Raw genomic sequence first — 57,671 nt, 5'->3', positions numbered from 1 at the left:
TGATCGATGCCTTTGACCGGTCCGACGCTCACGCCGCCGGGCCGCAGAACGAACACGCGCAGCGGCCAGGCCGAAACGCGAGCGGTCAAAGGTGAAGCGGTGGTCCCCGCAAGGGCGGCCGAAGATAGGCGGGCCCCGCCGGCATGGGCAGCAACACCCCCGCCAACCCGATCGCCATGACGAAGGCGATAAGCGCGGCGAGTTGCACGGGATCGACCGCGCCCAGGCTGGCGGTCGACAGGCCGGAAAAGGCGCATGGCATCTCCGCCCTGCCATGATCGCCCGCCTTTCCGTGTTTTTCCGGCGCGCGGTGATCGGCCATCTCGCCGTGCATGGCCGGCATCGGCATGGCGGCGACCGCCTCCCCTGCCGGCGCAGCGATACCGGAACACAGGATGATGGACAGGCGGCCGTGATCGCTGCCGATCATATATCCGGCCGGGATCAGCAGCTTCATCAGCAACGCCGCCGCGCAGATCAGCACGGCCAGACGGCGTTGCGCCAGAAGATGCCGGACGACCTGCACATGCGCCGCCTACCGGTATCAACCCCCTGTGTCACCCGGACAATTTGCCCCTTTGGTGCGGTTCAGGCGAATTCCCGCGCAGTGCATCGCCGATCTATCCTCAGGCGGCAGCATCACGCTGCGCTTCCAGAGGAAAACCCATGACCATCCACGATCCCTCCGTCGCGGCCGGCCTGCACACCCGCCCCGCGGCCGACCCCGCGCCGCTGTTCCGCCTCGCGCAACTGGACGTCAGCCATGATCCCGATCTGGACACGCTGTGGACCTATATGCGCCCGCGCACCCGGCCCAGCTTCAATCCCGACCTGCTCGGTGAATTCGCCCGCTGGCAGGACGACATCGTCCGCGCCAGCGTCACCGGGGCGATGCGGATCCGCTATCTGGTGCTCGGCTCCAGCTTTCCCGGCATATTCTCGCTGGGCGGCGATCTCCATCTGTTTTCTCAGCATATCCGGGCGGGCGACCGGGCGGCACTGGTCCGCTATGGCCGGGCCTGCGTCGCGATCCTCCACCGCAACATGCTGGGGCTGGAACGCCCCATCGTCACCATCGGGCTGGTCCAGGGCGATGCGCTGGGCGGCGGGTTCGAGGCGCTGTTGTCGTTCAACGTCGTCATCGCCGAACGGGGCGCCAGTTTCGGCCTGCCCGAAACGCTGTTCGGGCTGTTCCCCGGCATGGGGGCGCACTGCTTCTTGTCGCGCCGGCTGGGCGCGGCGCGCGCCGAACAGATGATCCTCAGCGGTCGCACCTACAGCGCGGAGGAGCTGTACGACATGGGCCTCGTCCACGGCCTTGCGGAGCCCGGCGAGGGACGGCGCGTCGTGGAGGACTATATCCGCCACAATCGCCGGCGCCACAGCGCGCACTGCGCGATCTATGAAGCGTCGCGCGCGGTCAATCCGCTGACCCTGGCCGAGCTTGAGGCGGTGGTCGACCTGTGGGCCGATGCCGCCCTGCGCCTGAGCGAAGGCGACCTGAAACTGATGCGCCGCCTGATCGGCGCACAGACCCGCCTGCTGGAAAAGGCCGGATGATCCGGCCGATCCACTAGCTCGACCTCCCGACTAGCTCGGGTTGTCACCGGCGAACATGGCCTCCACCATGTTCGCCGGCATCGGCTCCGCCAGCAGGAAACCCTGTACCGCGTCGCAACGCGTGCGGCGCAGCTGATCCATCTGCGCCTGCGTCTCCACCCCCTCGGCGATGGTGCGCATGCCCAGCTTGGCCGCCAGATCGACCACGGTCTGCACGATCGCGATCGACGCGGGGCTCCGCTCCAGGTCGGTGATGAACGACCGGTCGATCTTCAGCGTCTGGAACGGGAACTGGGTCAGGTAGCTGAGCGAGGAATAGCCGGTACCGAAATCGTCCAGCGTCGTGCAGACCTTGATCTGGTTCAGTGCCTCCAGCGCGGCCAGCGAGGCATCGACATCGTCGAGCAGCACGGATTCGGTCACCTCCAGCGTCAACCGCTCCGGTGGCAGGCCGGTGGCATCCAGCGCATCGGTGATGACCCGCGCCAGATTGGTGGAGCGCAACTGGATCGGCGACAGGTTGACCGCGATCGTGACCTCGTCCGGCCAGCTTTTCGCCGCGCGGCACGCCTCGTGCAACACCCAGGTGCCGATCGCCACGATCTGGCCATTGTCCTCCGCGACCGGAATGAACTCGGCCGGGGACACCGCTCCGTATCGGCGATTGGTCCAGCGCAGCAGCGTTTCGCACGAACGGACCCGTCCGCTGCCCAGATCGAAGATCGGCTGGAACATCAGGTGGAACTCGCCGCGCTCCAGCGCCCCGTGCAGCTCGGCGCCAAGCTGCCGGCGCCGCTCGATCTTCTCGTCCATGACCGGTTCGTAGAAGAACAACTGCCCCCGCCCGCCCTCCTTGGCGCGGTACAGCGCCAGGTCGGCGTTCTTCAGCAGGGTATCGGCGTCGCCGCCGTTTTCCGGAGCGATGGCGACGCCGATCGACGCGGTGGTGCGCAGCGTATGGCCGCCGTGCAGCACCGGCTGCTTCACCAGTTGCAGCATGGTCCGCCCGATCTCGGCCGCGCCTTTGCCGTTCGGGGTGGAACAGATGATCGCGAACTCGTCCCCGCCCAGGCGCGCGACGATGCCGCTGTCGCCGAACGCATCCTTCAGGCGCTTGGCCACCGCGACCAGCAGGGCATTGCCCGCCAGATGCCCGAAACTGTCGTTCACCTCCTTGAACCGGTCCAGATCCAGCCACAACAGCACCAGCTTGCCGCCCGCCACGGGCAAATGCCGCAACCGCGCCTCGAACCGTTCCCGAAAATCGGTGCGATTGGACACGCCGGTCAGGTCGTCGCGCCGCGCCAGCAGCGCATGATGCTCGGCCAGCGCCGCGTTCTCGGCCGACACCGTCGTCGCCTTCAGGATCGCACGATAGGTTTGCAGCGTGATGTCCATCATCGCCACCACGAACAGCAGGATGACGACCGCCAGAACGGCCTTGAGCGGCTGCAGCGCGATCAGCAGCCCGACCACCAGCGGCAGCGACGCACAGCACAGCTGCGCCAGCGCGATCAACGGCCGCCCGGCATTACGCCCGGCGATCCCCGCGGCATAGCCGATCGCGGTGGTCACGGAGAGCAGTTGCAGCACGCCGTGGTCGGTGCGGGTCAGGGTCAACAGCCCGAACAGCCCGAGAAGCCCCGAATAACTCAGCGCCCCCAACCGATAGCCGCGTTCCTGTCGCCGGACCGATGCCGCGCCGCGTCGTTCGTGCCGGTACAGCCGCACCGCATCGCCGATCCGCACCAGACCGACCAGACCGATCAACAGCCCGCACCAGATCAGCCAGGCATCGCCGCTATACCAGCCGACGACGGCCGCGATCGCGCTGCTGGTCAACGCGCCGATGATAAGCGATTGCGGAGAGGCGTACAGCGATTCCACGAGCACCGCACGCACCTGTGCGGTGATCCGTTCGTCGGAATGCCGAACTTGCCTCAGCCGATCGATCAAGCGCGTCATACCCATCTCCCACGCGCCAACTATCGGCTTTTACACAACAACCATAGCGCCTTGTCGCCGATCGCCGGGTTCGGGCGTTTACCGGTCATGCCTGCCAAGCTGAAGGTCTTCCGGACGCCGATCGGATTTCACGACGCCTATGTCGCCGCGCCCAGCCAGAAGGCGGCCCTGACCGCCTGGGGGGCGGACGTCAATCTGTTCGCGCGCGGCGCCGCGGAGGTGGTGACCGATCCCGCCCTGACCGCCGAACCGCTGGCCCGTCCCGGCGAGGTCGTGCGCAAGGCGCGTGGGTCGATCGCCGATCACCTTGCCGCCCTTCCCGCCTCGAAGCCCCGGCCTACACCATCTGCCACGCCGGCCCGAAAAACCCCGCCGCGCCCGTCGCGCAAATCCCTGAACGCAGCCGAGGCCGCGCTGGAGGACGCCGAACAGGCCTATGCGGCGGCGCGTGCGGCGGTGGAGGCACGCGAGGCGGCGATCCGGCGCGAGCGTCGCGAACTGGACCGCGAGCATGAGCGCACCGCCGCCCGGCTGGAAAAATCCCGCGCCCGCGCGGAGGCAGCGTATCGCGCGGCCATGGCCGCGTGGCGGGACGGCTGACGCCCTATCCGCGCGGCAGGATCACCGTGACCAGCAAGCCACCGGCGGCACCCGTGGCAAGCTCCAGGCGCCCGCCATACAGCTCGCTCAACTCGCGCACGATCGCCAGGCCGAAGCCATGCCCCTCGCCACGTTCGTCCAGCCGCACGCCGGGCGCCAGCGCGCGTTCCCGTGCGTCCGGAGCGATGCCCGGCCCGTCATCCTCCACGCAGAGGCGGACCCCGCCCGCGATCGCCTGCCCCCTCACGTCCACGCGCCCGGCCGCATGGCGCACCGCATTGTCGAGCAGGTTGCCGAGCAGCTCGTCGAAATCCCCCGGCTCGATCGCGGCGTGAAGGCCGGGTGCAATGGCGGTGTCGATGGCGACGCGCCCGCCGCTCAACTTGCGCAAGGTGGCGGCCAGCGCCCCGGCCGCCTCGGCGATGTCGGTATCGGGGCGTCGCCCCACCACCCGGTCGCGCGCGCGCGCCAGATGATGGCGCAACGTGGCATCGATCCGGTCGACCAGATGCGCGCGCGGCGGATCGTCGCGCAGCTCCAGCGCGAGTGCGGCCACCGGGGTCTTGAGCGCATGCGCCAGATTGGCCGCCGACTGCCGCGCGGCGGCCAGCGCGGCACCGTTGGCGCGGACCAGCGCATTCAATTCCTCCGCCAGGGGACGCAGTTCGGCGGGCTGATCCTCCGGCACCGCATCGGCACGCCCGTCGCGAACCGCGACGATCGCGCGCTCGATCGCGCGCAGCGGTCGCAGGCCGTAAAAGACCTGGACGACCGCGGCGACGGCGAGCAGCGCGATCAACACGGCGAGCAGCGTCAGCAGCGGCGTCACCGCATCGCGAATGGGTCGCTCGACGATCCCGCGCGGTGCCGCCGCGCTCAGCACGACGCGCCCGCCGCCGGTCGCCAGCACCACCTCGCGCGCGTGCAGCGGCGCCCCGTCCGGCCCCCGCCCGCGCCGGGTACGCGGCCGGTCGTGATGGCGCACGGGCCCTTCGTCGGGCGCCAGCAGGAAGGTGTCGCTGGCCGCTACCCCGCCCGGCCCCGCGATCCGCCAGTCCCAGCCCGGCCCCGCCTCCAGCGCCGGGCGCACCGCCGCCAGCCGCGCCGCATCGAAGCGCCCATCGGCTGTCACGCTGCTCGCCAGCAGGGCGATCTGCGCATCCAGCCGCCGGTCGATCCCGTCGGTCACCACCCGCGTCAATATGCCCGTCGTCGCCACCGCCGCCAGGACCAGCGCCACCATCCCCGCCACCACCGACAGCGCCAGCATCCGCCCCCGGATCGATCGCGGCCACGCCCTCACCGCCGCCCCTCCGCCGTCAGCCGGTACCCCCGCCCCCTCACCGTCTCGATCAGCTCTGCCCCCACCTTGCGCCGCAACCGCCCGATGATCACCTCCAGGCTGTTGGAATCGCCCTCGGCGTTCATCTCATACACCCGCTCGATCAGCGCCCCCCGCTCGATCACCGTGTCCTTCGACAACATCAGCGTCGACAACACCCGCCACTCCAGACCGGTCAGCCGAAGCGGAAAGCCGTCCCGCTCGAACCGGCCGCTCTGGCTGTCATAGCTGAGCGGCCCACAGGTGATGGTCGTCGCCGCATGCCCGGCCGCACGCCGGACGATCGCGCGCAGCCGCATCATCAGCTCCTCGATACGAAACGGCTTGGTCAGGAAATCGTCTGCGCCCGCCTTGAACCCCGCCACCTTGTCGGACCAGCCGTCACGCGCGGTCAGGATCAGGACGGGCAACCCATGGCCCGCCTCCCGCCAGGCGCGCAGCACCGATACCCCGTCGCGCCGCGGCAGCCCCAGGTCCAGCACGGCGGCGTCATAGCTCTCGGTATCGCCCAGATGCTCGGCATCGATGCCGTCGGTGACTAGGTCCACGACGCAGTTCTCCGACCGCAGCGCCTTGGCGATGGCGGGGCCCAGATCGGCGTCGTCTTCTACCAACAGGATGCGCATCGCGCGTTCGCTACCCCCTCAGGCTAAACCGAAACTGAACCGCGGGGTTCAGCGAAGCGCCCACCGCGCGGCGCTATCTGCCGGTCGACAACAAGGCAAAGGATCATGTCATGGGCAAGTTGAACGATCGGATCACGCGGATGTCGGCGGGCGGACGGGCGGTGCTGGCGGTGGCGCTGCTTGGCATCGGCGCCGCGGCGGGTGGTGCTGGCGGCGCTGCCCTGTCCCACCCGGCGATCCAGATGGCACCCACCGTCGTCACACCGATCGCCCGACTGGCGACCTCGCAGGGGATCGTGACGATCAGGGGCCGGGTGGCGGAGGTCTATGGCGACCGTTTCGTCATGGCCGACGGCAGCGGCCGGGCGATGGTCGATGCCGGCCGTCCCGATCACCCGCCCGTCGCGGGGCAGACGATCTCCGTTCAGGGGCGCTTCGACGATGGCCAGCTCCGTGCCGCCTATCTGGTGTCCGCCAATGGCACGGTGGAACAGGTGGGGCCACGCCCCGGCCATGGTCACCCGAAGGAAGGGCCCGGTCATCGCCCCGGCCCCGCTCGCGACGAGGATCGGGAGGGCGCGCCCGGCGACCGCGAAGCGCCGGTGCCGCCCCCGGCCGGCTGAGCCGCCTTACACCATCACGCTCAACAGGTCGTCGACGCTGCCCACGGCAAAGGCGCTGAATTCATCGCCAATGGCGTAGGGCAGCAGCACCCGGCGCTTATGGAGCAGCGCGCCGCAACTATAGGTGACGTTGGGAACATAGCCGCCACGCTGTTCCGCACTGGGAAACAGCAGCGGCGAGGGCGTGCGCGCCAGCACCTTGGACGGATCGTCCTTGTCCAGGAGGCAGGCGCCCACGCAATATCCGCGCACCAGCCCTACCCCGTGGGTAAACACCAGCCAGCCCTCGTCGATCTCGATGGGCGACCCGCAATTGCCCATCTGCACGAATTCCCAGGGGTATTTGGGACGCATGATGATCTCGCCGGTTTCCCAGCAATGCAGGTCGTCGGACCGGAGCAGCCAGATATTCTCATTGTCCTGCCGGCCCAGCATCACGAAACGGCCATCCACCCGGCGGGGGAACAGCGCCATGCCCTTGTACGCCGCCATCGCCCCGGCCAGCGGCCGCATCTCGTAGGTGCGCAGGTCAATGCCGCGGATCAGCTCGGCCCGCGCCTCGCGCCCGTCGAATGCGGTATAGGTGCCGATGATGCTCTGCGTGCCATCGTGATCGGTGAAATGCACCATGCGCAAATCCTCCACGCCCTGCCGCTGGCTGGGCAGGATCGGGAAGATCACCGTTTCGGATATGTCCTGGCTTTCCTCGGAACACAGCCGCACCCAGCCGTCATCGTCGCCCTTTTCCACGCGCGGGGGTACGCCCTGCGAACTCGGCGGATCGATCACCAGCCCGTTGCCCCCGTCCCAGCTACCCGACCGGAAGGTTACGGACGAGACGTGCCCCTCGCCCACCCCCCGCAACGAGAGGATGAAGGCGATATTGTCATCATCCGGGTCCTGATCGGGAACCGGCACGATCGACGGGTTGAACAGCGCGGCGCTTTCGAACGCATATTCCTGGCTGAAATAGGCGCCGATCAGCAACCGGTCGCAACTCGCCTCCACCGTCACGCCCAGTTGATCCTTCACCTCCTCGAACCGGCGCAGAAACACCTGATCGACGTTGCGATGCCGGGTGCGCATCGCATGGTGCAGCAGATCCAGGATACGCTGGCGCATCGCCGGGTCCAGCGCCATCAGCCGCGCGGCCACCGCCTCCGCCCGTGTCGGTCGCCCATTGCTGAACGCATCGGGATAGTTGAAGCTGAACGGCCGGATCACCGTGCGCGAGGGGTCGGGCTTCAGCGTAATGTCCAGCGTGTGGAAAACGTCGGCGGCTTTCATCACTCAAGATCTTTCATGGAAGTTCGCAAATATCGGGAAAGCTGTGATCCGACGGATGGTCCTCTGCCTCTCCGGTCGCGAAGATCGCGACGTCGCCCGGCATGATTTCCATCTTTGCCCAGCGATCCCAGCCAATATGGATGAAATCCGGCGGACCGAAGATGCGCACCGCGCGGGCATATTCGTCGCCAAGAAAGCCCACGAAGTGCAGCGCCCCGAATCTTGCTCTAGGCCGTTCCTTCGCGCCGGGCGCCGACGATCATGCGGCGCGCGATCTCGCGCACCTGTTCGTCATCCTTGTCCTCGCCCGCGGCCGGGTCGCCGAGATGGTCGAGGCCGTTTTCCAGAAAGTCGAGCAGCCCGGGATGCTTGTCCTCGACATATTCCATCAGCTTGAACAACAGATGTTCGGTGGCGATCTCGCGGCGGCGCACGGTGGTGGCGGTGGGGGTGGCGCTCGGGGTGGCGGTATCGGTCATCGGCCCGGTTCTCCTTTGGTCCTGCCGCGCCCCAACGCGCGAACGGCCCCGAAAGTTTTCCAAGATGCAGATGCAGGTTATGCTATCGCAGGGCCAGCCACCCGATCACCGCGAACATCGCCAGCGCACACCAGCCGCCATCGGTGCGCATGAGGTACGCGATGCCCAGCACCCCCACCCCCACCAGCACGCCCATCATCATCTGCCGGTCGGCGATGCGGCTGAGGATCATCATCGCGCCGACCAGATTGGCCGCGGCATTGGCGGCGATCCACACATAGGACAGCGCCGGGCCGATCGAGCCCCATAGCGGCAGCTTGATCGTGGCAAAGCCGCGCATCTTGCTGGGAAACAGGTCGGCGGCCAGATGCAGTCCGATGCCGAAGCCCAACCCGGCCGCGACGGGCCAGGTTCGCCTGTCCTGGAATGCGACCAGCAGCGGCAGGATGCTGTGCAGCATCGCGCTGCGATGCCGCAGCTTCAGCGGCGTATCGAGGTCGGGCAGGCTGGTACCGGCGGCGGTGGCGACCACCACCGTGCCCATCACCACCCATGGCCCTACGCCGCCCGTAAACGCCAACACCACTGCAAGAAGAAGAAACAAGGACGCAGCCACGGCGTCGCCCTAGTCGGCATGTACCCCTTTTGTCCACATGGCCGGGGTGCGAAATCGCACCCCGGCGTTGCACCGCCGTTAACCAGCGAGTCCGGCCGCTACAGCCCGCCCATCATCACATATTTCAGTTCCAGATATTCGGCGATGCCGTGGCGCGATCCCTCGCGTCCCATGCCCGATGCCTTGATGCCGCCGAACGGCGCCACCTCGGTGGAGATCGCCGCCTCGTTCAGCCCGACCATGCCATATTCCAACGCCCCCGAGACGCGCATCGCGCGGCCGATGTCGCGGGTATAGACATAGGCGGCGAGCCCGAATTCGGTATCGTTGGCCAGCCGGATCGCCTCCTCCTCGGTGTGGAAGCGGATGATGCCGGCCAGCGGCCCGAAGGTTTCGTCGCGTGCGATCTGCGCATCGGCAGGGACATCGGCAATCAGCGTCGGCTGGTAGAACAGGCCATGGTCGCGCTTGCCGCCGGCCACCAGTCGACCGCCACGGCGCACCGCATCGGCGACATGATCGTCCACCTTCACCACCGCGCGCTCGTTGATCAGCGGGCCGATGGTGACGCCGGGGTCCGTGCCGGGGCCGACGACCAGCTTGGCGATGCGCTCGCGCAGGCGATCGACGAACTGGTCGTGCACCGCGTCCTGCACCAGGAAGCGATTGACGCAGACACAGGTCTGGCCCGCGTTGCGGAACTTGCCCAGCATCGCGCCGTCCACCGCCGCATCCAGATCGGCATCGTCGAACACGATAAAGGGCGCGTTGCCACCGAGTTCGAGCGACAGCCGCTTCAGCGTCGGCGCCGCCTGCGCGTAGAGCATGCGCCCGACCGGGGTCGACCCGGTGAAGGACAGCTTGCGGACCACCGGACTGTCCATCAGCGCGCTGCCGATCGCCGCGGCATCGCCGGGCACGATGTTGAACACGCCGGCGGGCACCCCCGCCTCCTCGGCCAGTGCGCCTAGGGCGAGCGCGGTCAGCGGCGTTTCCGGCGCGGGCTTCAGGATCATCGTGCAACCCGCCGCCAGCGCCGGAGCGACCTTGCGGGTCACCATCGCGGCGGGGAAGTTCCACGGCGTGATCGCGGCGGTGACGCCCACCGGCTCCTGCCACACCAGGATGCGCTGGGTGCTGCGCGGTGCCGGGATGATCTCGCCATCGATCCGCCGCGCCTCCTCGGCGAACCAGCGGAGGAACCCCGCCGCGTACAGTATCTCGCCCCTCGCCTCGGCCAGTGGCTTGCCCTGTTCCCCAGTCAATATCCGCGCCAGCGCCTCCTGATGCTCCAGCATCAGCGCATACCACCGCATCAGAATATCCGCCCGCTCACCCGCCGGACGCGCGCGCCAGCCGCCCAGCGCGGCCTGCGCCGCGGCGATCGCGCGCTTGGTTTCCTCGGCGCCCAGCGACGGGACTTCGGCGATCTGCGCGCCATCGGCCGGATCATGGACGGGTGTCCCCTGACCGGGCGATGCCGCGATCCAAGTGCTGTCGATCAGCGCGCCCTCGCGCCAGGGATGCAGGTCTTTCAGCGTCATGCGGCCTCCGCGATCGGCGGATGATCCGCCATGGCACCTCGGTGATACAGCAGAACGGATCGATCGGCGTGATCGATCCGTTGCACCGCGCCGACGACGATCGCGTGGTCGCCGCCCTCATAGTCCCGCCACAGCGTGCATTCGATCACGCAGGCCGCACCAGGCAGAATGGGATTGCCAAGTTCGCTTTCTCGCCAGTCCAGCGCCGCGACCTTGTCCGTGCCCTTCGAGGCGAAGGCCATTGCTATCGCCTGTTGGCCGGCGGCCAGGATGTGGATCGCAAAGCGCTGGCGCCGCACCAGATGGGGATAGGTGGACGAGGTCAGCGCCGGGCACACCAGTACCAGGGGCGGATCGAGCGACAGCGAACTAAACGCGCTGGCGGTGAAGCCGACCATGCGGCCGTCGTCGCCCAGCGTGGTGACCACCGTCACCCCCGAGGGAAACCCTGCCAGCGCCTGCCGGAACAGGCCCGGATCGATGGAAGCGTCCGTCATCTTTCTCTCTCCTCAGCGCATCACGAACGGGTCCCCCATCGGTTGCTCCGACAGGTTGACCCACACGGTTTTCGGTTCGGTATAATCCAGGACGGAATGGATGCCGCCCTCGCGGCCATAGCCGCTGGCGCCATATCCGCCGATCGGGGCCATGGCGGATACCGCGCGGTAGGTGTTGACCCAGACGATGCCCGCATGGACGTCGCGCGCCATGCGATGCCCGCGGGCCAGGTCGCGCGTCCAGATGCCCGCCGCCAGCGCATATTCGGTGCCGTTCGCCAGTGCGACCGCCTCCGCCTCGTCGCGGAAGCGCAGCAGCGCGGCGACGGGGCCGAACACCTCGTTCTGCACGATGTCCAGGGTATCGCTGGCGCATTCCAGCAGCGTCGGCTCGTAGAACCAGCCTGCCCGGTCCGGCCGCTTGCCGCCGGCCAGCACCGTGACGCCCTGTTCGCGTGCGCGCGCCACCATCGTCTCGACCACGCCCAGCTGTTGCTCGGTCGCCATCGGTCCCATGTCGGACGCCGGGTCGATCGGATCGCCGATCGCAATCCGCTTCATACGCTCGGTCAGCGCGGCGACGAACCGATCATAGATCGCATCCTGCACCAGCAGGCGCGACCCCGCGACGCAACTCTGCCCCGACGCGGCATAGATCCCCGCGACCGCCCCGTTCACCGCCCCTCCCAGGTCCGCATCCCCGAACACGATGTTCGCCGATTTCCCACCCAGTTCCAGCGACAGCTTCGCGAAATTGTCCGCCGTCGCCCGCACCACGTGCCGCGCCGTCGCCGGCCCACCCGTAAACGCAACCCGCCGCACAAGCGGATGCCGCGTCAGCGCGGCACCCGCCCCGGCGCCATAGCCGGTGACGACGTTGACCACGCCTGCGGGAAAGCCCGCCTGCGCCACCAGCTCGGCCATGCGCAGGATGCTGGCAGAGGCATGTTCGGAGGGCTTGATGACCATTGTATTGCCCGCGGCGAGCGCCGGCGCCAGCTTGATCGCGGTCAGATAGAGCGGGCTGTTCCACGGCACGATCGCGGCGACCACGCCAAGTGGCTGCGGCACGGTGAAGGCGAACATGTCGGCCTTGTCGATCGGCAGCGTGCCGCCTTCCAGCTTGTCGGCCAGCCCGGCGGTATAATGGAAGAATTCAGGTAGGTAGGCCAGTTGCCCGCGGGTTTCGCGGATCAGCTTGCCATTATCGCGCGTCTCCAGTTCGGCGAGTTCGCCGGCATGCTCGGCGATCAGGTCGCCCAGTCGGCGCAGCAGCTTGCCCCGCGCGGTCGCGGTCAGCTTCGCCCAGGCGGCATCGCGAAACGCCGCATCGGCTGCCTGCACCGCGCCATCGACGTCCGCCTCATCGGCATCGGGCAGCACCGACCATGGCTCCCCGGTAGCGGGGTTCAGCGATCGATAGGTCCGGCCGGACCGGGCGCTCACCCGTTCGCCGTTCACCAGCATCAGGAATTCGGTCAACATCAGCGATCTCCGGGGACACGCCTCTGCGGCGCGACGGATTGGAGGAAGCCGCGCAGCAGCGCGTTGGTTTCGGCCGGCATCTCCACCGGCATCATGTGACGTGCGCCGGGTATGACGCGCACCGCCGCGCCCGTAATGTGCGAGGCCAGCGCCTGCGCCATCGCGGGCGTCGATCCCACGTCATGCTCGCCGGTGGCAACCAACGTGGGGGCGGCGATTTCGCCCAGCCGGTCGAGCCCATAGGCGTCCCCGGTGGCGAATAGGCGATAGCTGCGGGCATAGCCGACAGGATCGTTGGCCGCGAACCGGCCACGCAGCCGTGCGATATAGTCCGCATGGATGCGCCGGAAGTCCGGGCTGAACCATCGTTCAAGCGCGGCATCGAGATTCGCCGCCGGCCCGTGGGCCTCCACCTCCGCGACGCGCGCCACAATCGCGGCACGCACCTCGGGCGAGCGGGCGAACACCCCGTTCAACAGCACCAATGCGGCCACCCGGTCGGGCCATGCCAGCGCGAAGGCTCTGGCCACCAGCGCACCCATGGAAAATCCGATAAGCACCGCGCTCGCCACGCCCAGCGCATCCAGCACCCCACGCAGATGCTCGGCATAATCTTCCAACGTCGCGCCGGCGGGAGGCTGAGGACTGTCACCATGGCCGAGCATGTCCACCGCGATCACGCGGCGATCGGTGCGCAGCGCCTCCACCTGAGCGGCCCACATGTCCTTGTCCAGCCCGACGCCATGGATCAGCACGACCACGGGGCCATCACCGCCGGTGTCGCGATATCCCGCCGGGGGCGGCACCGGCCGCAGCGCGTGCGCCGCCCTCATCAGGCCTGCGCCTGCTTTTCTGCCGCGATCGCTTCCAGATCCAGATAGCGGTTGCCGATGCGCGGATGCACGCGCCCGGCATCCGCCGCGCCCAGTACGACCACGATTTCATCAGCCAATGGCGCGTCGCTGATCGAGAATTCGGCAGTGATGTAATGCGACCGCTGTCCTTCATCGTCCTTGTGCATCATCGGCACCTGGATGGACGTACCCAGCCCGCCACGCTTGTTGGTGAAGCTGAGATAGGATTTAGCGTTCACCGCCTCCCGATAATGATTGCCGAAGCGCAGCGTGTGGATCAGCGCAGAGGCATGTTCGATTTCGCCGTTCGCTCCCACCACCGCGGCCTTGCCGTACGCCTCGATCCGGTCGGCGCCTCCGATCGCGGCGACCAGCCGGGCAACGATCAGCGCGCCTAGATCGGACGCATTGGTCTGGATCTCCGGCTGAAGATCCTCGACGAAACCCCGTCCCGCCCATGGATTTGTAAGGACGACTGCCACCATGACGGTGGTGACGGGGCGGTCTGCCGCGCGCTCGCCCTCGATCCGGACTTCTTCGGTATAGGTCACGATCTTACGGATGTTCAAAGCCATGCCTGCTCTCCCTCGTATTCTGTCTGTTGGTATACCATGAGATTGCGTGTTGACAACAGGGATCATATGGATTGGACCAGCAAGATGGGGGAAATGGACGAATGAACGCGTTGGACAGGATCGAGACCAGGCCGCAAACACTGCGCCTCATGGCGCTGGACAGGATGCGCGACGCGATATTGGAAGGGCGGATCGCACCCGGCGAACGGCTGGTGGAGCGCACACTCACCGAGCGTCTGGGGGTCAGCCGATCCGTCATTCGGGAGGTCATCCGCAACCTGGAGTCCGAAGGCCTTGTGGAGGGCACGCCTTCAGGCCCGCGCCTTGCCAGCCTGAGCGTCGGGCAGGCCGAACAGATCTATGAAATTCGCGTCCAGCTCGAATCCTCCGCCGTCGCGGCTTGCGCGCGGGTGGCGACCGCCACGACGATCCGGGACCTTCACGCCGCGCTTCAGGACATTGCGCAGGCGCACAAGGATCGGAATCCCACCGGTGCGTTGCGGGCGACCACGCGCTTCTACGAGATCATCTTCACGACCGGCGGCCACGATATTGCGTGGGAAATCGTGCAAAGGCTGAACAGCCGGATAAGCCAGCTTCGCGCGATGACGCTATCGGTGGTCGGGCGGCAAGCCGCGGGCCTCAGCCGATTGACGCGCATCGTCTCCCTGATCGAGGCGCATGAACCGGACGCTGCAGCAGCGGCGTGTCGCGAGCATGTCCAGGAGGCGGCAACGATCGCCTGCGATCGGTTGCGGCAGGGTTGAGCCCGCTTCCGCATCCGCGGATGTTCGTCTTTACCCGCTCCTGTCGCGCTGGCTGATCCACCCGGATTGGGCTGCAATCAACGTCGCTTGTCATGCGACCCAGCGCCGGCTGCGTCGCGGACATACGCACCTTGTAAGATTTATCCGCGACGATTTGAGCCGTGAACCACGCCCCGTCGTGGAGCATGGCTCGGCGTTCCGGAAAAGTTGGGCTGCACGCGGCGGCAGCAAGCCTTCGCCGTCGGTGTAGCTGTAGCTTTGGGCACCGCTTCCCTCAAAACGCGTGGCGCATCCCGATCACGAAATTGCGCCCGCGCAGCGGTGACTGATCCTTGACGAACGACGTGTGCACGAACGCCAGATCGTTGAGCAGGTTCGTACCCCGGACATAGAGCTCGACCGCCTTGACCTGACCCAGATCGAACCGGTAGCTGAGCGTCGCGTTCACCAGGTCATAGCCGGATGTGGGTGTCTCATAGGATGCGACCCTGTCCTGCCCGAAGCTATGCGAATATTCCACGTCGCCCGACAGAGGCCCCACCCTGTGTTCGTAACGCGTACCCAGCCGCCCCGGCGGGATGCGGGGCAGGTTGTCGTCACTGTTCCTGACATTCGCACGGACATAGTCACCAAAGACGGTGACGCGTGAGGCTGGCGTCGGCTGATAACTCACCTGACCATCCACACCGTAGAACTCGGCATCGACGGCCGTGTAGAGCAGGAAGTTGTGCCGGGTTCCTGTTCCCATCTCTGTTTCCAGAAGATGCGCGAAAATGTAGTTGTCGACCTTCTGATAGAACATGCCGACTTCATAAGCGAGCGGCCCGCCCGCCTTGCGAAAAGTGACGTTGGCTGCCCTGGTCCGCTCCATGACGTCATCGTCGGCCAGCATTTCGTCCGGCAGATAGGTCTTGACGAAGTTCGGACTTGCCAACAGGCCAACCTCATAGCTGTTGGTCGCAAGGTTGCTGCCGTCAGCGAACAGTTCGCGCATGTTCGGCGCCCGCTCCGTATGCGCCAGCGACAATGCTATCGAATAGCCACCCCGGATGTTCCAGGTCGCCCCGACCGAGGCTGAAAAGGGGTTGTGCTTGCGGTCCGGATTGTCCTCGACCCACCATGCGCGATATTCCTGTTCGACGGCTTCCCGCCAGTTCGCGCCATAGGTGTCGATGTAATAGCCCTGATATTCCTCTTCGAGGTTGATGTAGAATGCGCCCGGAACCGGGACGTTGATCGTGCGCCAGTCCTTGCGGGCAGCCAGTTCGATATCGACCGCGCCGAAGCTGCGGCGCTCGTTCAGGAAGATGCCGACGCTCCTTGTTCGATAATCGGGCGTGCCGTGAAAGCCCAGGCCGTCCGAAGGCGGAACATGCAGGTTGATGAGGTTGAGGCCGTTGAACGTGCCATCGGTATATTGGGCACCCAATGTGCCGGTGAAGCCGAACAGCGGTTTATGGGTAAGCTCCAGACGCCCATCCCAAACCTCGTTCGTGTAGCGGCTGTATAGGATCGGCCCGTCGATCTCGTCATGGCGGTAGTCCGTGTACGATCCCCTGACCCGAACATTCGCGATACCCGGCAGCAGATCGACATAGTCTGCGCGCACATCGACGCGTTCGCTGCGCAGATTGATCAGCGCGGTATCGCTATCCGGGTTCGTGAACGGGTTCTGATAACTGCCATGCCCCACGCAGTGCAGGTCGATCCGACCCGGCTCGGGGAACGGGTAGCCATGCAGGTGGCACACACCATTGGCATGGCTATGTCCGGGCAGGCCATACCGGTTCTCGACCCGTGTATAGGCGGCGCCAAGATATCCCTTTGCCGTGACCCAGGAGGTGCCAACGGCATAGCTGGTGCTTTGGGCGAAGGAGTCACGAAGGGTGTCGGACCCGTAGCTACCCGGCACGGCATAGTCTTCGGCCGCTCGGCGTGCGCCCTCGGCATGGACGGCAAACTGGCCAAGGCTGCCGGTGACACGCCCAACGACGGTCTTTTCCTGATCGCCGGTGCCGTAGCGTATCTCGGTCGCGCCGGTCAGCCCGCCGACGGGCAAGGTCTTGGGAATCTTGCCGTCGATGAGGTTGATTGCGCCGTTACTCGCGTTACCGCCATAGCGGACAGCCGCCGGTCCGCGCTGGATTTCGATCGCATCGAGCAGTAGCGGATCGGTCGTAATGGCGTGATCCGGCGAAACCGATGAAGCGTCGTACAGATTGGCACCATCGCTCAGGATCTCGATCCGCGGCAGCGTCTGTCCGCGGATGACCGGTCGCGACGCCCCGCCCCCGAAATTGTCGAGGTGAACACCCGGCAGGCCCGCCAGTGTCTCACCCAATCCGCCCTGGCGGCGATGTGCCAGTTCCTCACCCGCCAGGACCTGGACCGGTAGTGGCGACTCCTCCACGCTCAACGATTGGCCAGTGACTACGATGTCGGTGTGACGCGGTCGACGTTCGTCGTCTCTCTCCTCCTCGCGTTCGACAGAAGCTTCCTGCCCGGAGACCGGCTCGGCGGCGCAGATCGCAAAGGCAGCCGCAGCGCAAGACACTGTGATGCCCGACCTAAGCTTTTCAAAACACACCGTCTTTACCCCACCCACCCTGAATGGGGCACCCATGTGTTATGGTATATCATTGAGTCAATATGCTTCGGTGAATCAATGGTTTGCCAGCAGTGTCACGATGATCGGCGCGGTAAACATCGGCAACGGCACACCCTCTTGAAAGTGCACCGGAAGTCGTCCAGAGTTCGACAAGACACCGGTGTCATAGGGTGGGAGAGATGATGCCATACAGCCGGCAACGCCATGCTGGATGCTCGCGACTGGCGCTTGCGTCACCGTTGTTCATCATGCTTCTGGGTGCGGCGCCCGGACCCGTCTCGCTAAGCGTCGGCCCCGGTGCGACCTATACGAGCGTGCAGGCGGCGATCGATGCACTGCCTGCGACCGGCGGAGAAGTCCGGATCGCGCCCGGCACCTACCGTGAAAAGCTGACGGTCGCCAAGCCGCGGGTAACGCTGCGTGGCACCGGGCGAAACGCTGCAGCGGTGGTACTGGTCTATGGCGACAGCGCGAAGAGCGCGGGCGGCACGGTCCGCTCGGCAACGCTTACGGCCACGGGGGACGATCTGCGGCTGCTGCGGCTTACCGTCGCGAATGATTGGCAGCGGGATCGGGCGCAGGCGCGTAGTCAGGCCGTGGCGCTGGCCGTGACGGGGGATCGGGTAGTGGGCGACGGCATACGGCTGCTCGGCGCGCAGGACACGTTGTTTGCGGGCAAAGGACCGAACAAGCGCATGGCGCGGCAGTATTTTTCGAACTGCCATATCGAGGGCGACGTGGATTTCATCTTTGGCGATGCCAAGGCCTATTTCCATCGCTGTCGCATTCACGCGCTGGCGCATGACAGCGTGATGTACACCGCGCAGAGCAAGCTGACGCGTGAGGAGGACAGCGGCTATGTCTTCGATCGGTGCCGGCTCACCGCCGATCCGGGCGCGCAGATGATCTCCCTGGGGCGCGCCTGGCGGCCCTATGCGACCGTCATCTACCTCAACACCCGCATGGACGCGCCCGTCCTGCCGGAAGGCTGGACCGAATGGTCGCCGGGCAAGACCGATACCCTGCGCACCGCAACCTATGCCGAATACCGCTCCACCGGACGGGGCGCGAGCCCGGCTACGCGCACGCCCTTTTCACACCAGCTGACCGCGGACCAGGCGGCACGCTGGACCCTTTCCGCCTTTTTCAAGGGAGATACTGCATGGCTGCCTCGATCCGCGCGCTCCTGATCGCCGGAACCGCGCTGATCGGCGCGCTGCCCGCCACCGCGCAGCAGCGGCCGACCGTGATCCCGGCGCCCGCCACTGCGGGCCCTGCGGCGGTGACGGATGCGGCAGCACGTGCCGCGATCCGCCCGATCACGGTGCGCAAGGTGATCCTGGTCGGGGATTCGACCACGCAGACGAACAGCGGCTGGGGCGGCGCATTCTGCGCGACGCGTCTGGTATCGTTCGTGTCGTGCGTCAATCTGGCGCGTGGCGGGCGCGGCACGTTCGACTACCGGGCGGAAGGGTCCTGGGCGATCGCCCGGGCGGAGATGGCGGTGCCGGGCTATGAACGCGTCTACGTCCTGATCCAGTTCGGTCATAACGACCAGCCGGGCAAGCCGGGGCGCAGCACCGATCTGACGACTGAATACCCTGCGAACTTGCGTCGCTACGTCGCGGAGACGCGCGCGGCAGGCGCGGTACCGGTTCTGGTGACACCGCTGACCCGGCGCCAGTTCAAGGACGGGTCGCTGCAGGACGACCTGATGCCGTGGGCCGAGGCGGTGCGCCGCATCGCGCGGGAGACGAATACGCCGCTCGTCGACCTGCATGCCAGCTCGGTCGCGGCAGTGCAGGCGATGGGGGCGCGCGCCGCAGCCGATCTGGCGGAGCTGCCGCCCCCGCCCGACGTGGCAAAGGCGGCGTTGACCGGCACCACGATCGCCGCAGCCAAGGTTTCTGCCGCCCCCACCACCGAAGTCCGCGAAGGCCCGCAGGCGCGCCCAACGGTCGTCTTCGACTATACGCATCTGGGGCCGGCGGGTGCGGCGCTGTTCGCGCGGCAGGTGGCGGAGGGGCTGTCGCGCGCCGTGCCGGAGCTGGCGCGCGACCTGATCCCCTGACGCGGCCTATTATGGCAGCGGGTGCGCTTTGGCCCAGCGGTCATAGCGCGCCAGCACCGCGGCCGGGCCGGTACCCCACCATTTATAGCCCTTGCGCCGCTCCAGGCTGACCGTGTTGACGTCGGTGCGCACCAGCCGGTCGCGATCGCCGAATATCGGCGTGGCGGTGGCAATGTCGTAGAAGCGGGGCCAGAGCGGCCCGGCACCCGCCCGCTGCTCCAGATGGGGGCCCTGCGGCCCCTCGCGCACCCAGACGACGCCGGAGACCGCATGCTCGCGCAGCCACGTGGCGCCGGCATGCACCGCCGCCACCATGCGCGGCGAAGGATCTGGCACGCGCATCAGCAACGCCAACAGTCCGGCGCTTTCCTCGCTGGAGAGCGCCGCGGGCTCGAAATTGCGCGCCGCGGTGGGGGCCAGCGTCAGCACGTCATGCTGTTGACCCCAGATCGTGAGGCGTCCACCCACCCGCACCTGCGCAGCAAGCACGGCGTCGTACCCGCGGACCGCAGCCGCCCGTGCGCGATCGGCGAGGGCGGCGTCCACGAACGCGAAATCGCCCGTCCGCGCGCCGATGTCGCGCAGCAGTTCGATCACCTGCGCGACCGCATCATCGTTGAAGGTCACCGCATCGTGATAGCCGCCCATCAGCGGAAAGACCTGTGGCCAGCCGCCATTGGGATATTGCGCCGCCAACAGATACTCGACACCGCGGACGAAGGCGGCGCGATACGACGTTCCCTGCCCCGGTGCCGCAGCGATCACGCGCGCCAGGAAACGCAGTTCCGAGATGGTCGCATTGTTGTCGATCGTGCCGACGAATGCCCAGTTTGCGGGTCCGGCGATATCGCGCGCGGCACCGGGCACATCGGTCGCGGTATAGGCCTGCCCGCGCCGGCGCGGCGGACCATCGCGGTCCTGATTCTTGCCCCAGCCGCCGGCCGGCGTCTGGAAGCTGACGATGTTGTCCGCGACCAGCCGGGCCTCGGCACCGCCATACCAGGCGGCAGGCTTGTCGAGCGGCATGCCCCCGCCACCCGACCGGCCATGCGGCACCGCCTCGGGCGCCGGCGCCCCGGCGCGCTCGGCGGCAAGCGCCGCCTTGTCCGCCGTCATCAGCCGCTGCGAGCGCGCGAGATAGGCCCGCCACGGCGCCTGTTGCGCCGGGGGCAGCGCGGCGATCCGTGCCTCGGTCAGGGGCTGCGCGGGGGTGAAGCGCACCAGATCCTGCGCGAATGCCGGCTGGGCGAGCACCACGAGCGGGAGGAGGAGCGCCCTCACAGCGCGGCAAACCGGAAGTCGCGGAACCGTGCGGTGCCCTGCCCCGCCGAATAGATGCCCGGTCGTAGCATCAGAAATCCCCCGCGCACATTGTGGTGATATCCGGACACCTCCATGCCGCGATCGAACCGCGTCCATGTCGCCCCATCATCGCCGCTGGTATGGAAGGACACGATGTGCCGGTCGTTGACGACGCGCAGGCGCATGCGGCGCCCATGGGGATTGGCCGGCCGCCCCCGCTCGATGCCATATTGATGCGTCACGAACCGCTTCTCGTCGAAGCCCAGCCCGCAATAGAGCTTGTCGTCATAGAACAGGATCAGCCCCGCGGTGCCGCCCGGCGCGACCTCAATATCACATTCGAAGCGGTAGCCGGGATCGCCCGCGATCAGCAGCAGCGGCGCGGAGTCAGACGGCGCCTTGCCCCGCGCGTCCAGCAGCAGCGTCCCGTTCTCAACGCGTGCGCGGCGCCGCTCGTCGGGTCCGGGACGGAAGAAGTTCCATTTGGTGCCATAGGCCAGCGTGGCGAAGTCATCGGACAGTGCCTGGCCATGGCGCACCGCCTGCCCGCCGCCCGGCTTCTTCATCGGCTGCGACAGGTCGCCACCCTTCATCCGGAACCAGCCGTCCGCGGTCCATTCGATGGGGTCGAGCAACGTCTGCCGCCCGAGCGTCCAGAAGCCGTTCTCATAGCCATGATAGACGGACCACCAGCTGCCGTCCGGGGCCTCCACCAGCGAGGCATGGCCGCGCGACCACCATTTCTCGTCCAGCGAGGTCGTGCGGACCAGCGGATTGCCCGGATGATGTTCCCATGGCCCGTCGATCGATCGCGACCGTGCCGCGATCACCATATGGCCGGTGGGCGGCCCGGCCGTCCCGCCTACCGCGGTGATCAGGTAGTAATACTCGCCGTGCCGGAGGACTTTGGGTCCCTCGGGGCTGAATCCCTCGACGTCCCAGCTGTCCGGATAGCGCCAGGGATCGTAGACATGCTCGGGCGCGCCGACCGTCGACAGGCCGTCGGGCGCCAGCCGGATACGATCGCCACCCGACAGGAACAGCCAGCGCGTGCCGTCCTCACCCACCGCATGGCCGGGATCGATATGGTTGGGCAGCTTCAGGTCGATCGGGTCGCTCCACGGTCCCTCGATCCGATCGGCCCAGATCACCCAGCTCGTGGTCGGGTTCTTGGTGGGGATGTAGAGGTAGTAGCGGCCCTTGTGCTTGCACAGCTCGGGTGCCCATACCGAGCCGATGTTGCGGGTGAGCGCAGCGGTCAGCGGCCGCCAGTTCACCAGATCGCGCGAATGCCAGATGACCAGACCCGGATAGGAGTCGAAGGTCGAGAAGGTCATGTAATAATCCCGCCCGTCCTTCAGGATGGTCGGATCGGGATGGTCTCCGGCCATCAACGGATTGAGGAAACGGCCGTCGCCCAGATCGGGTATGCGCTGGTTGTCATAGCCGCGGGCGGGCGGCGGCGCGGGGGTACGCTGTGCCTTCACGCCCGGCACAGCGATCAGCGAAGTGCCGAGCGCGGCGGTGGTCAAGGCTTCGCGTCGGTTGAGGGTCACGCGGTCACTCCTGCATCGAAGGGGCGGGTGGCGAACGGCTGTTCGCGGGTGAAGCGGATCCGGCCGTCCGCGTCGAAGGCGATGCGGGCGAGGCCCGGCATCTCCCGAAAGGGCGACGCGTGCGCATTGCCGAAGCATGTCACCCACCAGCGGCCCTGATGATCGCGAAAAACGTTGCCCCCGCCGCAATCCGGCAGTTCGTGGCGATCCCGGTAGGGACCGGTGATGCGGTCGGCGGTCCACATCGCAAAGGAATAGCGATCGTCATAGCGGTCGACGACGCCAAGATGATAGCGCCCTTCCCGCTTGAACAGCGTGGCGCCCTCATAGCCGAAATGGCGCAATCCCTTTTTCGCACATTCCGCACGGTGATGGCGCGGATCCAGGTCCCAGCCCTCCCCCGTCATCGGTTGCCACGCGCCGTCCAGACCCGACAGGTCGTCCTTCAGCCGCACGATCTCGTCCGCCGATCCCGCGGTCAGCCAGACCGAGCCATCGTCATCCTCGAACAGCGTGGCATCGATCCCGCCCCGGATCGGTGCGTCGGGCGAAAAGGCATGAACATAGGGCCCCTCTGCGCGCCCGCTGGTGGAGCGCAGGATGGCGAGCCCGGCGCGGCTCATCGAATGGCAGATCAGCCACTGGCCGCGAATATAGTGGATCTCCGGCGCCCATAGTGCCCGGAACGGCACGCCCTTGCGCATCCGCCAATGACGCTCCCACCGGCCGTCGCGCTCGATCGACCAGACGAGGCCGCGATACTCCCAATCCGCCAGGTCGCGCGACCGCCACAATTCTACTCCGTCGTTCATCGCCCAGATGTTGTCGCCCGTCGAGCCCGTCATATAATACCAGCCGTCCGGGCCGGGGCGGACGATCGTGTCGCGGATGTGGACATGATGGATGGGCCGCAGCGCGGGCATAACGCCCTGTCGCACGGCAAGACCGCTTGCCGCGTCAGCCCACGGCGCCACCGGATAGGATCGTGCCGTCTCGCCCCGGTAGCGCACGTCGGGCAGCCCTGAGACCCAGCCCTGCCCGATACTGGCGTCCGTAGCAGGTCGGCCCGGACCACTGATGCCCGAGAATGGCCAATAGCCGCGCGCCGGCGCGGGCACGACGCGGCCGCTATCGTCGCCACCCGGATCGACCGGCTGGCCCGGCAGCGGCGCAGGACGATAGAGCACATGCTGTGCCAGTGCGGGCACCGCCCATATCGCCAATCCCCCGCCGATCAGCGTACGCCGATCTAACCGCGAAAATCCCCCTGCCCGCGTAAGGCAGGCAGGGGGCAGGCTCTCCCGGGAGGGGATGGGAGAGGTCATCAGAAACGGACTCGCGCGCCGATGCGGTAGATCGGACCCGAGCTCGCATATTGGGTGACGGCGTTCTGTGCCTGATAGGCATAGCGCTCGCTCAACTGGTTGGTCAGGTTGAGCCCCTCGGCGGTGACCGAGAACCAGTCGGTGAAACGATAGCTCATCGATGCGTCGACATTGGTCGTGTCGCGGCTGAAGATGAAATCGTTGACCAACGGCGCATCGCACGGCGTGCCCGCGACGGACGGATTGGCCGGATTGTTGGTCAGGCCCGGCCCGCACGATCCCGCTGCAATCGGATAGGTCGTCGAATAACCCTTGCGATACGCGACGGACACGCGTGCGCGGAACCGGCTGGTTTCGTAGGATAGCGTCCCGTTCACCGCCTGCGGCGACACGCCCAGGAACGGTGCGCTGCCCGTGGTCTGCGGAATGGTCGCGGTGCCGGGGTCGAGGATGTAGCTGAGCTGCGACTTGATGTACGTATAGTTCAACTGAACGCCCAGGTTGCGCAGGATCCAGGGCAGGAACTTCAGCTCCTGCTGATAGCTCAGTTCGATACCGCGCAGGTACCCACCCGGCGCGTCACGATATTGGCGTGCATTGAACACGTAATCGTTGTTGATATAGTCGATCTGGAACTGGTTGGTGAACTGCGCCCGGATCGCCGCGGCGGTCGCGGCATCGACCAGTTGCGACAGCGGCGCCGCAAACGAGATCGTCTGCGGGAAGCTGGAGATGTCCTTGCTGAACCCGGCGACCGAGATCAGGCCGCCCGGTGCGAAATACCATTCCAGGCTGGCATCGAGATTGGTCGAGCGGAACGGCTGGAGCTTGGGGTTGCCGATCGTCAGCGTCGCGCCCGTGATGTCACCGGTATTGGGTACGGAAATGCCGGTGATCGACGGCGACAGGTTGCCCAGCAGCGGGCGCGCCATGACCCGCGAGGCGCCGAAGCGGACGAGCACATCGTCCAGCGGTTCGTAGACGATGTTCAGCGAGGGCAGGTAATCGGTGTAGCGGTTGGTACCGCGGATCGCCCGCCCGCCCGGCGTGGTGCCGTTCGAGGTGACGTCGGTGATCGCGATGCGCGTGCCGGCATTGCCGCGGAAGGGCCGGCCGAACAGCTCGCTGGTCCAGTCGAACTGTACATAAAAGCCGGTATCCTTCTCCAGCACGTTGAAATTCTCACGCCCGCCATTGCGCTTGTTGGTCAGGCGCCAGTCGCCCCATTTGTTCACGCAGTTGCAGGTGAAATCGTACAGGTTGTTGAACGCCTCGATGCTGGGTGCGTAGAAGCTGGATGCCGTGCCCTCCGGCACCTTCAACCCTTGCCCGAATTGGATGACCTGTCCGACGGCGGCGGCATTGGTCCCCGCCTCCAGCAAGGTGGGATTGATCAGGTCGTTGTTGCGTTCGAACAATTCCGTCTGGAACTCATATTCGCGGTAGTTGCCGCCGAACCCGATGTTGAAATTCTCGTTGGCGCGCCAGTCGAAGTCGACTTTTCCCTGCTTGTAGGTGTTCTTGACGAAACGCTCATAGTTGCGGATCGCCGAGAAGCCCTTCACCGTCTGCCAGTTGGAGGGATCGGCAACGTCGAAGCCAAAATCGATGACCGGCATGCCCCCGCCGCCACGCTCGTCATAGAGGAAGCGGCCGGGGGAATCCATGCGATTGAACTCCACCAGCAACCCTTGCGTGACGTTGGTGGATTCGGACATGCCACCGATGAATACGGCGCGCAGATTGTCGCTGAAGTCATGTTCAAGCTGCATCGATCCTTGCTTGAACTTGGTGACATATTCGGACCGGTCGGCCGCGGACCGCAGATCGACATTGGTGGCGACGAGATAATCGACGTTTCCGTTGTTGACGTTGACGTCCTGGATCTTGACCGACGGTCGTCCGATCAGGGACCCGCGGAACGCCAGACGGTTGCTGGACGGGATGTAGCCGACGGAATTGGGATTGTTGTAATAGTCATAGGGATCGAGGTTGAACGGATTGGTGCTGAAGATGTTGGAGGTCGTCGGGTCTCCCGCAGCAACCGCACCGGGCGTGACGGCGGAGGGCGCCAGGACCGATCCCACAAGCTGCCCCTGCTGGTTCAGGGCGGTCGAAAAGGCCGGCGTGCTGCCGTAATTCTGCGAGCCGCAGTCTTGCGCCGCGACCAGATCCGACCCGGCATTGGGCACGCACAGGCCGGGATAGAGCGCACGCGCGGCCGACGGCGTCAGGGTATTGCCTGCGGTGTTGTACGTCGCGTTGGTGTTGTTACGGTTCAGGCCGACCGCGGAGACCTGATAATAGGTGCTCTGGTTCTTGAAGCGGGAATAGGCACCGTCGATGCTGAGCCGCGTGCGGTCCCCTACCTGCCATTGATAGGCGGCAGTCAGGCCCAGCCGTTCGTTCTTGACGTTCTGCTGCTCGATCGCCGGCAAGGCGGGGAAGCGCACCGTCGAGTTATCGAACCGGCCCGGCGTGTTGAAGGGACTGCCCGGATACAGCTTGGCATAAGCCTCCGGGTTCGATCCGGTCAGTTGGGCGATCGCATCCGGATTGGTGATCGCGCTGCCGAAACTGGTGCCGGTCGGTGCAGCAAAGCCTGCACGCTGCGGGTTCTCGTTGCCCGCCCAGGTCGAGCCGCGATAGACGAAGTCGGATTGTCCGGCGCCGCGGCGATACTGGTCGAGTTCGTTCTCCGCCTTGCTATAGGCCGCCGAGACCAGCAGGCCCATCTTGCCGTCGAAGAAGTTCTTTGAAATCAGCCCGGCAAGGCGCGGCGACCATTTGCCGCTATTCTCCTGGTAACTGCCCTCCGTCGACAGCGCGAACGCCCCCTTGCGATAGTCGAAGGGACGGCCCGTCTGCAGGTCGATCGTCGCCCCCAGCGATCCCTCGTCCGTCTCCGCCGACGGCGTCTTCTGCACCTTCAACGAACTGAACAACTCCGACGCGAACGTGCTATAGTCGAAGGAGCGACTGCGGTTGGGGCTGGTGCCGGCGTCGTTCGACCCAGCGGTCGCAAGCGCCTCCAGCCCGTTCAGGCGCGTGCGGTTGAAGTCGCCGCCAAGCCCGCGCACCGTGATCGAGCGGCCCTCCCCGTTGTCGCGGTCGATCGATACGCCGGGCAGGCGCTGGAGTGATTCAGCCAGATTGTTGTCGGGAAAATCGGCAATATCCTCGGCGTTGATCGCATCGACCTGCACCGTCGCGGTACGCTTCTCGGTAATCGACTCGCGCAGCGATGCGCGGTAGCCGGTGACAACGATGTCCGCGGCGTTCGCCTCCGGATCTTCGGCTGCGGCCTGGGCGGTTGCGACGGGATCGACACCGGGCAGGCCGGCGATCGAGTCAGCCTGTCCGCCACTTACCTGAGGCGTCTGCCCCGGCGCGTTGCTCTGCGCGGGTGACCCCGGGGCGGCCGGATCGCGGGCCGGCGCAGACGCATCCTGTGCCATCGCCTGGCCGGCGACCACCAGCGCCAGCATGGACGCACCGAACGCGATGCGTGTCATCTTGTGCGAACCCTTCATCCCTTCGCTCCTCCCCATGGTCTCATGATGCGGCGCTTCCACATTCATGTATTTGCTTTATTGGTAACCGGTGTCAGCCTATGGTGTGGCTTTGGTGCGCGCTTAGTCATGCAATCAGGCGCTACGATTATGATCTTTAGCTGAAATCAGATTGTCGGCTTTTCATTTGATCAGCACAGACGCAGTCGCATGCGAGACATGGTCATGGACCGTCGTCGAGCATATGGACGTGCACGCAGTAGCAAGACATCCTCTCCCTTGATCATAACCGCTTACCCGATGCCCTTTTTCCGCGGGCCAGCTTGGTAACCGGTGTCAATGAAGCCATGTTCGGGCAGGTCTGTCAACGCTCATTCGAGCGGACGTTCCATTATCAACAGGCTGGCTTGTCGCCGCATGGCTCAGCCGCCGGGCTTCTTCTGGCGGCGCGAGAGTTCGGGACCGTTACGGCATTTCGGGGGCGATATTGTGCGACCGCGTAGCACGCGGTTGTTGATCAGCAACTGTGGAACGACGGGTGAAACGATTGCATCGGCCGATTGACTTGTCAGACTATACATCTAACGTCGAGCAAAAGGGGGGCGCTGTGAGACTCTTCATCCATCCTACTGCCGTCGTTGCTGTCGCGCTCGCCACGACCTTGCTGCAGGCATCAGATCCACTGGCCGCGCACGACACGCGCCAACTGGCCCTCGTCGATAAAGCCGGTCTGACGAAGCCGCCAGCCGATCCCGGCAAGCGTAGCGCCTATCTGATGAGCTATTTCACGGACGAGGATCATTCGCTGCACTTCGCCACTTCGCGCGATGGATATCGCTTCACCGACGTGAATGGCGGCAAGGCCGTTCTGTCTGGCAGCAAGATCGCGGAGCAGAAGGGTATCCGCGACCCGCACATCATGCGCGGCCCCGATGGTGCCTTCTACCTGTCGATGACCGACCTGCACATCTTTGCCAAGCGCGAAGGATTGCGTGCGACCGATTGGGAGCGCCCCGAAGAGGAATATGGCTGGGGCAACAATCGCAACATGATCTTCATGAAGTCGCATGACCTGTTGCATTGGACGCTGGCACGGGTGACGACCGCCGATCTGTTCCCCGAATATCGCAAAATCGGCAACAGCTGGGCACCAGAGACGATCTACGACCCGCAGCAACGCAAGCTGATGGTGTATTACACCATTCGCGATGGCAACGGCCCCAACTACCTGGTCTATTCCTACGCCGATCCCGACTTCACGACGCTGACCGCGGTGCCGCGCAAGCTGTTTTCCTATCCGGATCCCAAGGTCAATGTCATCGACGCCGACATCACCAAGGTCGGCAGCCGATATCACATGTTCTATGTTGCGCATACCGCCCCCGGAAACATCCGCCATGCGGTATCCAGCCGGATCAACACCGGCTGGAGCTATGAACCCGGCAAGGTCGATCAGGAGCAACATGCCTCGGAAGCACCGACGCTTTGGCGGCGCTATAATACCGACACCTATGTGTTGATGTACGACGTCTTCGGGATCAAGCCGAACAACATGGGTTTCGCCGAAACGAAGGACTTCGTCACGTTCAAGCCGCTGGGCCGCTTCAACGATGCAGGTTCACCGATGAAGGCGACGAACTTCACACGACCCAAACACGGCGCCGTCGTTGCCATCACGGAACGTGAGGCGGAGCGGCTGGAGCATCTCTTCCAATAGCACGGCCGTGTAGCTGCAAGGAAAAGGTGGGGGGGAACTATGCGGAAACATAAAATCCGGTCGGGAATGATCGGACTTGCTCTAATACTGGCCCCCGGCATCGCCCAGGCGCAACCCGCCGATCCGCTGGCCCCGACAGGCAGATGGACCGCGAACACCGATGGGCAGGCCGCGACGCCGCCAATGGGATGGAATTCGTGGAACGCGTTCTTCACCGACATGGACGAGGAGAAAGTCCTTGCCTCGGCTCAGAAGATCGTCAGCAGCGGGCTTGCCGCCAAGGGCTATCGCTACATCAACCTGGACGAGGGCTGGTGGGAAAAGCGCCGGGAAGATGGCCGGATGCTCGTCCGCACCGAGAAGTTTCCCTCCGCCCGTACCGACGATGGCAGCACATCGTTCCGCCCGTTCACGGACCGATTGCACGCGATGGGATTAAAGGCCGGGCTTTACAGTGATCTGGGCCGCAACACGTGCGCCCAGGCCTATATGCCGGATGAACCGAACCTTCCCCGCGGCAATGTGCGGGAGGTCGGGCTGTACGGCCATATCGACCGTGACATCGGACTGTATTTCGGCGAATGGGGCTTCGATTACATCAAGATCGATGGCTGCGGCCTGCGCGCCTATGGCCCAGACAGTGCCCTGGTGAAATCCGGTCGCTACCGAGAGCTCGACCCCATTCTCGACCTTCGCGATGTCAACAAGTCCGACATTCCTGCCGTGCGCGACCTGTTCGAGCAGGTAAAGGTGGCACTGGCCCGGCATGCGTCCGACGGTGACTATCTGCTGTCGCTGTGCATCTGGGGCTCGGCCAATGTACGATCCTGGGGCAAGGATGTCGGCAATATCTCGCGGACGAGCGATGATATCGCTCCGCGCTGGGATGCGCTGCTCACCAACTTCGATACGGCCGCCACGCGCGCGCTGTATGCGCATCCCGGCTCCTGGAACGATCCCGACATGCTGTTCATCGGCAAGGGTGATTTCGACGAAAATCATCTGGTCGAAGCACAGTCGCATTTCGCGCTTTGGGCGATGCTCAACGCACCGCTTCTGATCGGTACGGATCTTCGCAAGACGCCGCCTTTGCTGATGGACGTTTTCGGCAATGACCGCCTGATCGCGATCAATCAGGATAAGGGCGGTCATCAGGCGGTCGTCGCCGATCGTCAGGGCGACATCCAGACGCTGGTGAAGACGCTGGCTAATGGTGACAAGGCGGTAGCAATTCTCAATCGCGGATCCACGCCACAGGATGCCACGCTGAACGCCGCGCAGTTGAAGTTCCGGAACGATGCGCCCGTGCGATTGGTCGATTTATGGAAGGGGACCGCGGTCGACTTTACGGGCGAGCGGAGCTTCCGCCTTGCGCCGCATCAGACCCTCGTCTTCCGCGCCAAAGGTGCCCGTAGCCTGACGGACGGCATGTATCTGTCGGAACTGCCCGGCGTCGTGAACCCGGCTGTCGATGGCGTTGTTCGACCCAAACCCGATCCTACGATAGATCCGCCCATCTATGCCGGTTGGGACGGGGCCCAGGCGGACCGCACACCCTATGGCCGCGGGTTGCAGGTCGCCGGGCGGCACTTTGTCAACGGTATCGGTATTCTCTCCAATTCCCGCCTGGAGGTAAAGAACCAGCACTACCGGCGGCTGACCGTTTCCGTGGGGGTCGATAACTCCGCAACCGACGCGAAGCGCCCTGTCACCTTCGTCATCTACGGCGATGGGCGCCCGTTAGCCAGGAGCGCAGCGCTGCGTCGAGGAGATGCGGCGCAAGACTTGGCGGTGAACACGTCGGGCGTGAAGCTTCTCGAACTCGTCGCCCGTTCTGAGGGCACGGACAATGAAGCGCTGCCGGTAACTTGGGGTGATGCGGCATTTCGACGTTGATACGAGCCTGGCGATCTTACTGCGTATGACCTGATGGATTCGCGGTCGTCATATGCTGTCATGTGTCATGATGACGTCGGTCATCACGGTATCGGCACCGAATGATGGACCAGCGTTCTTCTCGCTCCGTATCGTCGCATTTATCGTCGTCTGGATCCAAGGAGCGTTTGAGGCCCCATGGTGGGTTCATCTGCTGACCTCCCTCCCCCTCATGCTCGCCGGTTGCCTGGTGCCGTTGCGTCCGATCAAGGGCTGGCTCGTCGTCTCGCAATACATGAACCGTGCACAGGAGGCAGGGACCGGAGGTCTCCGGGCCAAATTGCACGGCCGCGAGGCGGTCGTGTGCAGGATGCGCCTCTGTGCAAAGCTGGCGGGGCGGACAATTTTGGGGAGGTACGCCTCGCGCTTGCCACGTTGGAGCGGAGCGGAGGCCGGTTGACGCTGCTCGAACGAGCGCTGCGATGTTATGCAGACAGCCATTCTGGAATGACGAGACGCCGGAAGCCTCGCTCGCCTACCACGACAAGGGGGCGATGGCGCGATTGGCGCTGACGGGTAAGGAGTTGTTCGCGCAACATCGCGGTCGACGACAACGCCAGAGCGCGCACGGATTGTATGCAGACTGTAGCATGAAAATGCCATGCAAAGCTGGACCCCCACACTCGATCAGGTCATCAGCCCCAATATCTCGCCATCGCGGAGGCGCTGGCCAGCGATATCCAGGGCGGGCAACTGGCCGAAGGAACGCGCCTGCCGCCGCAGCCTGCACCGGCCAAGACGCTGGGGGTCGATCTGACCACCGTGACCCGCGCCTATGGGAAGGTCCAGCGCCTCGAGCTTATCGAAGGCAATTGGCGACGCGGCCGTTCCGTGCGCTGCAAGGCGGCGGCCGACCCCGCCGCCGTCCCGTTCGCCGCGCGCGAACGGGTGTTCATCGGCTATGCCGAGATCTGTTGCGGATGGCGGGGCTACCGCACGCGTCTGGTGCTGATTACCGCGTCGCGCGCCCATCCCGCGACGTGCTACCGAAGATGAGTGCACCGTTACACTGACGTTGCGCCTGACCGACCCCAAACCCGACATTGGCAAGCTGATCGCCACTAATGGACCTCAGCCATTCCTTCAGGTTGATGTTGAACCAAGGGAAATCCACGTGACGCCTACACTTCGCTTACTGCCCTTTCGTCGAACTCGGCTGCGAAGTGTTTCCACGCTGCGCAGGATCGATGCATGGATTTCGCGTGCGGATAAATTCCAGAAAGGCACGCAGCGGTGGCGGCACCAGGCGGCGGCCGGAATAATATAGAAACGGGCCGGAGAAGGACTGCCACCAGTCCGGCAGCACCGGTTCGAGCGCACCGCCCTTCAGCGCTGGCGCGAGCCAGTCCTCGAACAGATAGATGATCCCGCCGCCCGCGACCGCGACATCAACGAGGAGATCGATGGCACCTGAGACGCTGGCGATCAATGGCCCTTGCGGCTCGACCCGCACGACTTCGCCGTTGTGCTCGAACTCCCATGGACTGGTGAGCGCGCCACTGGTGAACCGCCCGCGAAGGCAGGCATGGTCCAGCAGTTCGCGTGGGTGGCTCGGGCGCCCCCGCACGTCGAGATAACCGGGTGCTGCCGCAGTCGCGAAGCGCTGGATGCGTGGGCCGATCGGTACGGCGATCATGTCCTGCTCCAGCCGCTCGTCGTAACGGATACCGGCGTCACAGCCCGACGCCACCATGTCGACAAAACCATCCTCGGCAACGATCTCAACCTGAATGTCGGGATAAGCGGCGAGGAAGCCGGGCAGGATCGACGGCAGCACCAGCTTGGCCGCGCTGACCGGCACATTGAGCCTGAGCGTGCCCGCCGGCCGGTCGCGGAACAGGTTGACGACGTCGAGCGCCGCCTCGACCTCACCCAGCGCCGGCGCCAGCCGTTCGATCAGCCGCATACCCGCCTCGGTCGGCACGACACTGCGCGTGGTGCGATGGAGCAGCCGGACACCCAGCCGCGTCTCCAGCCGCCGCACCGCGTCGCTCAGCGTCGAGGCACTGGCTCCACAGGCACGCGCCGCATCACGAAATCCGCGCGCCTGCGCGACCGCCAGGAACGCGTTCAGATCGCCAAGGTCCGCTTTCATCGTTCGGTTTTCCGTACAACCCGTTCGGATCACTCCGGCTTATCGCGATGATCCGCAAGCCGTATCTCCGGAACAGCACAGGAGAATGACGATGATCGATCAGGCAGGCACCTACTCCTTCGCCGGGCGCGACGCGAAGCGGCTCGGCTACGGCGCGATGCAGCTTGCGGGTCCCGGCGTGTTCGGACCGCCGCGCGACCACGATGCTGCGCTGGCCGTCTTGCGCGCAGCCGTAAAGGCGGGCGTCAACCACATCGACACCAGCGACTTTTACGGCCCGCACGTCACCAACCGGCTGATCCGCGAGGCGCTGGCACCCTACCCCCAAGACCTGCTGATCGTGACCAAGATCGGCGCACGTCGCGGCGACGATGCGTCATGGCTACCGGCGTTCGAAGCGGACGAACTGGCGCGCGCCGTCGATGACAATCTGAAGAACCTCGGGCTGGAGGCACTCGACGTCGTCAACCTGCGCCTGATGTTCGATGTCCACGGGCCAGCGGAAGGATCGCTCGCCACGCCGCTGAAGGCGGTGGCGGACCTCCAGCGCCAGGGGCTGGTGCGGCACATCGGCCTCAGCAACGTCACGCCGACGCAAGTCGAGGAAGCCCGGGGCATCGCCGAGATCGTCTGCGTCCAGAACCAGTACAACCTTGCCCACCGCGACGACGACGCCTTCATCGACGCGCTGGCGGCGGAAGGTGTCGCCTATGTGCCCTTCTTCCCGCTCGGCGGGTTCAGCCCGCTCCAGTCGGCGACGCTCTCCGGCGTGGCGGCACGGCTTGAGGCGACGCCGATGCAGGTGGCGCTCGCCTGGCTGCTCCAGCGCTCGCCCAATATCCTGCTGATCCCGGGTACGTCGTCGGTCGCGCATCTCCATGAAAACCTCGCCGCGGCATCACTTACGCTACCCGAAGACGCGGTGGCGCAACTCGACGCGATCGGCGGTTAACCGGAACGGGTGGCGAGCGCCGCGAAAAGCATGGTCGGCGTCGTCACGCCGCCCCCTCATCCACAGGACGCTGCCACGACCCGGCCCTCTGCGATTGTCACCGTGACGCGCTCCTGGCGGTAATCCTTCGTGGTTGGATCACCCGGAGCGATGCGCCTGACGACCGAGCTACCCGTGCTTTGCAGAATGGTGGCATCATCGGGTGCATCCTTGCCGACAAGTGTTGTGGCACTCGCCGGCCGACAGACGGTGGGTTGCGGCGCGCTGCTGCCGGTCGACGCGCAGGCGCCAAGTCCAGCCAGGCCCAGCAGGGCAGTCAGCTTCCCGATCGTGTTCGCCGTGATCATCATATCTCCATCCGCAAGAAATGCCCCGGCTTTCATGGCGGGACCCTTCTGCATGCCAGACGGAGGCAGGCAGGCTTGGCCTTGCCGGTGGCATCATGATCGACGGCCATTGCCGTCGACGGACTGGGGGCTTGGTACCCAAGGCGCCATTTACCCGGACCGGCCGATACCGGATGGCGTTCCTGCCGCAAAACCGCATCGTAAATGCTTGGATATAAAACCGATTTGAGAGCGTTTTGATGCGCATTCAACGGCATAAGGCGGCTACATGAATTATCAGGAGCTCATCGACGATCATGATCAGATCGATGAGCTAGCCCGCCAACTGGAAACGGTCGCCAAGGGTGATCGCTCGAATGAGCAGCTGGCCGACCAGCTGCTGAGCAAGCTGGAAAGCGTGGTTGCGCTGCACCTGCACAAGGAAGACAGCTTCATCTATCCCAGAATAGCAGCCTCGGTCGATCCCGCCAACGCGCAGGACCTCATCACGGAGTTCGAACAGATCAAGCATGACTGGCAGGCGTATCTGGGCGCCTGGAAGGATGGCCAGGCCCGGGAAGATTGGGAGGCATTCCGGACCTCGACCATCGGCATGCTCGCCAGATTGCGCGTGCGCGTGATGAAGGAAACCGGGCTGCTCTATGGCATGGCCATGCGCGAGGGACTGATCGATATGCGGCCAGCCGGGCGATAGCCGCGGGCCGCACGAGCGTCGATCAGGCAGCTTCCGGTCTGCGCGCCCCCAGCCACGCGACAAAGGCTGCAGCCTCCATGGGGCGCCCGAACCAGAAACCTTGCGCCTCTTCGCAACCGAGTTGGACCAGCATGTCCGCGGCTGCTTGCGTCTCGATGCCCTCGGCGACGACGCGGTAGCCGAGCTTGTGGGCCAGGCCGATCATCGTCTCGACCAGCACGAAATCCGATCCTTGCGCCTGGGTCAGGTTACGGATGAAGAGCTGATCGATCTTGACGACGCGGGCCGGCAGGCGCTGGAGATAGGCCAGGCTGCTATGGCCCGTGCCGAAATCGTCGATCGCCAGGCAGATGCCGGCGTCCGCCATGTCGTGCAGCATGGCGAGGGCCTGTTCGGGCTGCGCCATGATCGCACTCTCGGTCAGTTCGATCTCCAGCTGCCCGGTCTGTAGCCCCCGACGCAGCAGTCCGGACCGAATGCGGTCGATCAGATCGGTTTCGGCAAGGTTGGTCGCAGAAATGTTCACCGAGACGGTGAGCGCCCCTCCCATCCGCCACTTCGCCAGCTGGTCCATCGCCGTGTCGAGCACCCACTGGGTCGTCGCCCGCGCCAGCGACGTCTGCTCGATGATCGGAATGAATTCGGCCGGCGATACTTCGCCAAGGCGCGGATGCCGCCAGCGCAGCAAGGCTTCGGCGCCGACACAACGACCGGTGGCAAGATCGATGCGCGGTTGAAAGGCCAATCGCAACTGATCGCCGGCCTCCAGCGCCCTGCCGAAATCGCGCAACAGGCCATATTGGCGGCGATGCGCGGTGTCATTCGCTGAGGAATAGGTCGCGACCGATCCATCAACGCTTCTGGCGTCCTGGGCGGCGCTGACCGCCCCGCGCAGCACGTCATCCGCGGACATCCTGCCCAGGATAAAGGGTCTGACGCCGATTGCGACGTTGGTGACGAAGCGGACCGAGGATGAGGAGCGGATCGCGGCAAAGGCCGATCGCAGCTCCTCCATATAGGCGACCTGCTCGACGCCGGCAGGCGAGAGGAAGGCGAATTGGGCAGAGCCGACATGATAGGCCGCCCGTCCCGACCCGAGCGCTGCGCGCAGCGACCGCGTTGCTTCGCGGATCATCTCGTCGACGCGCGCACCGCCCATGACGCGCGCGATACGACTGATCTGGTCGTCGCGCGCCAGATCGACGACCACGGCCAGCCGCTCCTCGCCCGGATGCTCGCGCGCCATATCGATGAGGTCATCGCGGAACTGGTTGCGGGTCGCCAGGCCGCTTACCGGATCGACGCGCCCAAAGGCATGTTGCAGTTCGATCTGCACCATCACCATGGCCGCCAGATCGACGAGCGCCGACAACTCCGTCGAGCTGATCTGCCGCGGTTCGCTGCCCAGCACGCACAGGGCGCCCAGACCATAACCGTCGCTCGTGATCAGCGGTGCGCCGGCATAGAAGCGCGTCCCCGCACGGCCAAGCACGCTATCGGCATAGCAGGGGTTCGCGGCCATATCTTCGATGACGAGTGGCTCAGTCGATTCCGCGACCTGTGCGCAGGGGGCCTTGTCGCGTGGGATACTGCAGTGATCGACACCGACGCGCGACTTGAACCATTGCCGGTCCCAATCGGTCAGCGAAACCGCAGCGACCGGAAGCCCGAAAATCTGGCTGGCCATTCTGGTGATGCGGTCGAAGCTTTCACTGGGCGACGTATCCAGGAGCTTGAGCTGGTACAAGGCGTCGAGCCGGGCTTCTTCCCTGTAATCGTGCGCATGGTGAATCATCGCCCATGGGATAGGCCCAATTCATTAATGCTTTAGCCGCCTCGCGCCGGTATGAATCCCGGGTCAGGTTCGCAATGAAGCCTGCCGCGTATCCACGATACGCAAGGCGACCCACACGCCGCGATCGAGCGATGGGCCAGCGCAGCCAGAGAAGCGGCGTGTCCGGATGTCGGTGCTGCCGATAAAGCGGATCCTACCGCGAAACCGGATCATCAAACAGGCCGATGCCCCGCTACGGCTGTACGGTCGCGACCGTCTTCAATTCCGTTAGAACCCGAAGCAATCCCTCGTCACTCGCGACGGCGATATCGATGGGACGGGCGCCCAACGCGACGTTATGGGTGTTTATGAAGGTGACGGCTGCCCCGCTTTCCCGAAGATGGTGCCACGCACTCTGGGCCAAGGCAGCCTGTCTGCGCATCGCGTTCGGCTCCATTCGCTTTGCATCATTGGCACGAAACCGACGGGTACGGCTCTGCGGCTTGGTCTCGATGACTGTGTCCATCACAGAGCCACCAGTGGCCGAAGGCCGTCGCGGGCATGCTTGGTCAGTTCACTGATCTGATAGGCATATCCCCGGACCAGTCCGTTGTGCGCGTGCTGGGCTTCGGGCGAACCCGCCGCATTCGAGCGCATCAGCGAGACCTGATGCCGGTGAAGGAGGTAGTTGAGATCCATAGATGCATCCCTGCCTGTAAGCGGGAGCACGACGGTCTCTCAGCCGCTGCCGCTTACGAGCGGGTGACAGCGATGATCCATAGATGGGGATGAAGGTGGCCGAATCCTAGGGTAGCATGCAACGACGGACATCGGGCCACGCTCCCCAGGGTCGGCGAGTGCTCACTTGATGATAGGTGCCGGACTAACGTGTCGTCCGGCTTGCGGTGATCGGGATCGAGGCACGACCGACACGCACTGTCGCGACCTCGTCGGGATGGCTGTCTGCCTGTTCGGCATGCCGTGTGTCGTACAGCCGGCGCAGGATCAGGGCGAGATCGCGCTCGGTCAGCTGCGATGACGCGTCGATCAGGACACCTTCCGGCAAGGGTTCGACAAACGCGGCCAACCGGTTGCAGGCTGCCCCGAGCTCGGGATCGAAGCTATCGTCAAACTTGGCCATGCGCGTCAAAATATGCCGTCGATGGGCGCTCGCAAGAGCCGGGAACACGACATTTCGGGACTTACCGGGAGCGCGCCTCCGCAGTCCGCGGCCAATATTTACTGACGACGGTGGTCGCACCTGATAGAGACTGCCGATTGCTATGGTTAACCTGATGGTAGGGCGGCATAATATCGACGCCGATGCTGGCGAGGTCGACCCCTGTCACAGCGGAAATGCGCTTCCAAACTGTCGGCTTCGAGGCTTGCTGGAAAATCCTGATGACGATGATGATGCTTATCGCGGTCTTGGCCGGTATCGGGGTGCTGGCTTGCGTGGGGGTCGTGGTGCTGGACGCCGTACGTCAGCGGCAACTGCGCGCCTGGCGGGATGAGTATAGAGCACGCGGCGGGTTGGGCGGTGCGCTATATCGACGCTGGCGAGGTACCCCACGGTTGACCTATCGGGATGACGACTGAGCCGAGGCGATGGCATTTATGGCATCGGCCACGATCATCCGCATCATGGATGAGGCGCAGGCGGTCGATCGAGTCACCCGCTAAGTCCACCGGAATGTCATCCATTGGCCGCGACGCCCGTCATTCCGACGACGACCCTCCTGCATGCCGGGAAACGAGCGTGCTTCGCTCTCCATGCCGTGGTGGCAATGTCCCGTGTCGGGGCGGTCGCGCGCTCCTCGCCAAGGCGGGTCTGCCTCATTTTGGCTGGCGAATGCCATAGTTTGACAATATCTTCCGCTTAGGACGCATCAGTCGATCGCGCGCCCAGGCGTGCGATGGATGTCTCTTGAGGCCGGGTCGCCTACGGACAGCACCATGGTCCCGGCCTCAACTCCAATCGCTCCATGCTTGACGGCAACACTATGCCGCCTTTGTTGCAATGTACGCCGTTCAGGCGTACATAGGTGCGGAGGATGAGACGAGGTGTGCCATGCTTGGCTTTCAGGATCAGGTCGGTGCCATTGACGAGCGCAGCAGCGAGCGGATGAACTTTCGTACCAAGCCGCGCATCAAGCAGGCCATCCAGCAGGCCGCAGCGCTTTCAGGCGTAGACGATTCCGTCTTCACCATGAACGCGGCCTATCGCTCGGCCATGGCGACGATCGCGGCACATGAGCGCACCAGCTTGCAGCCGGTCGACCATGCCGGCTTTTTCGCGGCGCTCGATACGCCGCCGGAACCCAGCGATCGGCTGCGCGCGGCGTTTGCCCGTCATCGTGAGACGATCATCAGCCGGTGACCGCGACCCAGAACGTGCAACCCATCGTTATCGAGCCGTTCGATCCTGCCAAGCACGATCGAGCGGCTTTTTGCTGTGGCGTCGATCAGGTCGACAACTTCTTTCGTCGCACCGCCAACAAGCTCACCAAAGCCGGCAATGTCCGAACGTTCGTGATGGTTGGCTCCGAGGGCGAACTGATCGGCTTCTACGCCACCAACGCCCATGCGATCGACTATACCGAATTACCGGCACGGTTTGCGCGCACCCGCCCCGCCCACGGCAGCATCCCGGGGGCCTATATCTCGATGATCGGCGTCGACCGCCGTTTTCAGGGACAAGGTTATGGCGGCGATTTGTTGGTCGATTGCCTCAAGCGGCTGGCCGTAGCAGCCGATGTCCTTGGTATTGCCGTTGTCATGCTGGACGTGCTCGACTGCGGCGACCCCGAAAGGGTAGCGAAACGCCTGGCGCTTTACCTTGCCTATGGGTTTGAGCCATTGGCATCCAATCGCCTGCGCCTTTTCCTGCCAATGGCAACGGTTCGAGCGCTCACGCGGCAGTGACGTAGGCCGGGTGAGCCATAGGTTCAACGCCTGGTCGCGCCGCCAGTCATATCGAGCAACGGCATTAAGCCGGAGCGGCCGAATTAGGGACGCCGATGTTATTCCATACAATCCTGCTTGCCATCTTTGTATTCGTGGCGACGCTGCCGGCATCGGCGCCGTGGCACTTCGCGTGTAGGAGAATATGTTGGTTCAGCAGAGCGAGGCCGAACTGATCGCGCAAGGGGCGGTGCCGGCGGCGGCCTGTCGCGCCGCCTGGGACGGCGGGGGCGGATAGCGAGCGCCGTCGCCCGAGCCGCTCACCAATCGACCTGCGTCCCGATCCAGTGCTGACGCCCATGCCCGACCCGCATTGGGCAGGCCCGCCCGCTCCGCGTGCGGTACGCGTCAGACGGGCATTGTCGCCCGTGACGGCGGACGCGGCGGCGGTGACGCTCTCGTCCGTGTGGTTGCTCGATGGCCGGGGTGCGGTTGTTCGCAAAAAAATGCCACGCTTCCCAGCTGTCTTGATCGAGGAACACACGATCGAGCCAATCGCCAACCACTGCGGTCCCGCTAGGCTGCGTCTGCATTTAGCGTAACCAGATCATGGCGCAGGCGAGATGGACGAAGCCCATGAAGGCGGTGATGGTTTTCTCGCAGCGCAAGGCGATACGCCGGAAGCGCTTGAGCCTGTTGAAGAAGCACTCGACCTGATGGCGCTCCTTATAGAGGCGCCAGTCGATGGGAGGTTTTGCCGTTCGCCTGGGATTGACCTTGATGTGGGCGGTGGCGCCGAGGTCATCGGCGATGAAGGCACGCAGCGGATCGGCGTCATAGGCAGCATCGGCGATGACGTGGCCGACGCCCTTCAAGCCTGTCAGCAGTGCCTCGGCTTGCGGACGATCACCCCATTGTCTAGGCGTCGGATGGATGCGGATCGGCAGACCGATGGCATCGACTGCCGCATGTAGCTTGTCGTCAGGCCACCGCGGGACCGGCCGATCGCGGCAGCTTCAGCCCCCCTTTTGCGCCCGCCGCATCGGCGTGGGCTTTCGAGATTGACGGTCCCCCGGTTTCTCATCCGGGCAGGATGCGAGCTTCCGGACTGCATCCGCCGGGGTTAACCCCGGCGGATGCAGCATATTCGGCTGGCGTCAGCCAGCCAAGCGCCGTGTGAGGACGGCTCTCGTTATAGTCCCGCCGCCAGGCCTCGATCTTGGTTCTTGCGTCCGCCAGTGACAGGAACCAGTGGCTGTTCAGGCACTCGTCACGCAGGCGGCCGTTGAACGACTCCACAAAAGCGTTGTCGGTCGGTTTGCCCGGCCGCGAGAAGTCGAGCGTGACGCCGTTCTCGTACGCCCATCGATCCAGTGCTTTCGAGATGAACTCCGGACCATTGTCGACCCGGATGGTCTTGGGCGCACCACGTGTCGCCGAAATCCGCGTCATTGTCGCCACGACCTGTTCACCCTTGATGCCCTGGTCGACATCGATCGCCAGCGCTTCACGGGTGAAGGCATCGACCACCGTCAGCGCCCGCAGCCGTCGGCCATCGAACAAGGCATCCGAGACGAAGTCCATCGACCACATCTCGTTAGGCGCCGACGCTGCGGGCTGGCGTTCGCGGTTCGCAGCGCTGACGTTGCGCCGAGGACGTTTGAGCCGGAGGCTCAGCCCATCTTCCCGGTAGAGCCGATAGACGCGCTTATGGTTCACCAGCCAGCCTTCCCTGCGTAGCAGGATGTAGATCCGGAAATAGCCGTAGCGCACCCGTGCCGCCGCCAGATCGTGGATGCGCAACCGCAGCGGCGCCTGGTCAGGCTTGTGCGACACGTACCGCACCGACGAGCGGTCGACGCCGAGCGCGAGGCAGCTACGCCGCTCGCTGACGCCATGGGACGCCTGGACGTGCGCGACGATCTCGCGCCGTCGCCCAGGCGTCAGAGCTTTTTTGCGAGCACGTCCTGCAGGATATGCTTGTCCAAGCTCAGATCCGCGACGAGTTGCTTGAGCTTACGATTCTCGTCCTCGAGCTGCTTGACCCGCCGCAGCTCGCCGACGCCCAGCCCGCCATACACCTTCTTCCAGCGGTAGAACGTCTGCTCCGACACGCCCATCCGGCGAATAACCTCGGCCACCGGCGTGCCCATCTCCGCCTGCTTCAGCGCAAACGCAATCTGCTCTTCCGTGTACCTCGACTTCTTCATGTTCCAGCTCCTTGCCCGCAGGCTTCAAAGGGCCGGAAAACTCTCACTCAACATGGATGAAAAAACAGGGGGGACGTCAATGGTGCTGTCGATCAGGACGTATTCAAAGTCCGGCGTGTCGGCCAGGCTATGGAAAAGTCGTTCCCAGACACCGGCATGCGACCACCGTCGGAACCGCGCATGCATCCCTGTCCACTTGCCGAATACCTCCGGCAGGTCACGCCAGCGCGCCGCATTGCCCGCCATCCACAGGATCGCGTCCACGAACAGCCGGTTGTCCACGCCGCTACGCCCGCGCGTGCCCTCTCGACTCGGAAGATACCCCGCAATCCGGTCCCATTGCTCGTCCGTCAGCGTGCGTCTGCTCATCAACCGGCTCCTTCGCCAGCCTTGAATCAGAACTCGCGCGCAAACGGAATCCTCTAAATGCAGACGCCGCCTAGTGTCTCGCCGACTAGGGCGAAACCGACGACCACACCCACCGCCGGTTCTGCGCTGAGCAGCGTGCCGGAGGTGTTCGCCAACATCTCGAGCGTGCAAGGAAGCGCGTAAGACACGATCCAGACAAAAGGCTCAGCGCTAGCACATCAGGCCGCAGCATAGCGGAACAGCTTGAGGATCGCAGCCCACAAGCGGCGGATCAGCTAGGCCGGATCGACATTCATCGTAGCCAGATCATGGCGGCGGCGAGATGAACGAAGCCGGTGAAATGGGTGGTTCGGCGGTCGTAGCGAGTGGCGAAGCGGCGGAAATGTTTGAGGCGGCTGAAGCATCGTTCGATCTGGTTGCGATGCCTGTAGATTTCCGCATCGTGCGGGATGGCGACCTTGCGGTTGCGCTTGGACGGGATCACCGCCTCGGCGTGCATCGCGGCGATCTGGTCACGTAAGTCGTTGCCATCATACGCCTTGTCGGCAAGCACCGCTTTTCCGCGCTGACCTTCGAGTAAGCCGGATGCCGAGGCGATGTCGCTGGCTTGGCCGGGCGTGATGCGAAACCGCAAGGGGCGGCCGAACGTGTCGGCGAGCATGTGTATCTTGGTGGTCAGTCCGCCTCGGGAACGCCCCAGCGCCTGATCCTTGGCCCCCCTTTTCCGGTCGCCGCCTGTTGGTGCGCGCGAACGATGGTGCTGTCGATCATCAGATACTGGTTGTCGCGGTCAGCCGTCAGCGCCTCGAACACCCGCTCCCAGACGCCAGCGTGGCACCAGCGGCTGAAGCGTCGATGGACTGTCTTCCACTTGCCGTAGCGTTCCGGAAGGTCGCACCAGTGTGCGCCCGAGCGCAGTACCCAAAGACATCCGTTCACGAACAAGCGGTTGCCCGCACCCGTCCGGCCAGGATCAGCGCTCTTGCCGGGAACCAGCAACGCAATCCGCGACCATTGCGCCTCGCTCAACTCGTACCGCTTAATCCCCATCATCCGCTCCGCGCCACAACACGGATGCCTATGAATCAGCCTTTACGCCATTTGGGAATCCTGAATGTCGATCCGGCCTAAGCCCCTGTTGTGCGACGCGAAACATGTAAGCTCTATCTTGATGGCCTGTTATCTACAAATTGCCGAAGTTCGGCTGGATGATCCGTCTGGATCATCGATACCCCAGCGTCGATGAGCCGCCCCCAGACGCGACCGGGATCACGCAGGGCATCATCGTCCCCGCCGACATCGGCAACATACCCGTTCCATAGCGTGTTCGCCCATACGCGGCCCCTTGCGGAACGTGCAGCGGCAACCAGCCGTGGCAGCCCGGCCATAGGCATGGGTGGAACTTCATAACCAACCGGCCGGATTGCCCCAGTCGATTGACGCTCGATCACCGAGGGTAATTCTGCACCTCCGCTCAGCATCGGCATGAACGGCACCCGCTCGAACGGGGGAAGGCTGGCCATCGGCGGGCTGGCGATACCGGCGTTCGCCTTGACCAACACGCGCCTCAGCCCACCGGCTCTCGCGACAGTCTCAATTGTCTCCGCATGCACAGCATCCTTGATATCGAGGTTCAGGACGATCCGCCCCGCCGCAGCACGCAGCATCTCGTCCAGCGTGGCAATGCGATCGCCGGTCAACGGCGCATCCGCGCCACCCAGATCGTCCCGCAAGCGCAATTCCCTGAGCTCCGCCAGGGTCAGGTCGCTCACCCGGCCATGCCCGTTCGTGGTACGATCCACCGTAGCATCGTGGATCATCACCAGATGTCCGTCGCGGGTCATGCGAACGTCGGATTCCATCACATCCGCGCCGATCGCGACGCAGTGTTCCAGCGCGGCCAGCGAGTTCTCGGGCACGCTGCCGAGACCAAGCCGTGCGGCCGCGGCATGGCAGCCACGGTGCGCGACGACGATGGGGCCGGCATCCGGATCGGCAATTCGGCGCATGGTAGCTGCGGACGGGTCCAGTTCCACACGGGCGGCATCGAGGTCGGCGCGGAAGTCGGCATCCCCGTGAAGCCGTGCGACGACTGCGGCAGCCGCCTGGCGGCCTGCTGTGACGGCGCTGGCATTGTGCGCCCCGCAGATGATACGACTGTCGCCATAGTCTCGGCCGCGTTCGAGGATATGGCCGGCCCGGGCGGGTATGAGTTCGGCCAGGACAAGCGCAACGCTGGTTCCCCAACTGGTATGGCCGGACGGATAGTCGAAGCTGCGCTCCAGCGCGGCGCGCGGCTGGCAGACCGACCCGGCGTCGATCAGGAAAGGTCGCTTGCGGGCGTAGAGCGGCTTCACCGCGTTGACGGCGGCCGCCACGTCGCCACGCATCCGCGTTAACAACCGGGCCAGCGCCGGTGTTGTTCGTGCCGACAGGGGGCGCCCCGCCGCAGGCGAGAAGTCGGTAAGTATCGCCGGTATCGTCTCGTCGACGTCCGCAATCGCCTGCCGCCAGCGTGGCGATCCTTCCTGCACCCGTGTCGCGCGAAAGGCGGCACGGTCTGCCTCGTCCTCGATCGACCCGGTGGCAGGCGGGGGCGGCAACACGCCGGTGAGCGCAACGCCCGGTCCCGACAAATAGCGTTGCTCGGCCGCCGACGAACTGGCGCTCGTCGATGCCAGCGCCAGCGCGATGACTCCTATCAGACGCATCAGTAGCGGACCAGCGCGCCAATGTAGAAGGCGCGGCCGTTGTCGATCTCCTCGCGGAGCAGGCCGAAACCGGGACCGAACATGCGCTGCGGACGGAAGTTGGTGAGGTTGCGGCCCTGCGCCACGATCGTCCAGTGCCGGTCGAGCTTCAAACGGATCTGCGCATCGAACAGGTCGCTGGTGGCATAACGACGATCCTGCAACGGATCGGTGGTCGATACCGAGTAGAGGATCGGCGACAGCCGGTTCCACGCACCCTGCACCATCAACGGGCCGGTGTTATAGAACAACTTGACGTTGGCAACTGTATTAGCGCTCTCGAACAGGCCCGACAGGCGCCGGCGCGTGACATTGTCGGCCAGTGTCACTTCTGGCGGGGTCGGGTCCAGCAACGTCAGATTGGCGGAGAAGCCGAACCCGTCGAGCGGTCCGGGCAGGAACCGCATCCGCGCGACCACTGCGTTCAACTCCACCCCCTTCACCGTGGCGCGGCCAGCGTTCACCGGCTGGATACGCGTGACGAGCTGCTGCTGGCCGTCGAACAATTCGGTCGCCTGGTTGCGGACGGTCACGATCTCGTCATCGATCCGCTTGGCAAACGCGGCCGCGGAGAACAGCACGTCGTTGTTGACGTAATATTCGATGCTGATGTCGTAATTGTCCGATCGCCGGGGGTTCAGCGACGGATTGCCCGAGGTCACGCTGACCGCGCCGGTGGAGCTGTTGACGTTCACCACTTCGCGCGCCGCCAGGTCGTCGTAATTGGGGCGACCAAGCGTGCGACTGAACGCAGCGCGAAGACGCAGGCGATCGGAAACGTCCCAGTCCGCCTGTGCGGAAGGCAGCCAGTCGCGGTAGCTCTGACCCTGCTGACTGGGAGTGTATACGCCAGCCCGCAGACTGTTCGACGTGGTGGTGAGCCTCGTCCCTTCATAGCGCAGGCCGGCGGTCAGCCGCACCGTATCGGTGGCATAGCGCGCCATCAGATAGGCGGCGGCGATGTCTTCGGTCAGCCGGTAATCCTCTTGCAGATTTCCGCCGGCATTGGCCGGGTTGGCCGCGAAGCTGCCGCGATTGGCGTCGAACGCCTGCCGCGCTGCATCGGGATCGACGAACAGCATCCGGTAGCCGCGGCCGTTGTACGGCGCATAGCTCTCGGACGCGAGTGCCGGCGTCAGCAGCAACGTCGAGGCGGCGGTGTTGCGGAAATTGTCCACGGCGAAATCATAACGCCGGTCGAGAAAGCGGCCATAGGCACCCGCCGCCAAGCCGAACCCGCGATCGTCGCTGCCCATGTTGACACCGATATTGGCGCGCGCGGTCAGCGCATTCTCGCGGTTGTCATCGCTGTTCGTGCCATATTCGAACTGCTTGTAGTTCGCCGCGCCGCTGACGATCGCCGGATTGGCGAAGTCGAAATAGGTGAATTTCCCCGGCGTGATCTCGTAACGATAGGCGAGATTCGGCGTATTCGTGATGCGATAGGTCGCGAAGGTCGCATCCTGCCGGTAGGTGGCGATGGCGTAGTTGACGCCGAAATCGGCGCGGATGCGGTCGGTCGGTGCAAGCTCCCCGTGGAAATCGGCGTAGCGCATCCGCCGGGTCTGGTCATATTCGGCCAGATCGACCTGAGCGGCCGCATTGCCGACATTGCCACCGCCCGCCGTCACATTGGTGAAGTTGGTGTAGCGGTTGGTCGCGGTCGTGACGCCGGTGTTGGCGGTGACGAGGTTGGACTGGCGCTCCTCGTCATTGGTATGGCGAAAATCGGCCAGGGTCAGCGCCGCCTTGAACATCCGGTGATCGTCGAACTCCAGCTTGCCGAACACGCCGTACCGCTCGCGGACATTGTCGTAATGGAGCCAGCGCCGACGGTCGGGGGCGACCAGTGCGTTCGACACGTCGTTGGCCGGGGAGGTCAGGCGCACACCCGTGGTCGGATCGAAATAGAGGTAATTGTCGGTGGCCGAGTTGAGCGAAGCGGAGTCGCGGCGGAAATAACTGCCCGACACCACCACGCCGAACTTGCGGTCGGGGCCGAAGGTGGTCGATGCAATCAGCTCCGCTTGGCCCGATGGCCCACGATTGCCGCGGGTACGCTTGAAATCCCACTCGCCGATATCGAAGCGCCCGCCGAGGAAGCTGCGTCCCTTGCCGTCGAAGGCACTACGCGTGCGCAGGTTGGCGGTGCCGCCGATCGCATTACCGTTCATCGCGGCGGTCACCGACTTGTAGACCTCGACGCGGCTGGCGAGCGAGGACGGGATAACGTCCATCGACACGTTGCGCCGTCCGATTTCGTTGGCGGGCAAGGTGACGCCATCGATCTGGACGAGGTTGTAATCGGCGTTCAGACCGCGGATCGACAGGAATTGTGCCTCGCCGCGCGCGTTGTTCTGGATTGTGGAAACGCCGGGAACGCGCGTCAGCGCTTCGCCGAGGCCGAAGTCGGGCAGCGTGCCGATTTCGTCCGAACTGATGCTGTCGGAGATAACAGAAATCGCCCGCTTTGCCTCGATCTCGCGCACCGCCTGGAGGCGCGCGCCCGTCACGACGATCTCCTCTTCAGACTCGGCAGGAACGGGTGATACCTCCTGTGCATAGGCAGCAGGCGACAAGGCGGTGGAGAGCAGCAACAGGCCGCGGCGAATCGTAAACAGCTTCATGACAGTCCCCCCTATTTGGACAGCATCGAGGTGCCGCCTGTTTAATAACTATAGGTGACATATCCGTGACGGTCGAGTAGAAAGATTGCCGTGACGAAGGCTGGAGGAACGGATGCCGGGTTGGCAGTTGGGATTGGGAGTTGCTGTCGCGGTTGCGGGGTCAAACCCGGCACGGGCTGCGGAACGGTTGTATGCCTGCGGTGACGATCAGGTTCGTGAGTACCGGGTTTCCGACACGGGCAGCGCGAGGGAGGTTTGGCGGTGGAGCGCGGCGGGGGCGGCGGACCTGCCCGAGCCGTATCGCCGCACGCTGCTGTCCAGGATCGACGACTGCAAGCCTGTCGACGGCGGGCGGTCGATCCTCGTCACCGCTTCGACCGGCGGTGTTGCGCTGATCGACCGTGCGACCGGGAATGTCTCGTTCCGGGCGATCGCGCCGATGGCGCATTCGGCCGACCCGTTGCCGAACGGCCTGATCGCGGTCGCGCTCTCGATTCACCAGAACGGCGACAGGCTCGAACTCTACGACCGGCGGCGAAGCGAAACTCCGCTCCTGCACCTGCCGCTGCCATCGGGGCACGGTGCCGTGTGGGACGCGAAGCGGCGTCGCTTGTTCGTCCTGTCCCATGACCTGATCCAGGCGTATCGCATCGCCGGCACCGCTGCTGCGCCGAAGCTGGCGGAAGCGGCACGGTGGACGCTCCCAGGTCGCCGGGACGGCCATGATCTGTCACATCGGCCCGATGGTCGCTATTTGGTGACCACAGACGACGGCGTATGGACCTTTGATCCGGGCAAGGGCGCCTTTGCTGCTCTTCCCGCGCTCAACCCCAAGCTGCGCGTCAAGGCGGTCAGCATGGCAGGCGATGGCGACGACGGTCGTCTCGCCTGGGTGCAGGCGGAGGAAAGCTGGTGGGCAAAGGGGTTCACGATCGCGCGCGCCGACGGCAGCGATCCGGTACGGGTGCCTGTGGAAGGGATGCATCTCTACAAGGTTCGCTGGATCGGATGACGTGGCGGCGTGTGTGGGCGGCCTATTGCATCGCTCATACCGGCAAGAGCCTGTTATGGGCGGCGAGCGATCTGCTGACGCTGTACGTCCTCGTCAACCGCTATGGCGTGACGCCGGCCGTCGCGGGTGCGCTGTTCCTTGCCGGCCTGACGGCGAGTGCGGTGGCCGATCTCGGCGTCGGCGCCTGGCTCGGCCGTCGTCCCGGCGATGCGACCCGTATGGCAGTGGCGGGATTGTGCATTGCCGGTGTCACCTTCCCGCTGACGATGCTGTCGGCGCCGCTGGGGCCTGGGGCGGTTCTCGCCGCCACCCTGCTCTTCCGGGTCGCCTATGCCGGCTGCGACGTTCCGCATAATGCGTTGATGGGCCGGTTGGCGGATGATCCCGCCCGTGCCACGTCGCTGTCGCGTGGCCGAACCCTTGGCACCGGTATCGCGTCCGTCGCGGCGGCGGGCAGCCTTGGCGACAGTGGCATCGGCATCGTACCGATGCTGTGGGGGATCGGCGCAGGCGCGACGGTGCTGGGCCTCGCAATGGTGCCGCTTCTGGTGATCTCCCCACTTGCCGGTGCAGGAGGCCGAAGTGAACTCACGTCCTATCGCCTGCCATGGACGTTCCTGTTCGCGAGCGTGACCGGTATTGTCGCGCTGGGCGCGCTCGGCAAGGCCATGCTGCACCTTTCCGGCATGCCGGCACCGACCAAAGGTATGTCGATGCTGATGCTGCTGATCGCGGGGCGGACCGCATCGGCATGTCTTCCCCTTTCCATCTCCTCGGCACGGCAGGGGCTGACCCTTCTCGCGGCGATCTATGCCGTATCGGCCGTCGCACCGCTCCTCTTCATCGGGACAGACCTTCGATCGGCTGCACCACTCCTGCTCGGTCTGGTGATGGGACTGTCCAATCTGATCGGGTGGGCGCTGCTGGCACTGCTGGCCCGTGAGGCCCGCGATTACGGCCTTTATACCATGACGTCCAAACTTGCCCTTGGGGCAGCAGGGCTGACGCTCGCAGGCGGACTTGGCCGATCACCTGTGTTCACCACCACCGGCTTTGCGTTCTTCGCCATCGCCATCGCTTCGGCCTGCACGATTGCCGCCCTGCTATGCTTGACATGTAGTCGCCGCTACGACCTTCATGCGTCATGAACGGCATCAGCGCAGGCGATTTTCCCCCACAATTTCTACGCGATGACGGCAGGCGCACCGCGACTGTGAACGAACGCGTGCTGCTCGACCTGCTCTCCCGTCACGGTCCAGCGAGCCGTGCCGATCTTGCCCGGGTGACCGGGCTTGCACCGCATTCGATCACCCGGCTCGTCGAGCCGCTGCTCTCCCGCGGGCTGATCGCGGAAGGCGCGCCGGTTGCGCAGGGCCGGGGGAAACCGAGCACCGCGCTGCACCTGGTCGGGAGCGCCGCCTTTTCCATCGGCCTGTCGATCATGACGGATGCCGTATCGCTGGTGCTTCTCGACCTCGCCGGCACGGTGGCCGCCATGCATACCGAGCGTCTGAAGGACACCGCGATCTTGCCGGCCTGCCGCCAGATCGGGGGGCTCATCGACACCGCCGTGGCGGAGGCAGGGTGGGATCGTGCCGCGCTGGTCGGGATCGGGGTTGGCGTTACCGGCTATTTCATCGGTGACGGCGCCCGGTTGAACCCGCCGAGGCTGCTCGATTCGTGGGCTCTTATGCCGCTGGACACGATTTTAGCGGAAGCTTTCGGGGCAAAGGTGTGGGTCGACAACGATGGCAATGTCGCCGCGGTCGGCGAAGCCACATTGGGGCATGGCCGTAGCATGGGCGATTTCGCCTACCTGTATTTCTCCGCCGGTTTAGGAGGCGGAGTCGTCGCGGCGGGCCGACCACTGCGGGGCTGCCACGGGAATGCAGGTGAGTTCGCCTCGATCCTCCCCCTGGACTGGCCGCAACCCAATCTTGAAACCCTGCGATCCAGCTTCGTCAACACAGGATCGACATTTGAGGACATCCAGGCGATGCTCGACGGTTTCGATCTGCACCATCCCGCCGTCGACCGCTGGCTGGATACGATGACGCCGTCTTTGAACCTCGTGGCGTCCGCCATCTCCGCAACGCTCGATCCGGGTATGATCGTACTGGGTGGCCGTATCCCTCCCGCGCTTGCGCAACGCATCATCGAACGCATCGCCTTCACCAACCCAGAACGCCGCGGCTTCCACCGTCCTGCGCCTCGGATTGTGGTGTCCACCATCCATGGGGACGCAACAGCCATCGGTGCCGCAACCCTGCCTCTGCGCGCCGCTTTCTTCGACCGCGACGTCGGTGGCGAATGAAGACTCCTTCCAGAATGGTGAAATGAGAATGCAGACCCGTTCTCGACTCAATCCCGGTGAGAATACCTGACCCTCGTCAAATCTTGGGCTCGCTGTACCGCCGCCGGATGCGCTCTCCACAAGGCTATCGCTAACCGGTCACTTTTTCTCTGAAGCAGGTGTCGGCGAAGCCGGCCATCGATCAGGTTAAGGGTAGCGGGATCGGAAATGGGCACCCTTTATACGCCTTCTTGCCGTTGGTGGATGCCAAAGGTTTAAACCCGCGAGCGATGTCGGGCGACTCTATGATTTCCGCGTCAAGGTTTTCGGACGAGCAGATCATCGCGATCGTGAAGGAGCAGAAAGCCGGCACGAGAGCGGCCGACATGTGCCGCCGCCACATGTACGCCGCCGGTCGTTTACGCGAAGCATATTCGGGTTCGGCCGCCGCCGTGCGCATATAGCTGTCCCGCGGCTGCGGATCCGGCGCAACTCATCGTCGCCGCCAACACCCAATCCAAGCAAGATCCGCATCTTCCAGTCCCCGCCTCTCTCAATAACGCTCTCCAACGGTTCGTCATCGTTATGTAACTTATAGTGATTAATAGGCTAATTGAAGGCTACAGGAACGGGGTTTGACGATGAAGAGGCTCGCCACGGAACGTGCAACGCGATCGATGCGCACGGCATTGACGGGCCCCGCAGCCATCCAAGTCGATCATCCCCCCGAGTGTTGGGCAGACCGCGGCAGCCAGGCAGAAGAGTGCCGGCACGGATAACCTCGCCACCAGTGTGCGGCTTCGGGCCGATGCGCGAGATCGTAGCGAGACGCAATATCCCGTCATCTCGACAGCATCAGTTCGGACGAGATTGTTACGCTGCCCCATTCGAGCTTGGCGAAGCGGTCACGCGCGTAGCCGGCGTGTCGGCCATCCAAAATAAATCCCGCGGAGATGGTCAATTCTTTTCGATCCGCGAACTGGCCTGCGGCAAGACGGCGATCGGCTCGAATGCTGGAGCCGCAAGCATACGCTCCCGATCGCGTAAGTAACTTCTTTGATGTGCGTGCTCCCAATCCATGGAAGGATTTGACGTGAAACGTTTAAGATCATTTAATAGGTTGCCGCTGATGGCCAGCTTGGGCGCATTGATCCTCGCGCTGCCGTCGGTCACGCGGGCGGAGTGTCCGTCTGCGGAGAGGCGGATGGCCGAGATCGTCAACGTCTCGAAGACGCCAGATGTCTTGGTTCTTGCGCACCGGGGATACTGGGGGCGTCATTCCGCCTCTCCAGGCGTACCCGAGAACTCGCTCGGATCGATTTCCGCCGCCAATCATGCATGTATGGACGGCATCGAGCTCGATGTGAAAATGAGCAAGGACGGCGTACCCTTACTCATGCACGACTTCAATTTGGGTCGAACTACGACGATCTATAACCTGCACCGGCAGCAAAAGTTCGATCCCATGACGAATCATGGTGCGAACCCCAAGGTGCATGACGTACTCGCTCGTGACATCGATACACTGCGTCTGCTGACCCCCGATCGGCGGAACACGACCGGGTACATCGTTCCCCGCGTTTCGCAGGTCCTCGACGAGTGGAAGCGGCTCAAGATGAAGACGCCGCTCATCTTCGACACAAAAACTGCGGACGCCATTCGCGCGATCGACATCCTCGTACGCGTGAAGGATATTGGCGGCGCCAATACTATGGCGGTTAAGGTCAATGCGACGCTATATCCAGATCCAGCCGGGTTTTACGCGGATGCCAAGAACATCAACGTCATTCCGGTCTACACAACGAATATGCTGGGGATCATCAGCGTTGCTGACAGTTTGATCAAGTGGTCGCGCGCCGTTCAAACCATCGAGATCAACGTCAAGCAAAAGGGAGGGTTACTGTACTTCCAAAAGCAAATTTCAGAGCAGGCAGGAAAGCGGGTTGGGGTCTTTCACGCCATCCCGGACGGCCCCATATCTGGCGGGTTCTACAAGAATACCGGCATATGCTGTTACAAATTGTCTGATGTATTCTACCATCATAAAGTCATGGGCCAGCCGGCAGGCCGAGACACCGAAGACCATCGCGGCGACCTCAATTTCCTACTGTCGCAAAATTATGGGCTGATTACTAGCGACGATCCCAAGGGTACGGTCCGGTTCCTCGCACGCGCTGGCAAGCGCCGCAACCACTATCAGGATTACTGATTGACGGCCCCACGTTGCCCGAAGGATGTTAACCATCCTTCGGGCGCACCGTTAACGGATCACCCTAACTTATGAAAAATTATCTTGCTCATGCCACCCTTTGGGCGCTCGTAAGCGGTTGGTCAGCGTCCGTTTCCGCACAGGTTGCACCAACCGCGATCGCGACTGCGGCCACGTCCGATCAACAGGACGTCGAAGGACTTTCACGCATGTTGCGGAGCCGCGCCGACTTGGCGTGGCTATTGCCCCCCGCTTTGGTAACGCCGCCCCCCCATGACCCAATAGTCGAGGCCGAAGCCCGCTCGGTAATCGGACTGGCCGACGTTGCTCGCGCCCGTCATCTCGACCGCAAACCAGACATGCGCGCCGCGCTCCGTCTGCTCGAATTGGCGGTGCTCGCCGAGGCTGCACGACGTGACCTCGCCGCTGGGATAACGGTGAGCGATGACGACGTCCGCGCCCGCCTTGCGGCAAAACCCGGCCGTTACGATGAATTTCTGCTCAGTCACATATTCGTGGCCGTTGGGGAGGGGCGCGGCGGCATCACCCGGACCGAGGAGGAAGCAAAGCGCAAAGTGTTGGAGTTGCGGCGGCGCATCGCAACGGGGGAAGATTTCGCTAACGTCGCCCGGACCGAGTCCGATGATGCCGCGACGGCTGAGGCGGCAGGCGAATTGTCGTCGATGTTCGGCCGTTACATGGCGGACGAGTTTTTCCCGTTCGCGCGTATGTTGAAACAGGACGAGGTAAGCCAGCCGATCCGCGGCAAACTGGGCTACCATCTGATCCGGTTGGAGCAGCGCATACCAGCGACGGCCGAAACGGCTCGCTTTCTGATCACGCAGGATATCCGCGAGGAACGGATGCCCGACCGCATCGCCGCAGCCATCCGGGAGGCAAAGCCATGAGGTCATCGTTCTACTCACTGTCGCAAAGCAAGGGTATCGCCGTAGGGGCCTTGATACTCGCGCTGCTCGCCGTCGCCTACGGGTCCTCCGTGGACGACAAGCCCGCATCGGTGGATGCGGAGACGATTCGGGTAGTGGCCGCGGTGCACGAATTTCCGCCGGTCGCGCCTCCTTCTCGAAACGTGGCGCCGGTGATGATCGTGCCGCCGGCGCAGGCCCTCGAAGAGGCGATCGCGGCCCGCTTCCCTATACTGCGGGACGCGGTGGTCGAGTGCCACGGGCAGGATTGCCAGCTTAGCGCTTTGCTTCCGCCACCGAGGACGGAACGCGAGCAAGACGATCGAGAGACAATGCTTCTGGGTGCACTCGAGCGTTTCGTGGCGGCGCAGGGGCATCCGCAGAATGGCTCCGTGCAATTGGATGAGATTGGCGAGGAGGAATACAGGATCCGGGTTCCGCTAACCCGCGCCACCTGACGTGCGACCCTCCCCAGCACCGAGCGCGCAAATATGTCGTCCGTCACCACACGATTATGGCAGCGCAAAGCAGCTGACGATGATGAGGAGTGCGAGCTGCTCGGCTGCCAGGCGAAAGCTGTGACATAGGGTGGATCGCCCCTGCACCTGTTAACGAGCTGCCCCTTGTGAGTGGTCCATCGACTAGGCCGGATCGACATTCAGGATTCCCAAATGGCGTAAAGGCTGATTCATAGGCATCCGTGTTGTGGCGCGGAGTGGATGATGGGGATTAAGCGGTACGAGTTGAGCAAGGCGCAATGGTCGCGGATTGCGTTGCTGGTTCCCGGCAAGAGCGCTGATCCTGGCCGGACGGGTGCGGACAACCGCTTGTTCGTGAACGGATGTCTTTGGGTACTGCGCTCGGGCGCACACTGGTGCGACCTTCCGGAACGCTACGGCAAGTGGAAGACAGTCCATCGACGCTTCAGCCGCTGGTGCCACGCTGGCGTCTGGGAGCGGGTGTTCGAGGCGCTGACGGCTGACCGCGACAACCAGTATCTGATGATCGACAGCACCATCGTTCGCGCGCACCAACAGGCGGCGACCGGAAAAGGGGGGCCAAGGATCAGGCGCTGGGGCGTTCCCGAGGCGGACTGACCACCAAGATACACATGCTCGCCGACACGTTCGGCCGCCCCTTGCGGTTTCGCATCACGCCCGGCCAAGCCAGCGACATCGCCTCGGCATCCGGCTTACTCGAAGGTCAGCGCGGAAAAGCGGTGCTTGCCGACAAGGCGTATGATGGCAACGACTTACGTGACCAGATCGCCGCGATGCACGCCGAGGCGGTGATCCCGTCCAAGCGCAACCGCAAGGTCGCCATCCCGCACGATGCGGAAATCTACAGGCATCGCAACCAGATCGAACGATGCTTCAGCCGCCTCAAACATTTCCGCCGCTTCGCCACTCGCTACGACCGCCGAACCACCCATTTCACCGGCTTCGTTCATCTCGCCGCCGCCATGATCTGGCTACGATGAATGTCGATCCGGCCTAGGACGGTCTGGATCGAGGAAGGGACGACGAATGCCTGCCAAGAAGCACAAGCTTGAGGAGGTCATCGGCAAGCTGCGTGAGGTTGGCGGATAAAGGATCTGGAGGAGGCGAACCTCCGGCTGTGCCGCGCGATCTCGGACCTGACATCGGACAAGCTGATTCTGCAGGAGGCGACGCGGGGAAACTTCCGAGCCCTGCACGGCGTCGGCGGTGCATCGGCCAGGTGCGAGAGGGGTTGGATGTGTCCAAGCGACGGGTGTTCCGCATCCTTGGGCAGCATCGTCGATGCAGCATAAGGTGCCGGGTGGGGCAGATGACGAGGAGGCGCTGACCGACGACATCGTCGCGCTGGCCAGGCAGTACGGGCGCTACGGCTATCGCCGGGTGACCGCACTGCTGCATGCAGCCGACTGGTCTGTGAACCACAAACGGGTGGAGCGGATCCGACGACGTGAGGGGCTGAAGGTGCCGCAGCGTCAGCCGAAATGCGGTCGGCTGTGGTTGAACGATGGCTCGTGCATCCGCCTGCGACCGGAGTATCCCAAGCATATCTGGGCGAAGCCGCCTACAAGGCTCCGGCGATGCGCAGCACCGTTGGAAGGCAGGCGGAAGGGTACGTCTTTGTCCGGGCGACGACGCACGACGGACGCAATTTCCGCATCCTGAACGATCATCGACGAGGCGAGCAGGGAATGCCTGGCGCGGGTGGTCGCACGCCGGCTCCGCCACGAAGATGCTGGCGGCCCTGGCCAAGCTGATCATCGACCGGGGCCGCCCGCACATATCGGATCGGATAACGGCAGCGAGCTTATCGCTACCGCAGTCCAGAAATGGCTTGGGCGGATCGGCGTGGAAACGCTCTGCATCATGCCAGGCTCGCCATGGGAAAGCCGCTGCAACGAGAGCTTCAACGGCTCGCTGCATGACGAGCTGCCGGGCAAAGAGATCTTCTACAGCCTCGCCGAGGCCATAGTGCCGATCTAGGCGTGGCGGCGCCACTACAACACCATCTGGCCGCATAGCCGCCTAAGCTACCACCCACCTGCACCAAAAGCGGCGGAGACGACAACACACGAACTATCTGCCCGGACCATCCGCTGGGCGCTGCTCACCCGACGGTCAGTTCCCGCGGAACGACCTTGATCCGCCCTCCCCTTCCTTCTTGGCACTCCCGGGTTCGATCAGCGCCATGCCAACCGTTATCGCATTACCGTGTAGTCCCTGAAAGCACGTGGAGGCACAATGAGCCACAAACCGCAAAAATTATTCAGCAGCGCTCCAACATTAGCGCGATACCCTGTCCGACACCTATGCACATGAACGCCATGGCATACCGGCCGCCGGTGAGGTGCAATTCTTCGACCGCCGTCATCGCGATGCGTGCGCCGGACATGCCAAGCGGATGGCCAAGCGCAATGGCGCCGCCGTTGCGGTTCACGCGCGGGTCGTCGGTGGCGATGTCCAGGTCACGCAGCGTTGCGATCGCCTGCGCGGCAAAGGCTTCGTTGAGTTCGATCACGTCGAGCTGGTCGAGGGTGACACCTGTGATCCGGCATAGCTTGCGTGCGGCTTCGATCGGTCCGACGCCCATGATGCGTGGCGCGATGCCCGCCGAAGCTAGCCCGACAATGCGAGCGCGTGGGGTAAGGCCATTGGATACCGCCGCGGCCTCGGACGCGATCAGCATTGCTGCGGCACCGTCGTTGAGCCCTGAGGCATTGCCCGCCGTGATCGTGCCATCTGCGCGGACGACGGGCTTGAGTTTCGCCAGCGCCTCGAGGCTGGTCGCGCGTGGGTGTTCGTCCTGCGTGAAGACGACGGCCTCACCCTTGCGCTGCGGAATGGTGACCGGCACGATTTCGGCGGCCATGCGACCACTGGCGATGGCAGCAGCGGCCTTTTGCTGGCTGGCGAGCGCAAACGCGTCCTGATCCGCGCGGCTGACCTGCCATTGATCGGCGACATTCTCCGCCGTCTGCGGCATGGTGTCGACGCCGTACGCCGCTTGCATTGCCGGGTTGACGAAGCGCCAGCCGAGCGTCGTGTCCTCGATCTGCTGGGCGCGGTCGAAGGCGGCAGTGGCCTTCCCCATCACATAGGGCGCGCGGGTCATGCTTTCGACACCGCCGGCAATGACCAACGCCGCGTCGCCGCTGCGGATCGCCTG

General features: G+C 64.6%; 51 protein-coding genes and 4 pseudogenes (2 of these 55 cut by a window edge). 23 read left to right on the top strand and 32 right to left on the bottom strand.

The window, feature by feature from the left end; all coding sequences use genetic code 11:
* Together GQR91_RS00975 and GQR91_RS00970 are read right to left on the bottom strand one after the other, a co-directional pair.
* Position 1 carries a 1-nt sliver of a TonB-dependent receptor gene (locus GQR91_RS00975; protein ID WP_235904051.1) on the bottom strand. The gene continues 2,231 nt to the left of window position 1, outside the view, so a 1-nt sliver of its 2,232-nt coding sequence is all that appears in the window; only part of the start codon is in view: it crosses the left edge, with 1 base visible at position 1; its stop codon lies beyond the left edge, outside the window.
* Between the two features lie 84 nt (positions 2 to 85).
* Positions 86 to 526, bottom strand: coding sequence for a hypothetical protein (locus tag GQR91_RS00970; protein WP_149682575.1), 441 nt, complete (start codon positions 524 to 526; stop codon positions 86 to 88).
* A 140-nt stretch (positions 527 to 666) separates the two neighbouring features.
* On the opposite strand from GQR91_RS00970, the gene GQR91_RS00965 reads away from it, so the two are divergent.
* Complete coding sequence (locus GQR91_RS00965) at positions 667 to 1,560, top strand: crotonase/enoyl-CoA hydratase family protein (RefSeq protein ID WP_149682576.1); 894 nt, start codon at positions 667 to 669, stop codon at positions 1,558 to 1,560.
* 30 nt (positions 1,561 to 1,590) lie between these two features.
* On the opposite strand, the gene GQR91_RS00960 is transcribed toward GQR91_RS00965, so the two are convergent.
* Complete coding sequence (locus GQR91_RS00960) at positions 1,591 to 3,525, bottom strand: putative bifunctional diguanylate cyclase/phosphodiesterase (protein ID WP_160146785.1); 1,935 nt, start codon at positions 3,523 to 3,525, stop codon at positions 1,591 to 1,593.
* An 87-nt stretch (positions 3,526 to 3,612) separates the two neighbouring features.
* On the opposite strand from GQR91_RS00960, the gene GQR91_RS00955 reads away from it, so the two are divergent.
* On the top strand, positions 3,613 to 4,125 hold the full coding sequence (locus tag GQR91_RS00955) for a hypothetical protein (RefSeq protein ID WP_149682578.1): 513 nt from the start codon (positions 3,613 to 3,615) through the stop codon (positions 4,123 to 4,125).
* A gap of 4 nt (positions 4,126 to 4,129) precedes the next feature.
* Here the strand turns inward: GQR91_RS00955 and GQR91_RS19730 are convergent, their stop codons facing one another.
* Together GQR91_RS19730 and GQR91_RS00945 are read right to left on the bottom strand one after the other, a co-directional pair.
* Positions 4,130 to 5,428, bottom strand: a complete 1,299-nt coding sequence (locus GQR91_RS19730; RefSeq protein WP_268878319.1) for a sensor histidine kinase — start codon at positions 5,426 to 5,428, stop codon at positions 4,130 to 4,132.
* Positions 5,425 to 6,093 carry a response regulator gene (locus tag GQR91_RS00945; RefSeq protein WP_112383093.1) on the bottom strand — a complete coding sequence of 223 codons (669 nt, stop codon included), beginning with the start codon at positions 6,091 to 6,093 and terminating at the stop codon, positions 5,425 to 5,427. The genes GQR91_RS19730 and GQR91_RS00945 overlap by 4 nt, the downstream gene beginning before the upstream one ends.
* A 110-nt stretch (positions 6,094 to 6,203) precedes the next feature.
* Here GQR91_RS00945 and GQR91_RS00940 point away from each other — a divergent pair, with 110 nt between their 5' ends.
* Entirely contained in the window at positions 6,204 to 6,716 is a 513-nt protein-coding gene (locus GQR91_RS00940) for a hypothetical protein (protein ID WP_149682579.1), read from the top strand.
* Between the two features lie 6 nt (positions 6,717 to 6,722).
* Here GQR91_RS00940 and GQR91_RS00935 read toward each other — a convergent pair whose 3' ends face one another.
* The 9 genes from GQR91_RS00935 to GQR91_RS00895 form a co-directional block, all read right to left on the bottom strand.
* Positions 6,723 to 8,003 carry a glycoside hydrolase family 130 protein gene (locus GQR91_RS00935; RefSeq protein WP_149682580.1) on the bottom strand — a complete coding sequence of 427 codons (1,281 nt, stop codon included), beginning with the start codon at positions 8,001 to 8,003 and terminating at the stop codon, positions 6,723 to 6,725.
* A 13-nt stretch (positions 8,004 to 8,016) separates the two neighbouring features.
* Complete coding sequence (locus GQR91_RS00930; protein ID WP_149682581.1) at positions 8,017 to 8,205, bottom strand: hypothetical protein; 189 nt, start codon at positions 8,203 to 8,205, stop codon at positions 8,017 to 8,019.
* 25 nt (positions 8,206 to 8,230) lie between these two features.
* Positions 8,231 to 8,482, bottom strand: a complete 252-nt coding sequence (locus tag GQR91_RS00925) for a hypothetical protein (RefSeq protein ID WP_149682582.1) — start codon at positions 8,480 to 8,482, stop codon at positions 8,231 to 8,233.
* Between the two features lie 82 nt (positions 8,483 to 8,564).
* Positions 8,565 to 9,098: a hypothetical protein gene (locus GQR91_RS00920; protein WP_149682583.1), complete on the bottom strand. Its 534-nt coding sequence runs from the start codon at positions 9,096 to 9,098 to the stop codon at positions 8,565 to 8,567.
* Between the two features lie 98 nt (positions 9,099 to 9,196).
* Positions 9,197 to 10,642, bottom strand: coding sequence for an NAD-dependent succinate-semialdehyde dehydrogenase (locus tag GQR91_RS00915; protein ID WP_149682584.1), 1,446 nt, complete (start codon positions 10,640 to 10,642; stop codon positions 9,197 to 9,199).
* Positions 10,639 to 11,139 (bottom strand): flavin reductase family protein, encoded by a 501-nt coding sequence (locus GQR91_RS00910; RefSeq protein WP_149682585.1) that lies wholly within the window; start codon positions 11,137 to 11,139, stop codon positions 10,639 to 10,641. The genes GQR91_RS00915 and GQR91_RS00910 overlap by 4 nt, the downstream gene beginning before the upstream one ends.
* Positions 11,140 to 11,151: 12 nt before the next feature.
* Positions 11,152 to 12,624 (bottom strand): aldehyde dehydrogenase, encoded by a 1,473-nt coding sequence (locus GQR91_RS00905; RefSeq protein ID WP_211368529.1) that lies wholly within the window; start codon positions 12,622 to 12,624, stop codon positions 11,152 to 11,154.
* Entirely contained in the window at positions 12,624 to 13,457 is an 834-nt protein-coding gene (locus tag GQR91_RS00900) for an alpha/beta fold hydrolase (protein WP_149682587.1), read from the bottom strand. The genes GQR91_RS00905 and GQR91_RS00900 overlap by 1 nt, the downstream gene beginning before the upstream one ends.
* A complete protein-coding gene (locus GQR91_RS00895; protein ID WP_149682588.1) occupies positions 13,457 to 14,053 on the bottom strand; it encodes an amino acid synthesis family protein in 597 nt (198 codons plus the stop codon). Before GQR91_RS00895 ends, GQR91_RS00900 begins: the two co-directional genes overlap by 1 nt.
* Before the next feature lie 101 nt (positions 14,054 to 14,154).
* Here GQR91_RS00895 and GQR91_RS00890 point away from each other — a divergent pair, with 101 nt between their 5' ends.
* Positions 14,155 to 14,820: a GntR family transcriptional regulator gene (locus GQR91_RS00890; RefSeq protein WP_149682589.1), complete on the top strand. Its 666-nt coding sequence runs from the start codon at positions 14,155 to 14,157 to the stop codon at positions 14,818 to 14,820.
* A 274-nt stretch (positions 14,821 to 15,094) separates the two neighbouring features.
* Here the strand turns inward: GQR91_RS00890 and GQR91_RS00885 are convergent, their stop codons facing one another.
* Positions 15,095 to 17,425, bottom strand: coding sequence for a TonB-dependent receptor (locus GQR91_RS00885; RefSeq protein ID WP_235904053.1), 2,331 nt, complete (start codon positions 17,423 to 17,425; stop codon positions 15,095 to 15,097).
* 251 nt (positions 17,426 to 17,676) lie between these two features.
* Between GQR91_RS00885 and GQR91_RS00880 the strand changes: the two genes are divergently transcribed.
* A complete protein-coding gene (locus GQR91_RS00880) occupies positions 17,677 to 18,618 on the top strand; it encodes a pectinesterase family protein (RefSeq protein WP_149682650.1) in 942 nt (313 codons plus the stop codon).
* Positions 18,591 to 19,499 (top strand): rhamnogalacturonan acetylesterase, encoded by a 909-nt coding sequence (locus GQR91_RS00875; protein WP_149682591.1) that lies wholly within the window; start codon positions 18,591 to 18,593, stop codon positions 19,497 to 19,499. The genes GQR91_RS00880 and GQR91_RS00875 overlap by 28 nt, the downstream gene beginning before the upstream one ends.
* Before the next feature lie 9 nt (positions 19,500 to 19,508).
* Here GQR91_RS00875 and pelA read toward each other — a convergent pair whose 3' ends face one another.
* From pelA to GQR91_RS00855, 4 genes are all read right to left on the bottom strand, one after another.
* Positions 19,509 to 20,780: a pectate lyase gene (gene pelA, locus GQR91_RS00870; protein ID WP_235904054.1), complete on the bottom strand. Its 1,272-nt coding sequence runs from the start codon at positions 20,778 to 20,780 to the stop codon at positions 19,509 to 19,511.
* Positions 20,777 to 22,357: a family 43 glycosylhydrolase gene (locus tag GQR91_RS00865; RefSeq protein WP_149682592.1), complete on the bottom strand. Its 1,581-nt coding sequence runs from the start codon at positions 22,355 to 22,357 to the stop codon at positions 20,777 to 20,779. Before GQR91_RS00865 ends, pelA begins: the two co-directional genes overlap by 4 nt.
* Entirely contained in the window at positions 22,354 to 23,565 is a 1,212-nt protein-coding gene (locus tag GQR91_RS00860; protein ID WP_311732269.1) for a family 43 glycosylhydrolase, read from the bottom strand. Before GQR91_RS00860 ends, GQR91_RS00865 begins: the two co-directional genes overlap by 4 nt.
* Positions 23,566 to 23,681: 116 nt before the next feature.
* The gene (locus GQR91_RS00855; RefSeq protein ID WP_149682593.1) at positions 23,682 to 27,197 is read right to left on the bottom strand and encodes a TonB-dependent receptor; all 3,516 of its coding nucleotides are present in this window, start codon (positions 27,195 to 27,197) and stop codon (positions 23,682 to 23,684) included.
* A 535-nt stretch (positions 27,198 to 27,732) separates the two neighbouring features.
* Here GQR91_RS00855 and GQR91_RS00850 point away from each other — a divergent pair.
* The 4 genes from GQR91_RS00850 to GQR91_RS00835 all read left to right on the top strand — a co-directional run bounded on the left by GQR91_RS00850 (position 27,733) and on the right by GQR91_RS00835 (position 31,842).
* The gene (locus tag GQR91_RS00850) at positions 27,733 to 28,911 is read left to right on the top strand and encodes a glycoside hydrolase family 43 protein (protein WP_235904057.1); all 1,179 of its coding nucleotides are present in this window, start codon (positions 27,733 to 27,735) and stop codon (positions 28,909 to 28,911) included.
* Positions 28,912 to 28,977: 66 nt separating this feature from the next.
* Entirely contained in the window at positions 28,978 to 30,807 is a 1,830-nt protein-coding gene (locus GQR91_RS00845; RefSeq protein ID WP_235904058.1) for an NPCBM/NEW2 domain-containing protein, read from the top strand.
* A gap of 52 nt (positions 30,808 to 30,859) precedes the next feature.
* Positions 30,860 to 31,246 carry a DUF983 domain-containing protein gene (locus GQR91_RS19865; protein ID WP_149682595.1) on the top strand — a complete coding sequence of 129 codons (387 nt, stop codon included), beginning with the start codon at positions 30,860 to 30,862 and terminating at the stop codon, positions 31,244 to 31,246.
* A gap of 209 nt (positions 31,247 to 31,455) precedes the next feature.
* Entirely contained in the window at positions 31,456 to 31,842 is a 387-nt protein-coding gene (locus tag GQR91_RS00835; protein WP_149682596.1) for a GntR family transcriptional regulator, read from the top strand.
* Positions 31,843 to 31,978: 136 nt separating this feature from the next.
* On the opposite strand, the gene GQR91_RS00830 is transcribed toward GQR91_RS00835, so the two are convergent.
* Positions 31,979 to 32,941, bottom strand: coding sequence for a LysR family transcriptional regulator (locus GQR91_RS00830; protein ID WP_149682597.1), 963 nt, complete (start codon positions 32,939 to 32,941; stop codon positions 31,979 to 31,981).
* An 85-nt stretch (positions 32,942 to 33,026) separates the two neighbouring features.
* On the opposite strand from GQR91_RS00830, the gene GQR91_RS00825 reads away from it, so the two are divergent.
* Positions 33,027 to 33,893, top strand: a complete 867-nt coding sequence (locus tag GQR91_RS00825) for an aldo/keto reductase family oxidoreductase (protein ID WP_149682598.1) — start codon at positions 33,027 to 33,029, stop codon at positions 33,891 to 33,893.
* Between the two features lie 56 nt (positions 33,894 to 33,949).
* Here the strand turns inward: GQR91_RS00825 and GQR91_RS00820 are convergent, their stop codons facing one another.
* Positions 33,950 to 34,276, bottom strand: coding sequence for an I78 family peptidase inhibitor (locus tag GQR91_RS00820; RefSeq protein ID WP_160146787.1), 327 nt, complete (start codon positions 34,274 to 34,276; stop codon positions 33,950 to 33,952).
* Positions 34,277 to 34,508: 232 nt separating this feature from the next.
* Between GQR91_RS00820 and GQR91_RS00815 the strand changes: the two genes are divergently transcribed.
* A complete protein-coding gene (locus tag GQR91_RS00815) occupies positions 34,509 to 34,934 on the top strand; it encodes a hemerythrin domain-containing protein (RefSeq protein WP_149682600.1) in 426 nt (141 codons plus the stop codon).
* A gap of 22 nt (positions 34,935 to 34,956) precedes the next feature.
* Here GQR91_RS00815 and GQR91_RS00810 read toward each other — a convergent pair whose 3' ends face one another.
* The 3 genes from GQR91_RS00810 to GQR91_RS00805 form a co-directional block, all read right to left on the bottom strand.
* Complete coding sequence (locus GQR91_RS00810; RefSeq protein WP_149682601.1) at positions 34,957 to 36,729, bottom strand: sensor domain-containing phosphodiesterase; 1,773 nt, start codon at positions 36,727 to 36,729, stop codon at positions 34,957 to 34,959.
* Between the two features lie 504 nt (positions 36,730 to 37,233).
* Positions 37,234 to 37,407 carry a hypothetical protein gene (locus GQR91_RS19060; protein ID WP_162853768.1) on the bottom strand — a complete coding sequence of 58 codons (174 nt, stop codon included), beginning with the start codon at positions 37,405 to 37,407 and terminating at the stop codon, positions 37,234 to 37,236.
* 184 nt (positions 37,408 to 37,591) lie between these two features.
* Positions 37,592 to 37,858: a hypothetical protein gene (locus GQR91_RS00805; RefSeq protein ID WP_149682602.1), complete on the bottom strand. Its 267-nt coding sequence runs from the start codon at positions 37,856 to 37,858 to the stop codon at positions 37,592 to 37,594.
* A gap of 921 nt (positions 37,859 to 38,779) precedes the next feature.
* On the opposite strand from GQR91_RS00805, the gene GQR91_RS00800 reads away from it, so the two are divergent.
* Both GQR91_RS00800 and GQR91_RS00795 read left to right on the top strand, forming a co-directional pair.
* Positions 38,780 to 39,088 carry a type II toxin-antitoxin system TacA family antitoxin gene (locus GQR91_RS00800; protein ID WP_149682603.1) on the top strand — a complete coding sequence of 103 codons (309 nt, stop codon included), beginning with the start codon at positions 38,780 to 38,782 and terminating at the stop codon, positions 39,086 to 39,088.
* The gene (locus tag GQR91_RS00795; RefSeq protein ID WP_149682604.1) at positions 39,085 to 39,633 is read left to right on the top strand and encodes a GNAT family N-acetyltransferase; all 549 of its coding nucleotides are present in this window, start codon (positions 39,085 to 39,087) and stop codon (positions 39,631 to 39,633) included. Before GQR91_RS00800 ends, GQR91_RS00795 begins: the two co-directional genes overlap by 4 nt.
* A 572-nt stretch (positions 39,634 to 40,205) precedes the next feature.
* Here GQR91_RS00795 and GQR91_RS00790 read toward each other — a convergent pair.
* From GQR91_RS00790 to GQR91_RS00765, 6 genes and pseudogenes are all read right to left on the bottom strand, one after another.
* A pseudogene (locus GQR91_RS00790) lies at positions 40,206 to 40,677 on the bottom strand (IS5 family transposase); the annotation flags it as partial.
* A gap of 15 nt (positions 40,678 to 40,692) precedes the next feature.
* A protein-coding gene (locus GQR91_RS00785; RefSeq protein ID WP_164727717.1) for an IS3 family transposase occupies positions 40,693 to 41,822 on the bottom strand; the annotation gives its coding sequence in 2 pieces (ribosomal slippage) (positions 40,693 to 41,570 and positions 41,570 to 41,822; 1,131 coding nt in all).
* Between the two features lie 78 nt (positions 41,823 to 41,900).
* Positions 41,901 to 42,191 (bottom strand): annotated as a pseudogene (locus tag GQR91_RS00780) (transposase); the annotation flags it as partial.
* A gap of 292 nt (positions 42,192 to 42,483) precedes the next feature.
* Positions 42,484 to 43,241, bottom strand: a pseudogene (locus GQR91_RS00775) (IS5 family transposase).
* A gap of 113 nt (positions 43,242 to 43,354) precedes the next feature.
* A complete protein-coding gene (locus GQR91_RS00770) occupies positions 43,355 to 44,902 on the bottom strand; it encodes a glycerophosphodiester phosphodiesterase family protein (RefSeq protein WP_149683641.1) in 1,548 nt (515 codons plus the stop codon).
* On the bottom strand, positions 44,902 to 47,568 hold the full coding sequence (locus GQR91_RS00765; RefSeq protein WP_149683640.1) for a TonB-dependent receptor: 2,667 nt from the start codon (positions 47,566 to 47,568) through the stop codon (positions 44,902 to 44,904). Before GQR91_RS00765 ends, GQR91_RS00770 begins: the two co-directional genes overlap by 1 nt.
* Before the next feature lie 112 nt (positions 47,569 to 47,680).
* Between GQR91_RS00765 and GQR91_RS00760 the strand changes: the two genes are divergently transcribed.
* From GQR91_RS00760 to GQR91_RS19920, 4 genes are all read left to right on the top strand, one after another.
* Positions 47,681 to 48,580 (top strand): DUF6528 family protein, encoded by a 900-nt coding sequence (locus tag GQR91_RS00760; RefSeq protein WP_149683639.1) that lies wholly within the window; start codon positions 47,681 to 47,683, stop codon positions 48,578 to 48,580.
* On the top strand, positions 48,577 to 49,728 hold the full coding sequence (locus GQR91_RS00755) for an MFS transporter (RefSeq protein ID WP_149683638.1): 1,152 nt from the start codon (positions 48,577 to 48,579) through the stop codon (positions 49,726 to 49,728). Before GQR91_RS00760 ends, GQR91_RS00755 begins: the two co-directional genes overlap by 4 nt.
* Complete coding sequence (locus GQR91_RS00750; RefSeq protein ID WP_149683637.1) at positions 49,725 to 50,894, top strand: ROK family transcriptional regulator; 1,170 nt, start codon at positions 49,725 to 49,727, stop codon at positions 50,892 to 50,894. Before GQR91_RS00755 ends, GQR91_RS00750 begins: the two co-directional genes overlap by 4 nt.
* Positions 50,895 to 51,163: 269 nt before the next feature.
* Positions 51,164 to 51,337 (top strand): transposase, encoded by a 174-nt coding sequence (locus tag GQR91_RS19920; protein WP_218570849.1) that lies wholly within the window; start codon positions 51,164 to 51,166, stop codon positions 51,335 to 51,337.
* A 493-nt stretch (positions 51,338 to 51,830) separates the two neighbouring features.
* On the opposite strand, the gene GQR91_RS00740 is transcribed toward GQR91_RS19920, so the two are convergent.
* Positions 51,831 to 52,046, bottom strand: a complete 216-nt coding sequence (locus GQR91_RS00740) for a hypothetical protein (RefSeq protein ID WP_160146872.1) — start codon at positions 52,044 to 52,046, stop codon at positions 51,831 to 51,833.
* 31 nt (positions 52,047 to 52,077) lie between these two features.
* On the opposite strand from GQR91_RS00740, the gene GQR91_RS00735 reads away from it, so the two are divergent.
* The 5 genes and pseudogenes from GQR91_RS00735 to GQR91_RS00715 all read left to right on the top strand — a co-directional run.
* A complete protein-coding gene (locus GQR91_RS00735; RefSeq protein WP_160146871.1) occupies positions 52,078 to 53,082 on the top strand; it encodes a glycerophosphodiester phosphodiesterase family protein in 1,005 nt (334 codons plus the stop codon).
* Between the two features lie 71 nt (positions 53,083 to 53,153).
* A complete protein-coding gene (locus GQR91_RS00730) occupies positions 53,154 to 53,990 on the top strand; it encodes a peptidylprolyl isomerase (RefSeq protein WP_149683634.1) in 837 nt (278 codons plus the stop codon).
* Positions 53,987 to 54,466: a hypothetical protein gene (locus GQR91_RS00725; RefSeq protein ID WP_149683633.1), complete on the top strand. Its 480-nt coding sequence runs from the start codon at positions 53,987 to 53,989 to the stop codon at positions 54,464 to 54,466. Before GQR91_RS00730 ends, GQR91_RS00725 begins: the two co-directional genes overlap by 4 nt.
* A 270-nt stretch (positions 54,467 to 54,736) precedes the next feature.
* Positions 54,737 to 55,488 (top strand): IS5 family transposase gene (locus GQR91_RS00720; RefSeq protein WP_428842979.1). Its coding sequence is split into 2 segments (ribosomal slippage): positions 54,737 to 55,067 and positions 55,067 to 55,488, totalling 753 coding nucleotides; the frame shifts between segments, so codons are not numbered across the junction.
* A 102-nt stretch (positions 55,489 to 55,590) separates the two neighbouring features.
* Positions 55,591 to 56,566: pseudogene (locus GQR91_RS00715) on the top strand (integrase core domain-containing protein); the annotation flags it as partial.
* Between the two features lie 205 nt (positions 56,567 to 56,771).
* Here GQR91_RS00715 and pcaF read toward each other — a convergent pair.
* Positions 56,772 to 57,671: the 3' portion of a 3-oxoadipyl-CoA thiolase gene (gene pcaF / locus GQR91_RS00710; RefSeq protein ID WP_149682401.1), read on the bottom strand. The gene runs 303 nt beyond the window's last position; only the last 900 of its 1,203 coding nucleotides appear in the window; the start codon falls outside the window, past its right edge — the gene reads right to left on this strand; the stop codon is at positions 56,772 to 56,774.

This window comes from Sphingomonas carotinifaciens (assembly GCF_009789535.1).
In the GTDB taxonomy this organism is placed as follows: domain Bacteria; phylum Pseudomonadota; class Alphaproteobacteria; order Sphingomonadales; family Sphingomonadaceae; genus Sphingomonas; species Sphingomonas carotinifaciens.
This window is presented reverse-complemented; position numbering and strand designations above follow the sequence as displayed.

Bases quoted from the DNA above. Each gene is read 5' to 3' on its own strand.
- GQR91_RS00965 (WP_149682576.1), top strand. From the start codon at position 667: ATGACCATCCACGATCCCTCCGTCGCGGCCGGCCTGCACACCCGCCCC.
- GQR91_RS00960 (WP_160146785.1), bottom strand. From the start codon at position 3,525: ATGACGCGCTTGATCGATCGGCTGAGGCAAGTTCGGCATTCCGACGAA.
- GQR91_RS00955 (WP_149682578.1), top strand. From the start codon at position 3,613: ATGCCTGCCAAGCTGAAGGTCTTCCGGACGCCGATCGGATTTCACGAC.
- GQR91_RS00945 (WP_112383093.1), bottom strand. From the start codon at position 6,093: ATGCGCATCCTGTTGGTAGAAGACGACGCCGATCTGGGCCCCGCCATC.
- GQR91_RS00940 (WP_149682579.1), top strand. From the start codon at position 6,204: ATGGGCAAGTTGAACGATCGGATCACGCGGATGTCGGCGGGCGGACGG.
- GQR91_RS00935 (WP_149682580.1), bottom strand. From the start codon at position 8,003: ATGAAAGCCGCCGACGTTTTCCACACGCTGGACATTACGCTGAAGCCC.
- GQR91_RS00925 (WP_149682582.1), bottom strand. From the start codon at position 8,482: ATGACCGATACCGCCACCCCGAGCGCCACCCCCACCGCCACCACCGTG.
- GQR91_RS00915 (WP_149682584.1), bottom strand. From the start codon at position 10,642: ATGACGCTGAAAGACCTGCATCCCTGGCGCGAGGGCGCGCTGATCGAC.
- GQR91_RS00910 (WP_149682585.1), bottom strand. From the start codon at position 11,139: ATGACGGACGCTTCCATCGATCCGGGCCTGTTCCGGCAGGCGCTGGCA.
- GQR91_RS00905 (WP_211368529.1), bottom strand. From the start codon at position 12,624: ATGTTGACCGAATTCCTGATGCTGGTGAACGGCGAACGGGTGAGCGCC.
- GQR91_RS00900 (WP_149682587.1), bottom strand. From the start codon at position 13,457: ATGAGGGCGGCGCACGCGCTGCGGCCGGTGCCGCCCCCGGCGGGATAT.
- GQR91_RS00895 (WP_149682588.1), bottom strand. From the start codon at position 14,053: ATGGCTTTGAACATCCGTAAGATCGTGACCTATACCGAAGAAGTCCGG.
- GQR91_RS00890 (WP_149682589.1), top strand. From the start codon at position 14,155: ATGAACGCGTTGGACAGGATCGAGACCAGGCCGCAAACACTGCGCCTC.
- GQR91_RS00880 (WP_149682650.1), top strand. From the start codon at position 17,677: ATGCTTCTGGGTGCGGCGCCCGGACCCGTCTCGCTAAGCGTCGGCCCC.
- GQR91_RS00875 (WP_149682591.1), top strand. From the start codon at position 18,591: ATGGCTGCCTCGATCCGCGCGCTCCTGATCGCCGGAACCGCGCTGATC.
- GQR91_RS00855 (WP_149682593.1), bottom strand. From the start codon at position 27,197: ATGACACGCATCGCGTTCGGTGCGTCCATGCTGGCGCTGGTGGTCGCC.
- GQR91_RS00845 (WP_235904058.1), top strand. From the start codon at position 28,978: ATGATCGGACTTGCTCTAATACTGGCCCCCGGCATCGCCCAGGCGCAA.
- GQR91_RS19865 (WP_149682595.1), top strand. From the start codon at position 30,860: ATGCTGTCATGTGTCATGATGACGTCGGTCATCACGGTATCGGCACCG.
- GQR91_RS00830 (WP_149682597.1), bottom strand. From the start codon at position 32,941: ATGAAAGCGGACCTTGGCGATCTGAACGCGTTCCTGGCGGTCGCGCAG.
- GQR91_RS00825 (WP_149682598.1), top strand. From the start codon at position 33,027: ATGACGATGATCGATCAGGCAGGCACCTACTCCTTCGCCGGGCGCGAC.
- GQR91_RS00820 (WP_160146787.1), bottom strand. From the start codon at position 34,276: ATGAAAGCCGGGGCATTTCTTGCGGATGGAGATATGATGATCACGGCG.
- GQR91_RS00815 (WP_149682600.1), top strand. From the start codon at position 34,509: ATGAATTATCAGGAGCTCATCGACGATCATGATCAGATCGATGAGCTA.
- GQR91_RS00810 (WP_149682601.1), bottom strand. From the start codon at position 36,729: ATGATTCACCATGCGCACGATTACAGGGAAGAAGCCCGGCTCGACGCC.
- GQR91_RS19060 (WP_162853768.1), bottom strand. From the start codon at position 37,407: ATGGATCTCAACTACCTCCTTCACCGGCATCAGGTCTCGCTGATGCGC.
- GQR91_RS00800 (WP_149682603.1), top strand. From the start codon at position 38,780: ATGCTTGGCTTTCAGGATCAGGTCGGTGCCATTGACGAGCGCAGCAGC.
- GQR91_RS00770 (WP_149683641.1), bottom strand. From the start codon at position 44,902: ATGCGTCTGATAGGAGTCATCGCGCTGGCGCTGGCATCGACGAGCGCC.
- GQR91_RS00765 (WP_149683640.1), bottom strand. From the start codon at position 47,568: ATGAAGCTGTTTACGATTCGCCGCGGCCTGTTGCTGCTCTCCACCGCC.
- GQR91_RS00760 (WP_149683639.1), top strand. From the start codon at position 47,681: ATGCCGGGTTGGCAGTTGGGATTGGGAGTTGCTGTCGCGGTTGCGGGG.
- GQR91_RS00755 (WP_149683638.1), top strand. From the start codon at position 48,577: ATGACGTGGCGGCGTGTGTGGGCGGCCTATTGCATCGCTCATACCGGC.
- GQR91_RS00750 (WP_149683637.1), top strand. From the start codon at position 49,725: ATGAACGGCATCAGCGCAGGCGATTTTCCCCCACAATTTCTACGCGAT.
- GQR91_RS19920 (WP_218570849.1), top strand. From the start codon at position 51,164: ATGTCGGGCGACTCTATGATTTCCGCGTCAAGGTTTTCGGACGAGCAG.
- GQR91_RS00735 (WP_160146871.1), top strand. From the start codon at position 52,078: ATGGCCGAGATCGTCAACGTCTCGAAGACGCCAGATGTCTTGGTTCTT.
- GQR91_RS00730 (WP_149683634.1), top strand. From the start codon at position 53,154: ATGAAAAATTATCTTGCTCATGCCACCCTTTGGGCGCTCGTAAGCGGT.
- GQR91_RS00725 (WP_149683633.1), top strand. From the start codon at position 53,987: ATGAGGTCATCGTTCTACTCACTGTCGCAAAGCAAGGGTATCGCCGTA.